Below are 48,389 nucleotides of genomic sequence, written 5' to 3' on the forward strand. Positions count from 1 at the left end.
CGTGCAGCTGCCCGTCGCCGTGCAGTTCCCCGTCGTGATGATCGTGGTGTTGCCGCTCTGCCTGGGCGTGGCACGGCTCATCGACCGCGTGGCGGACTGGGGCGCGAAGAACCCGGCCTCGCCGGCTGAACCCGAACCCGAGCCGGAGAAGGTCGCCGCGTGAGTCCTGGTCGTCGCCTGACCGTCGCACTGGTCGGGCTGGTCGCTCTCGTCGTCATCGGGTGGTTCGTCAAGGACGGCTCGTCGGGGGCGCCGCCGCCCGGGACCACGAAACCGGTGGTGACGAGTTCGGTCTCCGGTGAGTCCGTGCCCGGCGCGAGGTCCGGGCTGGACGTCGAGGCGCTGTCGAAGCTGCCCGCCGAGGCCGGGAAGACGTGGAAGCTGATCGAGGCCAACGGCCCGTTCCCGTACCCGCGCAACGACGGCGTGACGTTCGAGAACCGCGAGAAGCGGCTGCCGCAGCAGAAGTCCGGGTACTACAAGGAGTACACCGTGCCGACGCCCGGCAGTCCCGACCGAGGCGCGCGCCGGATGGTCACCGGGTCGGAGGAAGAGGTCTTCTACACCGGCGACCACTACTCGACGTTCGTCGTCGTGGACGTGAAGAAGTGAAGCGGCACATCCTCGTCACGGAGAAGAAGGCCGCCATCGCGGCCATCGCCCGCGCTCTCGACTTCCCCTCCTGGTTCGGGCAGAACCTCGACGCCCTGCACGACAGCCTCAGCGATCTGTCGTGGCTGCCCGAGGGCGAGTACGTGCTGGTCGTCCCCGCTGATCTGGACCCGTCCGTCGCGGAGGTCCTGCGCGACGCCGCGAGGCGGACCGCTGGATCAGGTGAACGGACCCTGCGCGTGGTTCGCACGGAAAGGTGACTCGGGCTGCGGCATTGCCGTCCGGAGTGGACAGTGCAGCTCCATGGGAACGCTTTTCCGCCGCCTGGGCTGTGCGCTCGGCGTCGTCGCGGTCGTAGGAGTGCTCTGCCCGGCCGTCTCCTTCGCCGGTGACCCCGACTGCTCGCAGGAGCAGGGCTTCACGCCGTTCGACACCGCCGACGGCGACAACCCGGTGACGATGCAGACCGGCCGCGTGGTCGAGCTGCGCGCGTCGAACAAGTCCAAGTGCGCGTGGGGCCGCATCTCGTCCGGCACGCCCGGCGAGGAGATCTGGACCGACCGCAAGAACCCCTCGGGCGACGGGCACGAGGGGTTCCTCGGGTACACCAGGATCGACTCGGGCACCGCGAAGTTCACCGAGGCGTTCAAGAACGACGGCAAGATCATGCGCGCCTGCGGGTCGTCGCGGGGCGTGATCGAGTGCACCGGCTGGTTCTAGGCTCTAGTCCTCCGCGGGAACCCAGGAGGGCTTGCGCTTCTCGCGGAACGCCGTGATCCCTTCCTGACCCTCAGGGCCGCCGAAGTGCCGCGCCGACAGCTCGAGCATGTCCGCGAAGACCTCGCCGAGGTTCGTGGACCGCTCCTGCTGCAGCATCTCCTTCGTCGCGGCCAGCGCCGTGGGCGCGCCGAGCGCGAGCATGTCCGTGTACCGGCGCACCTCGGCGTCGACGCCGTCCAGCGGCACGGCGGAGTTGAGCAGGCCGATCTCCACGGCACGGCGCGCGTCGAACGCCTCGCCGGTGAGGAACAGCTCGTGCGCCTGGCGGGGGAGCAGGCGCGGCAGCACGGTCACCGAGATGACCGCCGGAACGACGCCGATCCGCACCTCGCTGAACGCGAACGTGGCCTCGTTCGCGGCGATGGCGATGTCGCAGGCCGCGACGATGCCGACACCGCCCGCGCGGGCCGGGCCCCTGAGTGCGGCGACGACCGGCTTCGGGCTGGTCCAGAGCTGTTCGAGGATCGCGGGGAACTCGTTGACGCCCTGGTCTCCCGCGCTCGCGCCGGCGGCCTCCTTGAGGTCCATGCCGGAGCAGAACACGGTGCCGGTGTGGGTCAGCACGACCACGCGCACCTGGTCGTCCTTCGCGGCCGCGGTCAGGTGCTCGCGGAGCTCCCGGCGCAGCTGTGACGACAGGGCGTTGCGGTTGTGGGGGGAGTCCAGCGTGATCGTCGCGATGCCACGCCGCACCTCGTAGTGGACCAGCTCATCTGCCATGCCGCTGACCTTAGCCGTGCGGTTTTGGCAGTGTGCCGGCATGACATCCGAGAAGGTGTACCTCGTGCTGGCCGACCAGCTCGCCGACTGGCAGTACGGCCACGTGGCGGCGCAGGTGAGCCTGCAACGGTTCCAGCAGCGGCCAGGGCGCTACGAGATCCGGACGGTCGGGCTCACGACGGACCCGATCCGCACCGTCGGTGGTGTGCGGATGGTGCCGGACATCGCTGCGACCGACGTGTCCCTCGATGACGCCGCGATGCTCGTGATGCCGGGCGGTGACGGGTGGGAGGGCCGTGCGCTGGCGGAGTTCGGCAGGCTGGCGCGCCGGTTCCGCGAGGCGGGCAAGCCGGTCGCGGCGATCTGCGGCGGGACGGTCGCGCTGGCGGCCGAGGGGCTGCTCGACGACGTGGCGCACACGTCGAACTTCCGCGCGACTCTGGGCACTTATGGGGGAGCGGCGCTCTACCGCGACGAACGCGTGGTGCGCGACCGGGGTGTGATCACGGCGGGCGGCGCGAGCGCGTTGGAGTTCGCGCGTGAGGTGCTGGCGGAGCTGGAGGCGTACACGCCGCGGACGTTGGAGGCCTGGTACGAGTTCAACCGCGCCGACACGGCCGAGGCGTTCGGGAAGCTGGTGGCGAGTGTCCAGGAGTGAGGCGTGCGCGGGTCTCGCTCGAAGACCTGCGCACGTCGCTCAACATCGGTCGAAGCTGCTGACTGACGCCCGGCAGGGGTGGGGCGTCAGTCAGCCGATGGTCGTGGTCGTCAGGACGGGGCTGGGATCCGGGTAGCCCTTGGCGGCGGCGTTGACCGGGAAGCCGATGACGGTGACCACCGCGGTGAAGGTGAGGCCGGGCGCGTCGTAGCTCGAGCCGCCCAGCTTCGCGGCGATCGTGCCGCTGCCGCCCGCTTGGAGGTTGATCGTGACGGTCGGCAGCTCGAAGCGCGCGCCGCCCTTGATCGGACCGGGCACGGTCAGCACGACGTCGGTGCCGGAGAGGCCGATCGTCGGCGTGCCACCGAGTCCTGCGCCGCCGGAGAGGCTTGCGGACCTGAACGAGGAGTTGGCGGGCACCGGCAGCTTGAGCGCGAGCCCCTTGATCTCCCGGACCTGCCGCCCGCCCGCCTCGGTCGGGACGGTGTTGGGCGCGGGGTCGATGGTGACCGCGAGGGTGCCACCCGGCGCGACGCTCGCCGGCGCCGACGCGTCGACGCCCTGGTCGAGCGTGAAGTCCGTGGTCTGCCCGACGGCGCTCGCCCGGAGCTTGTAGGTGATGGTCTGCGGAGCGGCTGCTGACGCGTTGGAGGCGAACATCAGCATCGGTACCAGTAGCAGGGACCCGATTCCGGCTAGCTTCATGGCCTCTCCCCGTTGAGTGGACGAGGGACACTTCCAGCACGCGGCGTAGTCACCTGACTACTCATGAGTAGGTTTCACGTCAACGGTTCACAGTTCACTTCGCCCGAACGGACGGTGGTGACGATCGCCGGGGAGCGCTGCTCGGCATCGGCTGGCGTGGTCGGGTACCTGTCCACCCAGAAGGGTTAGACAGCGGCCTGGGGTGCGGCGGTTGGGGCCAAATGCGCTAGGCTGCGCGCATAGCCTTCGCCGCTAGGTGGAGGAAGTGAGCCCAGGTGCGCGTCCGGACGGTCGCTGCCTGGGCTTCGCGCTTATCTGAGCTGCTCCAGGTCGACGACCGGCGCGACCCGCCTCTTCCAGTCGCCCCCGGCGCCGTGGCACCAGGCGACCGCATCGCTCACCCACAACGCGGGCTCGGCCGAGGAGTGGATGTGCTCGTACACCAGTCCGGCTTCGTGGGCCTTGGTGCGGGTACCGATCAGGAGCCGGTCGCGGCCGTTGGCGACGGGGTCACGTGAGTCGAGCACCAGCCTGCTGACACCGAGGCCGATGGCGTCCTCGACCAGCAACGGCAGGAGCTTCGACCGGACTCGCTCGCTCTTCCCGCGGCCGGCGTAGATGTTCACCACGAAGTCGCAGACCGCCAGCCTGTCCGCGATCAGCTTGCGTCGCGCGGGTTTCTCGGTCCTGAAGTGCACACGCCGGGAACCGGGGAGCAGCAAGCCTCGCATCATCGCGCGCGAGGAGTGCAGCGAGGTCGGAGACACCAGAACGGCTGCCATGAGGTAGCCGCCACGTTCCGACTCGTCGACGAACATGTGCATCCGAACAGGATCGCAGGCAGGGCCGGCAATTCCTCTTCGGGTGATCGTGAAGATCAAGCCCGGCCGTTGAACGGCTAAGCCGCCACCGCCTGCCGCGCCAACGCCTCGTCGTACCGGTCCAGCACCAGCTGAGCGACCTCGACGTCGTCACCCAACGGCCGCGCCACCACAGCATCGCCCGCCAGCGAGGCCACCTTGTCCGGCAACAACCCCGGCGCCAGGAACCACGACGCGACAGCGATCCGCGTGGCCCCCTTCAAGCGCAACCGCTCGATCGCCTCGGGTACGGAAGGCGACGCGATCGAAGCGAAAGCGGCCTCCACCCCAGCCCAAGCCGACTCCCGGGCCCACCGCCGCGCCACCGAGGCCACGGCCTCGTTGGCGGGCTCGTGCGACGACCCGGCTCCGGCCAGCACCACACCCAAAGACCGGTCGCCGAAGTCGACGCCCGCTTCGGAAAGCCGCCGCAGGGCAGCAGACTCCAGCCGCGGGTCCGGCCCCAGCACCGGGGTGACCACAGCGGGCACCCGCGACTCGGCCACAGCGGCCGGCACGTCCACCCGTGCGTGATAAGCCTTGCCCAGCAACAAAGGTACGACCACCGACGGCCCGCGCAGCACGTCGTTCAGCCGGGGTGCGCACAGGTCCAGGAAGCAGCCGCGGACGTCCAGTTCGGGCCGCAGGGAACGCACGACGGACAACAACGCGTGGATCGACGCGGCAGAGCGGGGATCGCGGCTGCCGTGCGCGACGGCGACGAGTGGGATCACAGCGCCCCCGTCAGGCCGCGGGCCCGCAGCACGGCGCGCTCCAGGGGGCGGAACAGCAGCAGCTCGATCCCGATGCCCACCAGCAGGATCAGGAAGATCGCCGCGATCACCATGTTGATGTCGTTCAGCGACGACCCGTTGTGCAGGTACTGGCCGAGGCCGATGCCGAGCTGCGGCGAGGTCGCGATGATCTCCGCGGCCATCAGCGACCGCCACGAGAACGCCCATCCCTGCTTCAGGCCCGCCAGGTAGCCGGGCAGGGCGGCAGGCAGCAGGATGTGCCGGGCGGAGGCCAGTCGTCCGGCGCCGAGGGCGCGTCCCACGCGCGGCAGGAGCGGCGGGATCTGGTCGATGCCCGCCACCAGGCCGTTGGCGATCGACGGCACGGAGCCCATCAGCACCACGAAGTAGATCGTCGACGGGGTCACGCCGAACCACAGGATCGCCGCCGGGACCCAGGCCACCGAGGGCAGTGACTGCAGGCCGGTCAGCAACGAGCCGATCGCCGCGCGCACCACCCTGGCCTTCGCGACCAGCAGGCCGAGGGGCGTGGCGATCACGACGGCCGCGAGGAACCCGAGCACCGCGCGGTGCAGCGAGGTCCACAGGATGCCGAACGCCTCGCCGGACGAGATCGAGCGGACCAGCTCGTTCCACACGTTGACCGGAGCCGGCAGCTGGAACTCCGGCAGGAGCGCCGAAGCCCAGAGCCCCTGCCACACGCCCAGGAGCAACGCGAAAGCGATGAGCGGTGGCACGCCCGTCTTCAGGAACCGCTGCCACAGCGACGCTCTGTGCGCCTCGACGGGTGCGTCCAGCGCGTCGAGGCCGGCGCCGACCTTGTCGAGCGTGTCAGGAGGCGTGGCCACTGATGACCTCTCGCAGATGGGTGTTGATCTCGCCGAGGACCTCGTCGGAGGAGTCCGTCACGTCCCACTCGCGCACGACGCGGCCGGGGCGTGAGGACAGCAGCACGACGCGCTGGCCCAGGCGCACGGCCTCGCGCACGTCGTGGGTCACGAAGATGATCGCGGTGTTGGTGGTCTCCCACACGCGCAGCAGTTCGCTCTGCAGCACGTCACGCGTGATGGCGTCGAGGGCCGCGAACGGCTCGTCCATCAGCAGCAGGGCGGGAGCGCCGTCCGCGGAGACGGTGGCGGACGCCAGCGCGCGGGCCAGTGCCACGCGCTGACGCATGCCGCCGGAGAGCTCGTGCGGGCGCTTGTCGGCGACGTCGCCGAGCCGCACGAGCTCCAGCAGCTCCTGCGCACGGCGCCTGCGCGCCGACCGGCCGACACCGGCGAAGCGCAGCGCCAGCTCCACGTTGCGGGACGCGGTGAGCCACGGCATGAGCGCCGGCTCCTGGAACATCACGGCCGGGCGCGACGTGTTGAGCCGCAGCTCACCCGACGTCGCGCCGTCCAGGCCGGCGACGATGTTCAGCAGCGTGGTCTTGCCGCAGCCAGACGCGCCGAGGAGACAGACGAACTCACCCGGCTTGACCTTGAGGTCGACGCCGTCGAGCGCCACCACGGCCGAGCTGCCGTGGCCGAACACCTTGCGGACGCCGGTCAGTTCGACGGCGGTGTCCACAGTAGACAGAGCAGTGGTCTCGAGCGTGGCGGTCATGTCCGTGTCCCCTCGGAGAGTTACTTCTTGTCCAGACCGGCTGCTTGCACCTGCGGCTTGCCCTGTGCCTGGAGGACCTTGTTCAGCAGCGTGAAGTCGGCGTAGCCCGCGACGTTCGCGGCCTCCTTCGCCACACCGGCGGTGACGGCGTCCTTCGCGAGCTGCGGGAAGTGCTTGGCCTGCGCGTCGGTGGTCAGCTCGATGTTGTCCCACGCGGCGTCGAGGATCTTGTCGCCGAGCTTCTTGGACGTGAGCTTCTCCAGCGCGGCGTTGGCCGTCTTCCTCGCCTCGGCGGAGTTCGCCTTCGCCCAGTCGATCGCGGCGACGTGGCCCTTCAGCACGGCCTCGACCGTCTCCGGGTGCTCCTGCAGGAACTTCGTCCGCACGATGACCACGGTGGTCGGGAACGCCCCGCCCTCCCACAGCGTCTTCTCGTCGAGCAGCACCTTGGCGCCCGCCTCGGCGACCAGGCGCGCCGACCACGGCTGCGGCGCCCACGCTGCCTGGATGTCGCCCTTCTTGAACAGGTCGAGCGAGGCCGCGTTCTCCACGTTCTGCACGGTGACCTGGCCGGTGAGGTTCTTCTCCGCCAGGTACTTCTTCAGCGACACGTCCTGCGTGTTCGCGAGCTGCGGCGTGGCGACGACCTTGCCCTTGAGGTCCTCGATCGAGTTGATCTCGGGCTTCACCACGAGCTGCGCGCCGCCGGACGTCGCGCCGGAGATGAGGCGGACGGCTGCGCCCTGGGACTTCGCGTAGGCGTTGATCGCCGGGCCGGAACCGATGTAGGCGATGTCGAGGGACTCGCCCAGCAGCGCGTTCACCTCGTCGGGACCCGCGTTGAACGTCTGCGTGGTGAGCTTGGTGCCGCCGAGCTCCTTCGCGAACAGGCCCTTCTCCACGCCGATCAGCGCGGCGGCGTGCGTGACGTTCGGGAAGTACCCGAGGCGAACCTCGGCGGCGGCGCCCTTGGACTCGGCGGCGGGGGTCTCGCCGCCGCCGGCGCGGCTGCATCCGGACAGGGCTGTCAGTGCGATCAGTGCGACGGCGATGGCGGGCTTGAGGTTCACGGGGAGTGGGCCTTTCAGGGACCGGGGGACACGAGGGCGTGGTTGTCGGGGGTAGCCGCGCTACCCCCGGTACAGCTCTCCACGCCGTTCTCGAGCAACGGCAGCGGAGCCCCGACCAGTCCGGCGGCGAGCGTGGAGCCGTCACTCGCGTCGATCACCAGGAAGGACCCGGTGCGCCGGCTGAAGCTGTAGTCGTCCAGCGGTACTTCCTCCGCGAGGCGCAGCGCCACGCGGCCGATCTCGTTGAGCTCCAGCGAGGGCGGGCTGTCCACACTGGACAGCGTCTGCTCGTCGAAGCGGTCGCGCAGGTCGGTGACCACCGCCTGCACGGTGCGCGTGCCGTGCTTGACGAGGACTCGGGCGCCGGGCCGCAGGGGCTTCTCCGCGAGCCAGCACAGGGTGGCGTCCAGCTCGTCGGTGACCTTGGGCTCGTTGCCCGCCACCGCGATCAGGTCGCCGCGGGAGATGTCGATGTCGTCGGACAGCAGCAACGTCACGGACTGGCCGGCCGCCGCCTCCGCCAGTTCGCCGTCCGCCGTGTCGATCTTCGTGACCGTCGAGCGACGACCCGACGGCAGCACCACGACCTCGTCGCCCGGCCTGACCGTGCCCGCGGCGATCAGACCGGCGTACCCGCGGTAGTCGGGGTGCTCGGCGGTGCGCGGGCGGATCACGTACTGCACGGGGAAGCGGAACGGGGCGTCGTGCGGGTCGGGTTCGACAGGCACGGTCTCCAGGTGCTCCAGCAGGGTCGGGCCGGAGTACCACGGCGTGTTCGCGGACTTGTCCACGACGTTGTCACCGGCCAGCGCGGACACCGGGATCTCGACGACCGAGTCCTCGGTGTAGCCCAGGGCGGTGGCGTGAGCGGTGAACTCCTTGGCGATGCGGGAGAACGTCACCTCGTCGTAGCCGACGAGGTCGATCTTGTTGACCGCGAGGACGAGCCGCGGCACGCCCAGCAGCGCCAGAACCGCCGCGTGACGCCGCGTCTGCTCGATGACGCCCTTGCGCGCGTCGACCAGCAGGACCGCGAGCTGCGCGGTGGAGGCACCGGTGACCGTGTTGCGGGTGTACTGCACGTGTCCGGGGGTGTCCGCGAGCACGAACGACCGCCTGGGCGTCGCGAAGTAGCGGTACGCCACGTCGATCGTGATGCCCTGCTCGCGTTCCGACCGCAGGCCGTCGACCAGCAACGACAGGTCCGGAGTCGCCAGACCGCGATCGGCGCTCGCGCGGTGCACGGCGTCGAGCGTGTCCGCCAGCACGGACTTGGTGTCGTAGAGCAGCCTGCCCACGAGCGTGGACTTGCCGTCGTCCACGCTGCCCGCCGTGGCCAGCCTCAACAGGTCGCTCATCTAGAAGTACCCCTCCCGCTTGCGGTCTTCCATGGCGGCCTCGGACAACCGGTCGTCGGCCCGCGTGGCGCCGCGCTCGGTCAGCCGTGACGCGGCGACCTCGGCGATCACCGCGCGGATGTCGGCGGCGTCGGACTCGACGGCACCGGTGCAGGAGCCGTCACCGACCGTGCGGTAGCGAACCGTCTTGCGCTGCAACGTCTCGCCTTCGCGCGCGGTGCCCCACGGGCCCTCGGCGAGCCACATGCCGTCGCGCAGGAACACGTCGCGCTGGTGCGAGTAGTAGATGTCCGGCAGCTCGATGCCCTCGCGCTCGATGTAGTTCCACACGTCGAGCTCGGTCCAGTTGGACAGCGGGAACACGCGGACGTGCTCACCCGCGCGGTGCCGGCCGTTGTAGAGGTTCCACAGCTCGGGGCGCTGGCGCTTCGGGTCCCACTGGCCGAACGCCGTGCGCAGGCTGAAGATCCGCTCCTTGGCGCGGGCGCGTTCCTCGTCCCGGCGCCCGCCGCCGAAGACGGCGTCGAACTTGTGCTGCGTGATGGAGTCCAGCAACGGCACCGTCTGCAACGGGTTGCGCGTGCCGTCCGGGCGCTCCTCGAGGCGGCCGTCGTCGATCCAGTCCTGGACCTTCGCGACCTCCAGGCGCAGACCGTGCCGCGCGACGACGCGGTCGCGGAACTCGATGACCTCGTCGAAGTTGTGGCCGGTGTCGACGTGCAGCAGCGGGAACGGCACCGGCGCCGGGTAGAACGCCTTGATCGCGAGGTGCAGCAGCAGCGTCGAGTCCTTGCCGCCGGAGAAGAGGATCACCGGCCGGTCGAACTCGCCCGCGACCTCGCGGAAGATGTGGATCGCCTCCGATTCGAGGCGTCCCAGGGTGTCCAGAGCCAGAGTCATCCGTGCAACCCACATTCCGTCTTCGACTGACCGGCCCACCGTCCGCTGCGGGCGTCCTGCCCCGGCAACGGCTTCGCGGTGCACGGCAGGCAGCCGATCGAGGGATATCCCTCCTGCACCAACAGGTTCTCGAGGACGCCCTTCTCGCGGATGTAGGCGTTGAACTCGTCGTCGCTCCACGGCGCGATCGGGTTGATCTTCACCAGGCCGTTGCGCTCGTCCCACTGCACGATCGGCGTGTTCGCCCTGGTCGGCGCGTCCACGCGGCGCACACCGGTGACCCACGCGTCGTACTTCGCGAGCTCCCTGCGCAGCGGCACGACCTTGCGCAGGTTGCAGCACGTGGCCGGGTCCGACTGGTACAGCAGGCCGAACTCGCGTTCCTGCTCCTCGACCGACTGCTCGGCGGCGGCGTTGACGATCCGCACCTGCGGGTAGACGACCCCGACGGCGTCGCGCACGCCGATGGTCTCCGGGAAGTGGTAGCCCGTCTCCAGGAACAGCACGTCGAAGTCCGGCTTCACCTTCGCGGCGAGGTCGATCAGCACGGCGTCCTGCATGTTCGACGCGACGATGTAGCTGTCGCCGAACGTGCGCGCGGTCCACTCCAGAGCCTCGACAGCGGAAGCGCCTGCCAGCTCCTCTTGCGCGGCTTCGGCGACGATCCTGAGGTCTTCCTTGAGATCGCTCACTTCTTCACCTCCTGCGGCAGGTTGAGCCCGACGAACGAGACCTTGAAGACGCGGCGGCACCCGGTGCACAGCCACGCGTAGCTGGGCTCCTCCTGCGGCCGGAGGTCCTCGTCACCGCAGTAGGGGCAGTAGAACGGCGTCGCCCTCTCACTCATGGCAGCCTCCGCTGAGACACGTACGTCGGCTGGCCCTCATCGCAGCGACCCCTCGTCCGCGCGGCCGACCCACTGCGCGAAGCGCTCGTCGGTCTCGCGCTGGGCGACGAAGTTCCGCACCACGCGCTCGACGTACTCGGGCAGCTCGTCCGCGGTGACCTTGTGGCCGCGCAGCTTCCGGCCGAACCCGGCGTCGAGGCCGAGCCCGCCGCCGAGGTGCACCTGGAAGCCCTCGACCTGGTTGCCCTGGTCGTCCGTGACGATCTGGCCCTTCAGCCCGATGTCCGCGGTCTGGATGCGGGCGCAGGAGTTGGGGCAGCCGTTGATGTGCACGGTGATCGGCGCCGTGACGCCGTCGACGATGTCCTTGAGGTTGGCCTCGAGCTGCGTGACGAGGTTGTCGGCGCGGGCCTTGGTCTCGACGATCGCGAGCTTGCAGAACTCGATGCCGGTGCAGGCCATGATGCCGCGCCGCCACGGCGACGGGTCGACCTGCAGGCCCAGCTTGGCGAGGTCGCTCTTGAGGGCGGGCACCTCGGACTCGGCGACGTCCAGCACGATGATCTTCTGGTGCGGCGTGAACCGGACACGCGTGGAACCCGCGCGTTCGGCGACCTTCGCGACCTCGACCAGGATCGAACCGGACACGCGGCCCGCGACCGGCGCCGCGCCGACGTAGAACAGGCCGTCCTTCTGCCTGTTCACGCCGATGTGGTCGACCTGCTGGCTCAGCACTTCGGGCGCAGGGCCGTCGAGCATCTTGCGCTCGAGGTACTCGTCCTCCACGACCTGGCGGAACTTCTCGGGCCCCCAGTCGGCGACGAGGAACTTGATGCGCGCGCGGTGCCGCAGCCGGCGGTAGCCGTAGTCGCGGAAGACGCTGATGACCGCCTCCCACACGTCCGGCACCTCGTCCAGCGGCACCCAGGCGCCCAGTCGCTTGCCCAGCATGGGGTTGGTGGAGAGGCCTCCGCCGACCCAGAGGTCGAAGCCGGGCCCGTGCTCGGGGTGGTGCACGCCGACGAACGCGATGTCCTGGATCTCGTGCGCGACGTCCTGCAGGCCGGAGATGGCGGTCTTGAACTTGCGCGGCAGGTTGGAGAAGCGCGGGTCGCCGATGTAGCGCTCGAGGATCGTGTCGATCGCAGGCTGGCCGTCGACGACCTCGTCCTCGGAGATGCCCGCGACCGGTGAACCGAGGATGACGCGCGGGCTGTCGCCACACGCCTCCATCGTGGTCAGGCCGACGGCTTCGAGCTTCTGCCAGATCGTGGGAACGTCCTCGATCCGGATCCAGTGGTACTGGATGTTCTGCCGGTCGGTGATGTCCGCGGTGTCGCGCGCATAGGTCTGCGAGATCTCGCCGAGCACCTTGAGCTGCTGCGTGGTGAGCGCACCGCCGTCGCTGCGGACGCGCATCATGAAGTACTCGTCGTCCAGCTCCTCCGGCTCCAGCGTGGCCGTGCGGCCGCCGTCGATGCCGGGCTTGCGCTGCGTGTACAGGCCGTACCAGCGGAACCGTCCGCGCAGGTCGGCCGGGTCGATGGAGTCGAAACCGCCGTGGGCGTAGATGTTCTCGATGCGGGTGCGGACGTTGAGCGGGTTGTCGTCCTTCTTGCTCCGCTCGTTGGGGTTCAGCGGCTCTCGGTAACCGAGCGCCCACTGCCCCTCGCCGCGACGCTGCTTGGCGCGCGGTGACGTCTGCGGCGGGACCATCGCCATCCTCCGGGGTTTCGAGGCGCTCGGTGCGCGTGCGAGCCCGGAGGTGCTTGTGGTGGGGGCGTCGTCAGCGCGCCGGGCGCCGACGGGAACGAATCAGCGCGCGGTCAGGCCGAACGACGGCACATCGCGCTGGAGACACGACGGAAGTCGACGTGGCGGCGGGCCACGAGGCGGACTCCAGTCGAAGGCATGTGCTCAGTGTGCATGGCGTCCAGAGCATGGTCCACCGCCAACCGAATGCTGGGATTGACGAGGAGGAGTTGACATCCTAGGCTGGTTTCACTCAGTGATATCTCTGTCACCGACAGATACTTCCCCTGGTCGGACACCGCCATTCGGGCCGTGTAGTGGACACTGGGAGTCATGCCCTCCGCTTTGCCCGAAGGCGAGCCCGCGCCCGCTGACGGTTCGCTTCCCCCGTCCGCTGTCTCCGGCGTCGGTGCCCGCCCGTTCGGCATCTACGTGCACGTGCCGTTCTGCGCGACCCGCTGCGGCTACTGCGACTTCAACACCTACACGCCCGGCGAGCTCGGCTCGTCGGCGTCGCCCGAGTCGTGGCTGGAGGGGCTGCGCCGCGAGCTGGACCTGGCGGCGTCGGTTCTCGGCTCCGCTCCCGCCGCCTCGACCGTCTTCGTGGGCGGCGGCACGCCTTCGCTGCTGGGCGCCTCGGGCCTCGGCGACGTGCTGGACGCGGTGCGCCACTCGTTCGGCCTGGCCCCGGACGCCGAGGTGACCACGGAGTCGAACCCGGAGTCGACCTCGCCGTCGTTCTTCGAGGGCATCCGGTCCGCCGGCTACACGCGCGTGTCGCTGGGCATGCAGTCCGCGGCGCGGCACGTTCTGGCTGTGCTGGACCGCAAACACACGCCCGGCCGTCCCGTCGACGCCGCGCGTGAGGCCCGCGCGGCCGGGTTCGACCACGTCAACCTGGACCTGATCTACGGCACGCCGGGGGAGCGGCCCTCCGACTTGGCCGCGTCGCTGGACGCCGTGCTGGACGCGGGCGTCGACCACGTGTCCGCCTACGCGTTGATCGTGGAGGACGGCACCGGTCTCGCGCGCCGCATCCGCCGCGGCGACCTGCCGATGCCGGACGACGACGTGCTCGCCTCCTCCTACGAGAGGGTCGACTCGGTCCTCTCGGGCGCCGGCTTCTCCTGGTACGAGGTGTCGAACTGGGCCACCTCGGCGGCCGCGCAGTGCCGGCACAACGTCCTGTACTGGAAGGGCGCCGACTGGTGGGGCTTCGGTCCTGGCGCGCACAGCCACGTCGGCGGCGTGCGGTTCTGGAACGTGAAGCACCCGGCCCGCTACTCGTCGCTGCTGGCCGCCGGGTCGTCGCCCGCCGCCGGCCGCGAGGTGCTGTCGGCCGAGGACCAGCGGGTCGAACGGGTGCTGCTGGAGCTCCGGCTGGCCGAGGGGCTGCCCGTCGACGTGCTGGACGACGCCGGGCGCGAGGAGGCGAAGCAGGCGATCGCCGACGGGCTGCTGGAGCCGCTGGACGACCGGTGCGTGCTGACCGACCGCGGCCGCCTGCTCGCCGACGCCGTGGTCCGGCGCCTGCTCCCGTAGGTCAGCGGGCGCGCAGGTCGTGCTGGCTGCGCACCTCGGTGAGCAGCACGGAGCCCTTGCGGTAGCGCACCTCGCCCCACCACAACCCGTCGGCCCGGCGGGCGTCCTCCCACGTCACCGTGCCCGGCCACCACTCGTCGGCGCTGTGCACCAGGCACGCCCTGCCCGGCGTCGGCGGCGGATCGCCGTCCCTGACCACTGACAGGTGCCTGCGCCTGTCCTCGTTCACGGTTTGGACCCTAGCGACCGCCACCGACAAAAACTGGAGCCTCGGGCGAGCACGACTTCAGAGCGGACGCCGGGCATCGAATCGCCTGGGTAAACTCAGGAGTACGGGGACACGGAGGTGATACAGCGGTGAACGCCGACGAGCGTCGATTCGAGGTGCTGCGCGCCATCGTCGCCGACTACGTGTCCAACCAGGAGCCAGTCGGGTCCAAGGCGCTGGTCGAGCGGCACAACCTCGGTGTGTCCAGTGCGACCGTGCGCAACGACATGGCCGCCCTGGAGGACGAGGGCTACATCGCCCAGCCCCACACCAGTGCCGGGCGCGTGCCGACGGACAAGGGGTACCGCCTCTTCGTCGACAAGCTCAGCGAGGTCAAGCCCCTGTCGGTCGCGGAGAAGCGGGCCATCCGCAGCTTCCTCGAAGGGGCGCTCGACCTCGACGACGTGATGCGCCGGAGTGTGCGGTTGCTCGCACAGCTCACGCGGCAGGTCGCGGTGATCCAGGTGCCCACGCTGTCGCGTGCGGCCGTGCGGCACCTCGAGGTGCTGCCGCTCACGCCGTCGCGGCTGATGCTGGTGCTGATCACCGACACCGGGCGCGTCGACCAGCGGATCGTCGAGCTGGGTGACGTGATCAGCGAGGAACACACGGCGCAGCTGCGCGGAGTGCTGAACCAGGCGATGGCGGGGCAGCGACTCGCGGACGCGTCCGCCAAGGTCGCCGAGCTGCCGGAGGAGGTTCCGCCGAACCTGCGCGAGCCGATGCTGCGGGTCGCTACAGTGCTGATCGAGACCCTGGTGGAGCACCCGGAGGAACGGCTGGTGCTCGGCGGCACGGCCAACCTCACCCGCAACATCACGGACTTCCCCGGATCGCTGCGGCAGGTGCTGGAAGCGCTGGAGGAGCAGGTCGTCGTGCTCAAGCTGCTCGCCGCCTCCCGCGACCCCGGTCGCGTGCTGGTGCGCATCGGCGAGGAGAACGAGGCCGCCGAGATGCGCAGCACCTCCGTGGTGTCCATCGGCTACGGCAGCCGTGACAACCCGCTCGGAGGCCTCGGCGTCGTCGGGCCGACGCGCATGGACTACCCCGGGACCATGGCGGCCGTCCGCGCGGTCGCCAACTACGTCGGTGAGATCCTGACCGGTCGTTGACCAGAAACGTCTTGCACTTGAGATGAACACGAAAGCGAACAAGGTGGCCAGGGATTACTACGGCATCCTCGGTGTTTCGCAGAACGCGACACAGGATGAGATCAAGCGCGCCTATCGCAAGCTCGCCAGGCAGCTGCACCCGGACGTCAATCCCAACGAGGAGGCCCGCTTCAAGGAGGTGACGGCCGCCTACGAGGTGTTGTCGAACCCCGAGAAGCGCCGCGTCGTCGACCTGGGCGGCGACCCGCTCGACTCGGGCGGTGGCGGACGCGCGGGCGGTGACCCGTTCGCGGGCTTCGGTCTCGGCGACATCATGGACGCCTTCTTCGGCGCCACGTCCGGCAGCGGCCGTGGTCCGCGCAGCCGCGTGCAGCCGGGCTCCGACGCGTTGATCCGGCTCGAGATGACGCTGGAGGAGTGCGCGGCGGGCGCCAGCCGTGAGCTGACCGTCGACACCGCGATCCTCTGCGACCGCTGCCACGGCGCCGGCACCCAGAACAACTCGAAGCCCGTCCAGTGCGACACCTGCCACGGCCGCGGCGAGGTCCAGTCGGTGCAGCGCTCGTTCCTGGGCCAGGTCGTGACGTCGCGCCCGTGCCCGGTCTGCCGCGGCTTCGGCGAGGTCATCCCCGACCCGTGCCAGCAGTGCGCGGGCGACGGCCGCACCCGCTCGCGCCGCACGATCTCCGTGAACATCCCCGCCGGTGTCGCCGAGGGCATGCGCGTGCGCCTCGCGGGCCAGGGCGAGGTCGGCCCCGGCGGCGGCCCGGCCGGCGACCTCTACGTCGAGGTCGAGGAGCAGCCGCACGAGATCTTCGAACGCGACGGCGCCGACCTGCACTGCGTCGTGCAGATCCCGATGACGACCGCCGCGCTGGGCGCCACGCTCCCGCTGAAGACGCTCGACGGCGAGGAAGAACTGCAGATCGACCCCGGCACGCAGCCCAACACGCAGCTCGTGCTGACGGGCCGCGGCATGCCGAAGCTGCGTTCCACCGGCCGCGTCGACGGCCGCGGCGACCTGCACGTGCACCTCGAGGTCGTCGTGCCGACCAAGCTCGACGCCGCGCAGACCACGCTGCTGCGCGACCTCGCCGAGTTGCGTGGCGAGAACGAGCCCTCCTTGTCCCACAACGGCAAGGGCGGCGGCGGGCTGTTCTCCCGTCTGCGCGCCTCCCGCGGCAACCGATGACCCTGCCCGTCTTCCTCGTCCCGGCGCTGCCGCCGGGCGAGGAGTTCGTGCTCGACGGCCCCGAAGGCCGCCACGCCGCCACGGTCCGCCGGTTGCGCGCGGGTGAGGAACTCGTGCTGTCCGACGGATCCGGCGTGCTGGTGCGGTGTTCGGTGGTCGCGGTGGACCGCGACGCGTTGTCGCTGCGCGTGGCCGAACGCTGGGAAGAGCCCCAGCCGACGCCACGCGTGGTGCTCGCCCAGGCGCTGGTGAAGGGCGACCGCGGCGAGCTCGCGGTCGAGCTCGCCACCGAGGCCGGTGTGGACGGTGTGGTGCCGTGGCGCGCGGCCCGCTGCGTGGCGAAGTGGGAGGACGGCCCGCGCGGCGCGAAAGCGTTGGGGCGCTGGCGTTCCACGGTGCGCGAGGCGGCCAAGCAGGCACGCCGGTCACGCGTGCCGTTCGTCGACGAACCGGCGTCCACCGCACAGCTCGCCCAGCGCGTGTCGTCGTCCGCCTTGACGCTCGTGCTGCACGAGAGCGCGGACGAGAGACTCGCCGACATCGCGTTGCCCGCCGAAGGAGACGTGCTGCTCGTGGTGGGTCCCGAAGGCGGGATCACGCCCGACGAGCTCGAGGCCTTGCGATCTTCGGGTGCGCGGGTGGTCCGATTGGGCCCCACCGTTCTGCGTGCATCTACCGCCGCCGCGGTTGCTCTTGGTGCCATCGGGGTACTCACCGCACGGTGGTGACCCCAGTCACTTCGAAGATGAACACCGGATGGATTGGCTTGACGCAAGTTGTAGCGAATCGCAGGCCGATGGGGTTACCCTGGTTGCAGAGGGGTTCAATTGGTCTAGCCGTAAACGGGGTAGACGGTTAAGCCCTTCTGACCAAAGGACTCGCCGGACACCTCCCCCCTCGGTCCGGCGTCGGCGCCTCGCGGCGAAGCGACCCCCAGGCTTCGGACCGCGGGGCGCCTCCTTGTGGGTTGTCCTGCTCGGCGCTTCGCTGGGTTACCCGAAAGGGTGTCTTTTGGGGGCCGAGCCCCCCAAGGCCCCGCGCCGGGGACAAGCCCTGGTCGCCTCGCCTTCGGCATGGGCGGGCCCCATCACCCGTCCCGCGGTCCCTCTCGGCCCTGTGGCCTCGGCTTTGTCGTTGGTTGCCCCATCTTGGTCCGGGCTGCCTTGGTGCTGGGGAGTGCGCCCGGCGACCTGGAGATGGTGTCTCTTCCTCTTCGTCTTGGCTTCGGCGGGCTTTCTTCGGCGGACTCTGGGCTCGCTCCGGCTCGCCTTCCTCCGTGGTCCCCGGCTTTGGCGGTCCGGTTCTTTGTGTGGTTCTTGGGGTCCATTTGTGTGATCGCGTGCTTGCGCAGGGGTACCCCCTTGCCGGGGACCCCTGCGTTTCAACGTACTCAGGGGGTCTGACACGTTCTGGGGCTGCGTTTTCACGTACTTTCTGCGTGTGCAGCGAATTGCTTACGGTGACCATGACAGTCAGTTCGGTGAGCTTTCTGTTCCCTCTGGTGTGACTCTGGGTGCTGTTGTTGTCATTCACGGTGGTTTTTGGCACCAGCGGTACGGGTTGGAGCTCGGGCGGCCTCTTGCCGACGTGCTGGTTGCTGATGGGTTCGCCGTGTGGAACATCGAGTACCGGCGGGTCGGCGGGGGTGGGGGATGGCCGCAGACCGGGGAGGACGTGCTGGCCGCTCTTGACGCTGTCGATCTCGGGCCCGTGGTGACGCTCGGGCACAGTGCCGGTGGGCATCTCGCCGTGTGGGCGGCCAAGCGCAGTGCGCGAGTGGTCGGGGCTGTGGCTCAGGCCGCGGCGCTCGACTTCACCCGGCACATCACCGGAAGGGCGCTGGAGCTGTGTTCCGAAGAGCAGTTCGCGGAGGCTTCGCCGCAGGCGCTCGTGCCCATCGGGAAGCCCGTGATCTGCGTGCACGGGGATCGGGACGAGGACGTTCCGGTGGAGCAGAGCATCGGGTTCTGCGCCGTGGAGCCGCAGGCGGAGCTCGACGTCGTGGAGGGGGCCGGGCACATGGACATGATCACGCCGGGCACCCGCGCCTGGGAGCGGTGCCGCGCGGCTGTCGGGCGGCTTGCGCGCGGCTGCTAAAAATGGCCGGTGCCGAAGGTTGTCGACCATGAGGAACGCCGCCGCGAACTCGCCGAGGCCGTCTGGCGCATCGTGCGGCGCGACGGGATCGACCACGCGTCCGTGCGTGCCGTCGCGGCCGAGTCCGGGTGGTCGAGCGGGTCGCTGCGCCACTACTTCCCGACGCAGGACGCGTTGCTCGGGTTCGCGATGGAGCTCGCGTACCGGCGGTTCATCGCGCGGTTGGAGAAGCTCGACGGGGCGGCAGGCAACCGGGCGCTGCTGAGGGCCTTCGCGCACGAGATGCTGGCGTTGGACGAGGAACGGCGGGTCGAGGCCGCGGTGCTGTTGTCGTTCCTGCCGCGGGCGATGGTCGAGCCGTCGCTGCACGAGCTGGAGCGCCTCGGCACGCGCGAGCTGTACAGCGGGGTCGCGCGTGTTCTCGCCGCGGCGCGGGAAGCGGGGGAGCTGCGGGAGGGCGTCGTGCCGGCGAAGGCGGCGCGGCGGCTCATCGTGCTGATCGACGGCCTCAACATCCACCACGGCCTCGGACCGGACGAGCTGACGGCCGCCGAGATGGTCGAGGCCGTCGACGAGCAGCTGGACGCCTTCTTCGCCTAACGTCGGGGCATGTCCTGTTTGTTCTGCCGGATCGTCGACGGTGAGGTCCCCGCGACGGTCGTGCACGAGACCAAGACGACGCTGGCGTTCCGCGACATCCAGCCCAAGGCACCGGTGCACGTGCTGCTCATCCCCCGCGAGCACGTGCCGGACGCCGTCGACCTGACCGGCGACCAGCTCGGCGACCTCTTCGCCGCCGCAAAGGAGGTCGCCGAGGCCGAAGGCGTCGCCGAGTCGGGCTACCGGTTGCTGTTCAACACCGGACCGGACAGCGGGCAGGAGGTCTTCCACGCCCACCTGCACCTGCTCGGCGGCACGCGCCTCTAACCGAGCGCCTGCAGCAGGGGAGCGCGGTAGCGGGCGCGGTCACCGGGCAGCTTCTCGGCGCCCCTGACCATCCAGGTGGCCTCGCCCCACGACTCCAGGCCGTGCTCGCGGACGAACGCGATCACCTCCGGGTCGTGCACGTCGACGCGCACGCTGGGGACGCCGGCGGCGCAGTCGGCGATGAGCGCGCACGTGTCGGCCTCGGTGTCGGCGACGATCGGGCCGATGAGCATCCGCTGGTCGCGGACCTGCCACGTGCCGGCGACACCGTGGCCGGAGATCCGGATGGTGCCCATCGCGAGCAACGACTCCCACAGGTACGGCCGCGTGATGCCGGTGACCTCGGTGTCCAGGGCGACGACGTCGGCGAGGTCGGCCGCTGTGGCGACGCGCGACACACCGGCCGACTGCCCGGTGAAGGTGCCCGCGTGGATGTCGGTGAAGCCGACGGCGTGGAAGCCCAGCTGTTCGTACAGCGGACGCCCCATGTCCGTCGCGAACAACGTCGAGACGTCCGCGTCCAGCACGTGGGACACCAGGCGCCGGGCGTGACCCCGGCGCGTGGCGCGTTCCGCGACCAGCACCATGCTGATCGACGCCAGCTCCGGGTAGCGCGTCACGATCGTCGTGCCGATCAGGCCCTGCTCGTCGTACAGCCCCCAGCCCTCGCCGTGCGTGAGCAGGAACTCCCACTTCTTCTCCTCGCGCGGCCACGACCGGCTTTCCGCCAGGTCGGAGCACGCGGGGACGTCGTCCAGTTCGAGTCGTCGCAGTTCCAAGGCAGTTCCCCCAGTCATCCCAGCGCGAGCGACGCGGGCGCGAAGTACCGCGCACGGTCCCCGCCGACGTCTTCGACGCCGCGCACCATCAGCGCGCAGCCCCCGCGCACCTCGAAACCCCTGCTCAGCAGGAACTCCGCCACGTCCTGGCCGCTCACGTCCACGCGGACCTGTCCGGCGCCGGCGGCCACGTCGGCGATCATCTCGCACGCCACCGAGGCGTTCGGCGCCACGAGCGGACCGATGACCAGCATGTCGTCGTTGCGACGTGTGCACACAAAACCGTCCTCAGCGACGTGAGGTGTGTACGAGGAGGACGGACCGAACACGTGCGCCCAGAACTTCTCGCGCGTGAGCCCGCTCGCCACCCGGTCCAGCGCCACGACCGAGAGCAGGTCTTCAGGCGTCGCGGGCCGCGTGATGCCGGTCGCCGGTTCGTTCAACTCCCCGTGGTGCGCCGAGGCACGCCCGACCGAGTGAAAGCCGAGCCTCTCGTACATCGGCTCACCCATCGCGGTCGCGTACAGCACCGACGGGCCGGTTCCCAGCACGTGGGACATCAGCGCGCTCCCGACACCCCGCCGACCAGCCCAGGAACCGACCAGCACGCCGCTGATCGCCTGCATCTCGGCGTACGGCGTGACCACGGTCGTGCCGAGCAACCCCCTCTCGTCGAACGCGCCGTAACCGGGGCCGAGGGCCAGCAGCATCTCCCACTGCGCGGGTGACCAGCTCCAACCCCGGTCCGTCACCAGCTTCATGCACTCGGGTATGTCCTCGACACCAAGCCTGCGGATCTCCACAACTCATGAGCACACACGGTGAGCAATCCGGTAGCCACTGATTTTCGGCCGGACTAGCATCGACGCCACCAGATCCGAGCGACAGGAAGCAGGCCGGGGCCACGTGGCCGACGAAACACAGCAGAGCAACAAGGAAGGTCAGTCCCGGTTCGCCGTGCCCGATGGTGCGGTGCTCAGCCTGCTGGGGTCGCGTGACGAGAACCTCCGCCTCGTGGAGGAACTGCTCGACGCCGACGTCCACGTGCGCGGGAACGAGATCACCTTGTCCGGCGACCCCGCCGACGTGGCCTTCGCCGAGCGCGTCTTCACCGAGCTGGTCACGCTCGCGAGCCGCGGCCAGTCCATCGACCAGCACGCCGTCCGCCGCGTGGTGGCGATGCTGAGCGCGAACGAGGCGGAGTCGCCCGCCGAGGTGCTGAGCCTCGACATCGTGAGCCGCCGCGGCCGCACGATCAGGCCGAAGACGCTCAACCAGAAGCACTACGTCGACGCGATCGACAAGAACACCGTCGTGTTCGGCATCGGCCCCGCCGGCACCGGCAAGACCTACCTGGCCATGGCCAAGGCCGTGCAGGCGCTGCAGGCCAAGCAGGTCAACCGCATCATCCTGACCCGCCCGGCCGTCGAGGCCGGCGAACGGCTCGGCTACCTGCCCGGCACGCTGAACGACAAGATCGACCCGTACCTGCGCCCGCTGTACGACGCGCTGCACGACATGATCGACCCGGAGTCGATCCCTCGCCTCATGCAGGCGGGCACGATCGAGGTCGCACCCCTGGCTTACATGCGTGGCCGCGCCCAGCCGATCTTCACGCCGGTCCTGACCCCGGACGGCTACCGGCCGATCGGATCGCTGCAGGTCGGCGACCTCGTCATCGGTTCGAACGGCGAGCCGACACCGGTGCTCGGTGTCTACCCGCAGGGCGAAAAGGACGTCTACCGCGTCACCGCGCAGGACGGGTCGTCGACGCTCGCGTGCGGGGAACACCTCTGGACGGTGCGGACGGCGTCCGACCGCCGCCGGAACAAGCCGTGGCGTGTGCTCGAAACCAGGGAGATGATCGGCAACCTGCGTGCGGCGCACGCCCGGCGTTACGAGCTTCCGCTGCTCAGCGCGCCGGTGTGCCTGCCGGAGCGCGAAGTGCCGATGGACCCGTACTCGCTCGGTCTGCTCATCGGTGTCGGATGTCTCACGGGTTCGACGACGCCGTCGTTCTCCACCGCGGACCCGGCTCTCGCCTTCGCACTGCAGGTGGCGCTCGAGCCGATCGCCGTGATGAAGAAGAACCAGTACGACTACACGTTGAACCGCGTGAAGGCGCCCGGCGATTTGGTGACGCTGGAGAACCCCGTCACCGCCGTGATGCGTGGGCTGGGGCTGCACGGCACGCGGTCGCACACCAAGTTCGTACCCGAGCTGTACCTGCACAACGGTGCGGACGTCCGCGTGGCCGTCCTCCAAGGGCTCCTCGACTCCGATGGCGGCCCGGTCACCCAGAGCGGACGTACCTGTCGCATCCAGTACACGACGACGTCGGAACGGTTGCGCGACGACGTGGTCGGGCTGGTCCGCTCACTCGGCGGCGTCGCCTACTGGCGCTGCCGGCCGGCCGAGGGGCGCAAGCCGGGTATGGCCAAGGGTCGCGAGGTCGGCTACCGCCACGATGCCTACATCGTCGACATCCGGCTGCCCGAGGGCGTCGAGCCGTTCCGGCTCAAGCGCAAGCGGGAGAAGTACCACGCCGCCGGTGGTGGCGGGCGTCCGATGCGGTTCATCGACAGCATCGAGCCCGCGGGCCGCACGGAGACGGTGTGCATCCAGGTGGCGGCGCAGGACTCCCTGTACGTCACCGAGGACTACCTGCTGACGCACAACACGCTCAACGACGCGTTCATCATCCTCGACGAGGCGCAGAACACGACTCCCGAGCAGATGAAGATGTTCCTCACCCGCCTCGGCTTCGGCTCGAAGGTCGTCGTGACCGGCGACGTCACCCAGGTCGACCTGCCGGGTGGCCAGCGCAGCGGCCTGAGGGTCGTCAGGGACATCCTCGAAGGCGTCGACGACGTGCACTTCTCGGTGCTGACCAGCCAGGACGTGGTGCGCCACACCCTGGTCGGCGACATCGTCGACGCCTACGAGAAGTGGCAGGTCCAGCAGGACGTCCTGGACCAGAACGGGCCACATCACGGACCCGGTGCACGCCGGGGGAACCAGCGCCGGGGACGATAGGCGCCGTGAGCATCGAGATCGCCAACGAGTCGGGTGTCGGAGTCGACGAGGGTTCCATCGTCTCCGCCGCCCGCTTCGCGCTGGACCGCATGGGCGTGAGCCCGCTGGCCGAGCTGTCCGTCCTGCTCGTCGAGCTGGACGTGATGGCGGACCTGCACGAGCGCTGGATGGACCTGCCGGGTCCCACGGACGTCATGGCCTTCCCCATGGACGAGCTGGACTCCGCGCGCCGGCCCGATGCCGCGGGGCTCGGTCCCGCGCTGCTCGGGGACATCGTGCTGTGCCCGGCGTTCGCCAAGGACCAGGCCAAGAAGGCGGGCCACGGCCTGCTGGACGAGCTGCACCTGCTGACCGTGCACGGCGTGCTGCACCTGCTCGGCTACGACCACGCCGAGCCGGCTGAGGAACGTGAGATGTTCACGCTCCAGAACCGCATCCTCGCGGACTTCCGCAACGCCCGTGACGAGGCCGAACGGGCCGCGCTCCAGCGCAGCACGGACGACAAGGTGCTCGGTGCGGTCGGCCTGGACGAGCAGCGTCCGCTGCAGCACCCCGAAGAAGACTGACGCGGCATGAGCGCGAACCCCGCCAGTGTGATCGTGCTGGCCGTACTGCTCGTGCTCGTCGCGGGTGTCTTCGCGTGTGTGGACGCCGCGCTTGGCACCGTGTCCCGCGCACGGGTGGAGTCGCTGCAACGGCAGGGACGTTGGGGCACCGGGCAGTTGCTGCAGGTGCTCAACGACCGGCCTCGGCACGTCAACCTGCTGTTGTTGTTGCGCCTGGCGTGCGAGATGTCGGCCGCGGTGCTGGTCACGACGGTGTTCCTGGACTACGTGGAACAGGATTGGCTCGCCGTCCTGTACTCGTGCCTGAGCATGCTCGTCGTGTCGTACGTGCTCGTCGGCGTCGGCCCGCGCACCCTCGGCCGTCAGCACCCGTACGGCGTGAGCCTGCTCGCCGCGGGCACCGTGCGGCAGCTCGGCCGGGTGCTGGGGCCGCTGTCCAAGCTGCTGATCCTCATCGGCAACGCCATCACGCCCGGCAAGGGCTTCCGCGAGGGTCCGTTCAGCTCCGAGGTCGAGCTGCGCGAGCTCGTCGACATGGCGCAGGAACGCGGCGTCGTGGACGAGGGCGAGCGCGAGATGATCCACTCGGTGTTCGAGCTGGGCGACACCATCGCCCGCGAGATCATGGTGCCGCGCACCGAGATCGTGTGGATCGAGCAGGCCAAGTCGCTGCGGCAGGCCCTCGCGCTGTCGTTGCGCACCGGCTACACCCGCGTCCCGGTGATCGGCGAGAGCGTCGACGACGTGCTCGGCGTGGTGAACCTCAAGGACCTGATGCGGGCGACGCTCGCCGAGGGCGAGGACCCGAAGAGCGTCTCCGAGCTGATGCGCCCGACGAGCTTCATCCCGGACTCGAAGCCGATCGCGGACCTGCTGCGCGAGATGCAGCTGTCCCGCAAGCACATGGCGATCGTCGTCGACGAGTACGGCGGCACCGCCGGCCTGCTCACGATCGAGGATATCCTCGAGGAGATCGTCGGCGAGATCACCGACGAGTCCGACACCGACGACCGCCCGCCGGTCGAGCACCTCGAGGACGGCGCGGTGCGGGTCAGCGCGCGCCTGCCGGTGGACGACCTGGACGCGTTGTTCGGCACCGAGCTCGACGACCACGAGGTCGAGACCGTCGGCGGACTGCTCGCGCAACGGCTCGGGCGCGTTCCGCTGCCCGGCACGGAGGCCGAGATCGCGGGCCTGCGCATGCGTGCGGAGGGCGGCAAGGACGTGCGGGGCCGCATCCGCGTGACGACCGTGCTCGTGCGTCCCGTGCAGAAGGAGACTGAGGAAGATGCCAGAAATGAGCACTGACCTGGACCCCGAGGACGCCAAGCTCGTCACGCTCGCGCGGTCCGTCCGTGCGCGCAACGGCGCCGCGGAGGGTGCGGCGGTGCGTGACCTCGACGGCCGGACGTACAACGCGTCCACCGTCGCGTTGCCGTCGTTGAAGCTCACGGCGTTGCAGGCGGCTGTGGCGGCCGCCGTGTCGAGCGGCGCCGAGGGCCTGGAGGCCGCGGTCGTCGTGACCGAGGAGTCGCGTGTGGACGCCGAGTCGCTGGCCGCCGTGCGCGACCTCGCGCCGTCCGGCCCGGTGTACCTGGCGGACACCTCCGGCGAGCTGCGCGAGCGGGTCTGAGGGCCACCGAACGGCCACAACCGGCTAGAGGGACAATGGACTGATGGATGGTTACCGCTCCGGGTTCGCGTGCTTCGTCGGACGCCCGAACGCAGGGAAGTCGACGCTGACGAACGCGCTGGTGGGCACGAAGGTCGCCATCACGTCCAGCAAGCCGCAGACCACCCGCCACACGATCCGCGGCATCGTGCACCGCGAGGACGGCCAGCTCGTGCTGGTCGACACGCCCGGTCTGCACCGGCCGCGCACGCTGCTGGGCCAGCGGCTCAACGACCTGGTGCGCGAGACGTGGTCGGAGGTCGACGTCGTCGGCTTCTGCGTGCCCGCGGACCAGAAGGTCGGGCCGGGCGACAAGTTCATCGCCGCCGAGCTGGAGAAGGTCGCCAAGCGCACGCCCGTGGTGGGCATCGTCACCAAGACCGACCTGGTCTCGCAGCAGCAGGTGATGGAGCAGCTGCTCGCGTTGCAGAAGGTCATGGAGTTCGCCGAGATCATCCCCGTCTCCGCGGTGGACGGCTTCCAGGTCGACAGGCTGAGCGACCTGCTGCTGGGCAAGCTGCCGGAGGGTCCGCAGCTGTTCCCGGACGGCGACCTGACCGACGAGCCGGAGCAGACGCTCGTCGCCGAGCTGATCCGCGAGGCCGCGCTCGAGGGCGTGCGCGACGAGCTGCCGCACTCCATCGCCGTGGTGGTGGAGGAGATGGCGCTGCGCGAGGGGCGTGACGACCTGACGGACATCCACGCGTTCGTGTTCGTGGAGCGGCCGTCGCAGAAGGCGATCATCCTGGGCCATCGGGGCGAGCGGCTCAAGCAGGTCGGCACGGCCGCGCGCAAGCAGATCGAGGCGCTGCTGGGCACCCGTGTGTACCTGGACCTGCACATCAAGATCGCCAAGGACTGGCAGCGCGACCCGAAGCAGCTGCGCCGCCTGGGGTTCTAGATGGCGGGCTGCTGATGGCGAACCTGTACCGCGACACCGGCATCGTGCTTCGAGTGCAGAAGCTCGGTGAAGCGGACCGGATCATCACCTTCCTGACCCAGCGCCACGGCAAGCTGCGCGCCGTGGCCAAGGGCGTGCGCCGCACGACGTCGAAGTTCGGTGCGCGGCTGGAGCCGTTCTGCCACGTCGACGTGCAGTTCCACCCCGGCCGCTCGCTCGACATCATCACGCAGGTCCAGACGCTGGACGCGTTCGGCGTGGGCATCGTCGGCGACTACCAGCGCTACACGGCGGCGTGCGCGATCCTCGAGACCGCCGACCGCCTCACGGCCGAGGAGGGCGAGCCCGTCCTGCGGCTCTACATGCTCGTCGCCGGTGCTCTGAGGGCGTTGTCGGCGGGCGAACGCGACCCGTCGTTGCTGCTGGACGCCTATCTGATGCGGGCGATGGCGTTCGCGGGATGGGCGCCCGCGATCAACGAGTGCGCGAAGTGCGGCGACCCCGGTCCGCACCGCGCGTTCAACATCCAGGCAGGCGGCTCGTGCTGCCCGAACTGCCGTCCGCCGGGCTCGGCCTCGCCGTCGCAGGACACGCTGGCGTTGCTCTCGGCGTTGCTGCACGGGCAGTGGAACGTGGTCGACGAGATCCCGCACATCGCCCGCCGCGACGCGAGTGGCCTGGTCGCGGCGCACCTGCAGTGGCACCTCGAACGGCAGCTGCGGTCGTTGCCTTTGGTCGAGCGCAAGGCGCAGCCGGCCGACGGCTAGTCTGGCGCGTACCGACAACGGTTTTCGTGAGAGGAAGCCTGGTTCCATGCTGCGTCGTCGCCGCTCCGAGCGTGAGAAGCGCGTTCCGCGCCCCCCGGAGCCGCACTCCTCCGGTGCGACGCCCCCGGACATCCCCGCCGACCTGCTGCCCAAGCACATCGCGATCGTGATGGACGGCAACGGCCGCTGGGCCAACCAGCGCGGGCTGTCGCGCGTGGAGGGGCACAAGCGCGGTGAGCAGGTCGTCCTCGACGTCGCCAAGGGCTCCATCGAGCTGGGCGTGAAGTGGCTCTCGCTCTACGCCTTCTCCACCGAGAACTGGAAGCGCAGCCCCGAGGAGGTGCGCTTCCTCATGAACTTCAACCGCGACGTGATCGCGCGCCGCACCGACGAGCTGGACGAGATGGGTGTCCGCATCCACTGGGCCGGCCGCTCGCCGCGCCTGTGGGGCAGCGTCATCAAGCAGCTGCAGGAGGCCGAGGTCCGCACGGCCGAGAACGACGTGCTGAACCTCGTGATGTGCGTGAACTACGGAGGCCGTGCCGAGATCGGTGACGCCGCCCGCGAGATCGCGCGCCTGGTCGCCGCCGGGCAGGTCAACCCGGACAAGGTCGACGAGCGCATGCTCGCGAAGTACATGTACAAGCCCGAGATGCCCGACGTCGACCTGTTCATCAGGCCGTCGGGCGAGCAGCGCATCTCGAACTTCCTGCTGTGGCAGTCCGCGTACGCCGAGATGGTGTTCCAGGACATCCTGTGGCCGGACTTCGACCGCCGCGACCTGTGGCGCGCCTGCGAGAAGTTCGCGGGCCGCGACCGCCGCTTCGGCGGAGCCGTCGACAAGCCGGACGAGGAGGTGGTGTCGTCGTGAACGCGAGCGGTGAGGCCCTGGAGGCCGCGCGCAAGGCGCTGGAGCTGTTCCACGACGTGTCCGTGGACGACGACGGCGCGCTGAGCTTCCGCCACGGCGACGTGCCGTGCGCGGTGCAGGGCATGGAGCTGGCCGAAGGGCTGACCGTGCTCTCGCTGACGGTCGTCGTCGCGTGGGACCTGCCGGGTGACGTGGCCGTGTGGGTCGCTGAACGTGCTGGTCAGGGTCTGTTCGGCACGCTCGGCGTCATCCCGTCGGAGCGCGGCGGCACGGACGTGATGCTGCGGTACGCGTTCCCGGCGGACGGCCTCAAGCCCGAGCCGCTGAGCACGCTGCTCATGCTGGTCGTGTCGACCGCGTCGCAGGTGCGCGGCGAGCTCCTCTCCCGGTTTTCTTGAGAAAGGACCCTTCCATGGGTGGCGTGATCATTTACGAGCCGGAAGAGGACTCGGACGTCAACGAGTTCCCGTGGACCGTCATGTTCGAGCCGTCGGGCGGTGACGACTGGGACTCGTTCATCTGCGGCCCCTACGAGCGCGACCACGCCGTCGCGCTGGCCGAGGCCGTGGCCCTCGACGACGCCGAGGGAGGCGTGCTGGCCATCGTGAAGCCGATGCTGCCCGCGCTGTCGGCCGAGGACGTGACCGCCACGATCGAGGAGCTCCGCGAAGCCGCTCTCGAGGAGGACGCCGAGGCCGGGGAGACGGTCAACGGCACGCCCGTCGACTTCGACGACGACGACCTCGAGGAGGAAGAGGCCGAGTTCGCAGAGCCGCCGTCGCCGGAGGAGATCCGCGAGGGCATGGCCCGCCAGTACCGGCGGCTGCTGGACCTGGACGCGGAATGACGATCACCGGCGAGATCCGCTCGTCGAAGCGGCGCTCCGGCCCGCCTCGGCTGAAGATCACGTCGTTGGAGGTGCTGTGCGGGATCCTCGTTCTCGCACTGCTCTTCCAGTCCCGGCTCGTCGACCTGCTGGACGTGCCGAAGCTGCGCACGGCCTCGACGGTGTTCGTGGCGATCTGCGTGCAGGCCATGCCGTTCCTCGTCCTGGGCGTGCTGATCTCGGGCGCCATCGCCGCGTTCGTGCCGGCCTCGGCGCTGCGGCGGTTGCTGCCCTCGAAGACGGCGCTGGCCGTGCCCGTGGCCGGTGTCGCGGGCGTGGCCCTGCCGGGCTGTGAGTGCGCCTCGGTGCCGGTGGCGAAGAGGCTCATGCAGCAGGGCGTCGCACCGGCCGTCGCCCTGACGTTCCTGCTGGCGGCGCCCGCGGTGAACCCGATCGTGCTGGTCTCGACGGCGGTGGCGTTCAACGACACCCCGATGATGGTCGTCGCGCGGTTCACCGGGTCACTGCTGACCGCGATGGTCATGGGCTGGCTGTGGGTGCGGTTCGGCAAGGTGGAGTGGATCGCGGAACGCGCGCTGGCACGCCTGGGAGACCACACCGGCTCCTCGAAGTGGGCCGTGTTCGCCGAGAGCGCGCGCCACGACCTCGTCGACGCCGGCGGGTTCCTGGTGCTGGGCGGGCTGTTCGCGGCGACGTTCAAGACGTTCGTGCCGGTCGCGTGGATGCAGACGCTCGGCGGCCAGATCGTGCTGGGCGTGATCGTCATGGCGCTGCTGGCCGTGATCCTGGCCCTGTGCTCGGAGGCCGACGCGTTCGTCGCGGTGGCGTTCTCCGCGCTGCCCCTGCTGCCGCGCCTGGTGTTCCTCGTCGTCGGCCCCGCCGTCGACGTGAAGCTGATCGCGCTGCAGGCCGGTGCGTTCGGCAAGTCCTTCGCCTTCCGCTTCGCGCCCGCCACCTTCGTCGTGGCGATCCTGTGCGCCGTGGTGACGGGAGTGGTGCTGCTGTGAGGCGCGAAACCCAGAACATCCTGCTGGTCCTGCTCGGCGGGGCGCTGCTGAAGATCAGCTTCTCCGGCCTGTACCTCAGGTACGTGCAGAAGAGTTTGCTGCCGCTGCTGATCGCCGCGGGGGTGATCATGATCGGGCTGGCGCTGGTCGCGATCGTCACCGACATCCGGCGCGGCAAGGCGGCCGCCGCCGACGACGACCACGGGCACTCGCACTCGTCGCGCTCGACCTGGCTGATGCTGCTGCCGGTGATGGCGGTGTTCCTGATCTCGCCGCCCGCGCTGGGCGGCGACGTCGTCAACTCCGCCGCCGACACGAACCAGACGCAGCGGTCCCGCAACCTGCTCGGCGACCTGCCCTCCGGCGACGTGATCCCGCTGTCGATGACGGAGTTCGTCACGCGCACGGCGTGGGACGAGTCGGGAACGCTGGACGGCCGCCGGGTCCGGCTGACCGGCTTCCTGTTGCGCTCGGAGGGCGAGACGTTCGTCGCGCGGCTCGCGATCTCGTGCTGCGCCGCGGACGCCCGGCCGTTGAAGGTGCGGGTGACCGGCGACGTGCCCTCGCTGCCCGACGAGCAGTGGGTCGAGGTGACCGGCCAGGTCGTGCCGAAGTCGGCGAGCGAGAAGAACTCGTGGGTGCCGAGCTTCACCGTGGAGTCGTTCACCCCGGTGGCCGAGCCGGTCGAGCCCTACGAGTCGTAGAGCTACTTCAGACCCTTCGCCGTGCACTCCGCGCACGTGCCGAAGATCTCGACGGTGTGGCTGACCTCGGAGAAGCCGTTCTCGGCGGCGACGCGGTCAGCCCACTTCTCGACGGCGGGGCCCTCCACCTCGACCGTGCGGCCGCAGTGGCGGCACACCAGGTGATGGTGGTGGTGCGCCGAGCAGCGGCGGTAGATCGCCTCGCCCGAGTCGGTGCGCAGGACGTCGACCTGGCCGGCGTCCGCCAGCGACTGCAGGGTGCGGTACACCGTGGTCAGGCCGATGCCCTCGCCGCGGCGGCGCAGTTCCTCGTGCAGTTCCTGGGCGCTGCGGAAGTCGTCCAGCTGGTCGAGCAGGTTCGACACCGCGGTGCGCTGCTTGGTGGACCTCAGTCCGGTCACAACTTCTCCTCGACGTGCGTCACAGCGTCCACCACGATGTGCGCCAGGTGTTCGTCCACCAGCCGGTACACGACTTCGCGGCCGTGTCTTTCCCCGTGCACCACGCCCGCCGACTTCAGCACGCGCAGGTGCTGGCTGATCAGCGGCTGGGCCACGCCCAGCGCCTCGACCAGCTCGTGCACGCAGCGGTCGTGCACCCGCAGCTGCAGCACGATGGCGATGCGGACCGGTGCGGCGAGCGCGCGCAGCAGGTCACCCGCCTCGGCGAGCGCGTGGGGGGCGTGTCGCGGCGCGGGTGCGGGCGCCGCGCGTTCGGGGGAGTGCTCACCGTGCAGCTGAGCGGTCATGGCGGCACACCTCACCTGGTAGGGATTTTCACAACCAATTCTACGGTGATGAGCACCAGTACCATCAGGACCACCACGCGCAATGTGCGGTGAGCTGGGGAAAGCACCTTCCAGGTGGCCGCCAGCAGCACCGCGGCGCCGGCGACGAGCACACCGAGGAGCACCGCGCCGAGCGTGCCGCTGACGAGGACGCCGGTGACGAACAGGCCGAGCACGAGCACGAACGCCACGACCGGGCGGACGCGCGCGAGCGGGCCGTCACCGGGCAGCAGGGGGCGCTTGTTGGTCACCGTGCCATCCTTGCACCGTGCTACTCGTGTGCCGGTTCCGCGTGTCCGATCCCGAGACGTTCACCTCGCGCGTCGAGGAGGCGTTGAAGCTGCTGACTGCGCAGCCGGGATGCCTGCGCGGGACCCTGGCGCGGTCCACCGACGAGGACGACAGGTGGGTGCTGACCGTCGAGTTCGAGTCGGTCGTGGCCTACCGGCGCGCGATGTCGCCGTTCCCCGTGCGCGAACACGTGATCCCGTTGCTGTCCGAGGCGCTGACCGACGAGCCCGCGATGTACGAGCCGACGCTGACCAGCGTCGACGGCCAGGTCGAGGAGCACACGAGCCTGCTCGCGGAGGACGCGTTCACCGTCCGGCTCGGCGAGGCCTCCGGGCCTACGAACCCGCGGCGATAGCCCGCATCTCCTCGACCCACTCCTCGTGCGAGTCGTGGGGGAGGAGCTCCAGCGCCCTGCGCGCGGCCTCCGCCGCCTCGGCGGAGCGGCCCAGCGCGTGCAGCGTCTTGGCCTTGCCGCTCTCCCCGTAGGCCTCCGGCGTCTTCTCGAACGCGTCCAGCGCCTCGTCGTACCGGCCGTTCTCGTAGTAGAACCAGCCGAGGTTGTTGTGCAGCGGGCCGAGCCAGCGCACCAGCTCGGGGTGGGCGACGACGATCTCGAGGCCCTGCTTCGTCCACTTCTCCGGGTCGTCCACCAGCGACGCCATGTGCGCGGCGTCAACCGCCAGCGACAGGTCACCGCGGGTCTTGGCCAGGATGAACGCCGCCACGAACAGCGGCTGCGCGGACTCGGGATCGCCGCCGGAGCGGTGCAGCCTGCCGCGTTCGAGCAACGCGCGGACCCGGCCGGTCGAGTCGGGCGCGACGAGCACCTCCGCCTCGTCGACCAACGCGTGCCCCGCGGCGAAGTCCTCCCGCAGTCCCTCGACGCGGGCGAGCTGGGTCAGCACCTCCGCGCGCTCGTCGTCGGTGCCCACGTCGTCGAGGAGCGCGCGGAACCTCGCCTCGGTGCCGCCGAGGTCGGCGAAGTCCCACAGCTCGCGCAGCCGGTCTTCCATTCGTGCAGGGTAGGCCCTCCAGTCGCCCGTTCGGAGCCTGACGTGACGGGCTAGGCTTGGGCTCCCGAATCTGATTCCCCCGATGGAGTTCCCGTTGGCCGCCGATCGTATTGAGACCGTTGTCAGCCTCTGCAAGCGCAGGGGGTTCGTCTACCCGTGCGGGGAGATCTACGGCGGTACCCGCTCGGCGTGGGACTACGGGCCTCTCGGCGTGGAGCTCAAGGACAACATCAAGCGCCAGTGGTGGAACTTCATGGTCCGCGGCCGCGAGGACGTCGTGGGCCTGGACTCGTCGGTCATCCTGCCCCGCGACGTGTGGGTCGCCTCCGGTCACGTCGAGGCGTTCGTCGACCCGCTCGTCGAGTGCGAGTCGTGCCACAAGCGGTTCCGCGCGGACACGCTGTCCGAGGAGTACTCCGAGCGCACCGGCAAGGAGATCGCCGAGGGCGACGTCTCCGACGTGCCGTGCCCGAACTGCGGCGTGCGCGGCTCCTACACCGAGCCGAAGATGTTCAACGGCCTGCTCAAGACCCACCTCGGTCCGATCGAGACCGAGGAGGGCCTGCACTACCTGCGCCCCGAGACCGCGCAGGGCATCTTCACGAACTTCCTGAACGTGCAGACCACGTCGCGCAAGAAGCCGCCGTTCGGCATCGGCCAGATCGGCAAGTCGTTCCGCAACGAGATCACGCCGGGCAACTTCATCTTCCGCACCCGCGAGTTCGAGCAGATGGAGATGGAGTTCTTCGTCGAGCCCGGCACGGACGAGGAATGGCACCAGTACTGGATCGACGAGCGCACGCGCTGGTACACGGACCTCGGCGTGTCGAAGGAGAACCTGCGGCACTACGAGCACCCGAAGGAGAAGCTGTCGCACTACTCGAAGCGGACCGTCGACATCGAGTACCGCTTCCGGTTCGGCGGCCAGGAGTGGGGTGAGCTCGAGGGCATCGCGAACCGCACGGACTTCGACCTCACCACGCACTCGAACCACTCGGGCGTCGACCTGTCGTACTTCGACCAGGCCACGAACTCGCGCTACAAGCCGTTCGTCATCGAGCCGGCGGCCGGCGTGGGCCGCCCGATGATGGCGTTCCTGCTCGAGGCGTTCACCGAGGACGAGGCCCCGAACGCCAAGGGCGGCGTGGACAAGCGCGTCGTGCTGAAGCTCGACCGCCGTCTCGCCCCGGTCAAGGTCGCCGTGCTGCCCCTGTCGCGCAACGCCGACCTCTCGCCGAAGGCCCGCGACCTCGCGACCGCGCTGCGCCGCAACTGGAACGTCGACTTCGACGACGCCGGCGCGATCGGCCGCCGCTACCGCCGCCAGGACGAGATCGGCACCCCGTTCTGCGTCACGGTCGACTTCGACACGCTCACCGACCTCGCCGTCACGGTGCGAGAGCGCGACACGATGTCGCAGGAGCGCGTGGCGATGGACCAGCTCGAGTCGTACCTGGCAGCACGTCTGGTCGGCTGCTGACACTACTCCGTTCGGACGTAGACCCTGCTACGCTGTGAAGTCGGCTCGTCACAGCGTGCAGGGGGCGCGGAGTGGGTGAAGACAACCGCAGGTGGGGCTTCGAGGAAGCCGAGGACCGGGAGTTCGAGCGGCGACCACAGCCGCCCGCTCAGCAGGACGACAGCTGTGTCGGCACGGACGCGAGCGGCGCGGTCTCGGTCGTTGTCGAGCCCGACGGTCGCGTGCGCGAGGTGCGGCTCACCGCGCGGTGGCGTGACACTCTCGACCCACGCGCGCTGGGTGCCGCCGTGCTCACCGCGGCCAACAACGCGACCATGCAGGCGTTGTCGCGCAACGTGGAAGCGCAGGGCGATCTGGCGGCCGTCGAGCCGCCCTCCCCGAGCGCCGAGGTGGACGAGACGCCGTTCACCCGTGCTGACGCGGAACGGCTGTTCGCCGCCGTGAACGCCGAGCTCGCCGCATTCGCGGCCGGTCCCGGCAGTACGGTGAACGCCCTGCTGCGGGCAGAAAGCCGCGCCGGGCACGTCAGCGGCACCGCGCGGTCCGGCCGGGTCGTCCGCGTCGAGATCGACGGCCACTGGCTGCACGCCGCGCCCACCGCCGAGGTCGAGGGCGAGCTCGCCGAGGTGCTGCGCTCGCTGCACGACCGCGGCACGCCTCCTTCTCCTCCGTCGGGGCCGGCCATCACGCGGCTCCAGGCACTGGCGAGTGATCCGGCGAGGCTGCTGCGGAAGGTGGGACTGGCGTGAGCGACCTGGAAGTCGCGCTGGAGGCGATGCGCGCGGACGCCCGTCTGTGGTCGGCCGCCGCAGACAGCGTGCAAGGCCCTCAGAAGGCCATCGCCGGACTGATGTTGACGGGCCACGACATGTCGATGTGGGCGGTCGACCGGGGCCTCGACCGCACGTACGACACCGTCAGGACGGTGCTCGAAGACCTGCTGCGACAGGCGACGGCGGCGTTCCACGGTGTCGGCGACGGCCTGCGTGCCGCCGCCGACACCTACGAGCGCGAGGAAGCCGCGAACCTGCACCGGCTCACGGGGGAGCTCAGGTGACCAATGCACTGGCGTTGCAGGCCGCCGAGAAGGTCGAGGCCGTCGACCGCGATCTGGAACGGTTCTTCGACGTCGTCAACGCGACGTTGACCTGGGTGCCTCCGCCGCTGCGACCGATGATCGACCAGATCGAGGAGGACGTCCGGTGGCTCACCGGCAGGATCGCCGAGTTCCGCGACCGGGTCAGCCAGGTCTGTCGCCAGACGGGTGACCCGGACAGGCTCCGGCAGGTCGGCACCGGCTGGGTCGAGCAGGTCGGCGACGTGCTCGGGGACATCGCGGGCACGCTCACGCTCGACAAGATGCGCACGAACGTCGAGTGGGAGGGCCGGGCTGCTCGCGCCTACGCGGCCGCCGTCCCGCCGCAGCCGCAGGGCCTGACCGCCGTGAAGGACGTCGCGAACCAGATGCGCGCGTCGCTGAACACCCTGGCCAACTCGATCGACGCGTTCTGGATCTCGATGATCGTCGCCCTCACCACCTTCGCCGTGGCGGCGGCCGGCGCGATCGCGGCGGCCTGCACGGTCGTGGGCATCCCGGCCGCGATCGGCGCTGTGGCAGGCGGCCTGACCGTCGTCATCGGCATCATCGGCGCCGCGGTCATGGCGCTGGAGTCCCACACCAACACGATCGAGACCGAGCAGAACGCGATCATGCAGAAGATCCACGACATCGGCCGCGAGTGGACCATGCCGGTTGTCGGTTCGGACTGGGAAGCGGGCAGGTGATCGTCGTCGGTCAGGGGCCGGCGCCGTACTGGGTGTGGATCTCCGTTCCGCGCGTCGAGTGGATCAGGGCGCGCACGGCGATGACGGGGCTGGCGGTCGTCTGGCTGGCGCTGGTGTCCGGGATCGTGCTCGTCGCGGTAGGGGTGAACCTGCCGTCGTCTCACGACCCGTTCGCTCGGATGGGATTGATCACGGCAGGGCTCAGCGCGTTCTGGGGGCTGTTGTCCGGCGGAAGCCTCATCGGTGTCCGGACCTGTGCCCGGGACGGGTACCTCGACGTGAACAACGCCCCGCTGCTGTGCCGGGTGCTCGGGGTGTTGTGGGGGAGCACGATCGTCTGCGCGATGATCGCCTGGTTGCTCGAGGTGGCGCTGCTGAGCGACGAGGCTCGGCCGGTGCCGTTCACGGTGGGGGCGGCCGTGTACCTCGCCGCACTGGCGATTCCGGTGGTGCTCGGCGGGGTCGCGTTCCTCACCGCGCGCAAGGTGTTGCGGGTCAGCCCTTGACGCCGAGCTTCGCGAGGACGGCCTGCGTCACGGCGTTGATCGACTGACGGGCCGTCGTCCAGTCGCCGGTCGGGTTCGTCGTCAGGACGGCGACGGCGTAGCGGTTGTCGAGGACGCCCGCGCTGTGCAGGTAGACGTCGCTCGGCAGGTAGTACATCCAGCCCTGCTTGGCGTAGACGCCGGTGACGCCGAGCAGGCCGAACGCCTGGTCGAAGCCGTCGGCGGCCGTGGCCGGGGCGGCGGAGAGCGCCGCGACGACCGCGTCGCGCACCGGTGAGCCGAGGATGTAGTGGTAGAGCCGCACCATGTCGTCGGCGGTGATGACGACCTCGCCCCACTGCGACGGGTCGTCCGGGGCGTGCGTGCCGGTGAGGCCTGCTTCGGCGGCGACGCGGCCGATCGCGTCCATGCCGTCGAACCTCGTCCAGAGCACGTCCATCGCGTTGTCGTCGCTGGCGCTCAGCGCGCGGTGGACCAGGTCCTGGTCTTCAGCGGACAACGGCCGGCTCAGAGCGTCGACGGCGAGGATCAGCTTCGACAGCGACGCCGAGTAGAACGGCTTGTCGCCCTGCTCCGCGACCGTCTCGCCGGAGTCGAGGTCCAGGACGGCGACGCCGACGTCGGACGCACCGCCCGCCGCCGCGATATCCGATATATCAGCCGCTGATATATCGGATATCGCCGATCTGGTATCCGATGCATCAGAACCGGTATCCGATATATCAGGATCGTCCAGCACGTCCGGGCCGCGCGATATATCGGCTGAGGGCTTCGCGTGCGCCGAGCACGGCGACGCGTCCGGGATCGCGAAGACGACCGCCACGAGGAAGAGGATCAGAGTCCAGCGCACCCTTCCAAGGTCCGTCTCACAGGAGCCTGGTGTCGAGCTTCTCCTCCTGTGCGGTTGCTGAAGAATCGTCCCTGACCACCACGTATGCGCCCGAGTCGCGGCGTTCCGTCACCGCCTCGACGAGCTGTGTGCCGCGGTAGAGCAGGCCGACGCCGTCGTCGGTGCAGTACGTCTTCGGCAGCACACCGGCGGCGACGGCCTCGTGGACCTTCGGGCGGCGCTGCTCCTCGGAGTCGTAGTGCACGCCGTTGCCGTAGGGCAGGAAGCCCAGGCCGTTGGTGACGACCCTCAGGTCCGGGCCGAACGAGTCGGTCGTGCCGCCCACGTGCCAGCAGATCGAGCCCGCCGACACGCCGCTGAGCACGACGCCGGCCTCCCACGCCGCGCGGAACACCGGTCCGAGGCCGTGCACCTCCCACACCGCGAGCAGGTTCGCGACCGAGCCGCCACCCACCCACACGACGTCGTGGGACAGCACGTAGCTCTCCAGGTCGTCGGTCGGCGGCATCGTGAAGAGGTTCAGGAACGAGACGTCGACGCCCGCGATCGCGCCCGCCTCCGCCACGTTCGCGTTCATCGCCCGCTGGTCGCCGCCCGCCGTGCCGACGTGCAGGAGCCGCGGCCTGCGGCCTTCCACGCCGGACAGCTCCAGCGCGAAGTGGATCAGCTTGTTGAACTCCAGCGCGCTGCGGTGACCGGGGCGCCAGCCTCCGGAGGTGGCGAGGACGGTGGGCTGTTCGGCAGGCATGGCGTTGATCCTCGCAGGGGCGTCAACGCGAGACCGCCCCGGTCTGGAACCATGCAGGGTGTGCGGACCACGCCCCTCAAGCCATTCGCCAGGATTCGCCGGATCGTGTTGCGCCTCGTCTTCGGGGCGCTGGTCATCGGCGTGCTCGTGGTGGGCGGCACGGCGTTCCGCGTCTGGCAGGTCGCGCGCGTCGACGACTGGACGAAGGCCGACGTGGCGGTCGTCCTCGGCGCCGCGCAGTACAACGGCGTCCCGTCCGACGTGCTCGAAGCCCGCCTGGAGCACGCGCTGGGCCTCTACCAGGAGGGTGTCGTCAGCTACATCGCCACGACCGGTGGCCGACAGCCCGGCGACAACTTCACCGAGGGCCAGGTCGGCAAGTTGTGGCTGGTGAAGCGCGGTGTGCCGGAGGACCGCGTGCTGCAGGTCGGCGAGGGCGCGGACACGCTCGGGTCGTTGCGCGCCGTCGCGTCGGTGGCCAAGGAGCGCGACCTGACGACCGCCGTGATCGTCAGCGACCCGTGGCACTCGCTGCGCGCCCGCACGATGGCCGAGGACGCCGGTCTGCGCGCGTGGACGTCGCCGACCCGCGTCGGCCCGAACGTGCAGACGCGCGAGACGCAGTGGTTCTACATCAAGCGCGAGACCGGAGCCCTGCTGTACTACCGCCTGATGAAGGCGCACGCCGGCGTGTTCGAGGAGCTGAACCTCCCTAAAATCGGGTGATGGGATACACCGGCCACGACGCGGAGCGCCTGCTCCCCGAGGGACCCAAGAGCGCCGCGCTGCCGGGTGCCCGCACCGACACGCGCACGCCGTTCTCCCGTGACCGCGCCCGCGTGCTGCACTCCGCGGCGTTGCGCAGGCTCGCGGGCAAGACCCAGGTCGTCGGCCCCGGCGAGGGCTCCGAGGTCACCGGTGTGCCGCGCACGCGCCTGACGCACTCGCTGGAGGTCGCCCAGATCGGCCGCGGCATCGGTGAGGAGCTGGGCTGCGACCCGGACATCGTCGACACGGCCGGCCTCGCGCACGACATCGGCCATCCGCCGTTCGGGCACAACGGCGAGAGGGCGCTCAACGAGCTGGCAGGCCCATGTGGTGGTTTCGAGGGCAACGCGCAGACGTTCCGCATCCTCGCGCGCCTGGAACCCAAGTCCGCGCACGGCCTGAACCTCACGCGTGCGGTGCTCGACGCGTCGACGAAGTACCCGTGGACGCGCACGCCGGGCACGGTGAAGTTCGGTGTGTACGAGGACGACGTCGAGGTGTTCGAGTGGATGCGTCAGGGCGCACCGGACCGTGAGCGGTGCATCGAGGCGCAGGTGATGGACTGGTCCGACGACGTGGCGTACTCGGTGCACGACGTCGAGGACGGCGTGCTGGCCCACCGCATCAGCCTCGGCGCGCTGGCCTGTCCCGACGAACGGGCCGCCATCGCGTCGCTCGCCGCCAAGACGTTCTCCGACGAGTCCGTGTCGGACCTCGAAGACACCGCCGAGCAGCTGCTCACGCTGCCGGTGATCGCGTACTGGACCGAGCACGAGTACGACGGCTCGCTCGGCGCGCAGGTGGCGTTGAAGAACCTCACCAGCGAACTGGTCGGCCGATTCGCCTCCGCCGCCGTCACCGCTACGCGCGAGGTGCACGGTGACGGGCCGTTGACGCGCTACAACGCGTCGCTGGAGGTCCCGCGCCAGGTCGCCGCGGAGGTGGCGCTGCTCAAGGCGATGGCGGTCCGGTACGTGATGAGCGACCCCGCCCGCCTCGCCATGCAGGCGGAGCAACGTGAGCTGATCACCGGCCTGGTCACCCGGCTGCTGGAGCGGCCGACGTCGCTCGACCCCGCGTTCCGCCCGGTCTTCGCGGCCGCTTCCTCCCCTGCCGCAAGGCTTCGCGTCGTCGTCGACCAGGTCGCGCTGCTCACGGACGCGCAGGCCGTGGCCTGGCACCGCGCATCGGCGTAGCTTCGGACGAACACGTCATCCCGTGATGTCACCGCCGGACCCGCGCCACTGAATCCGATTCCCAGGAGACCTCGTGACCGACCAGGCCGACTTCGCCCTGACCCTGCACCGCGTCGCCGTACCTGATCCGTCCTCGAACGCGTGCTGGTCGCCGTACTCGGTGGCCAGCGCGCTCGCGCTGGCCCGCGAGGCCGCCCGTGGCGAGACCCGCGCCGAGCTCGACGGCCTGCTGCGCGACTTCGACGCCTCCGACGCCCTCGACGTGCCCGAACTGGCCGTCGCGAACACGCTGTGGGCCGATGACGACCTCAGGCTCGACCCGGACTTCTCGCTGACGTCCTCGGTGCGGCGCACGGCGTTCTCCGACCCGTCGACCGTCCGCAAGCTCGTCAACACCGACGTCGCCGAGACCACCCGCGGCCTGATCCCCGAACTGCTGCCGGACCCGCCGCCCGCGGACGCCGCCGCGATCATCGTCAACGCCCTGTACCTCAAGGTGGGCTGGCTGAACCCGTTCGCCGCCTGGGACACCGCCGCGAAGCCGTTCCACGCGCCCGGCGGCGACGTGGACGTGCCGACCATGAAGGTGACCGAGAAGTTCCGCTACGCCCACCGGAACGGCTGGCAGACGATCGTGCTGCCCGCGGGCTCCGGCGTCGAGACCGTGGTCCTGCTGCCGGACGAGTCGCTGGACCAGCCCCTGGACCCGTCGGTGTTCGACGCGGACGGTTTCACCCGTCTCGAGCTCTCACTGCCCAAAGTGGACGTACGGGCGAAGTTCACCCTCAAGAACACGTTGCGGCAGCTCGGGGTCGAGCGCATGTTCTCGCGCGACGCCGACTTCAGCGGGCTCTCGCCGGACGACCGGATGTTCGTCGACGAGGTGGTCCACGAGGCCGTCCTGCGCCTGGACGAGGAAGGCCTCGAAGGCGCCGCGGCCACCGCGGTCACGTTCCGGACCGTGTCGATCGAGATCCCGGTGGACCCGGTCGTGGTGACCGTCGACCGGCCGTTCCTGCTCGCCGTCCGCCACACCGCGTCCAAGGCGGTCTACTTCCTCGCGCAGGTCGCCCGTCCGTAACCGTTCGGGGGAGCATTCGCCCTGTAGAGCGAGTGTTTCGCGCGGCGAGACCATGATCACGGCTTTACCGTTCCAGGCATGACCCAGCACGGTGCCGGCGAGCAGCTCGTCGTGCTCGCCGCGGCGGGCGCCACGCGGATCACCTGCTTCAGCGGCGTCACCATCCCCGTTCTCCTGCGGACCGAGTGCTACGAGAAGGCGCTGGCAGAGGCACTGGGCTTCGCGCCGGCGCCCGAGCTGCAAAGCGACGGTGTGCTGCCGCAATGCGTGTTCTTCATCCACGAGTACGCGCTGCGCACCGCCGTCGGGAACAACCGGCTGATGGAGGACCAGGTCCTGCACCTGCTGTTCCACGCGCCGTCGATCCGGGTCGTGCCCGAGAGCGCGGGCGGGGCGGCGGCGGTCGGGCTCGACTACGCGCTGATCCAGTACGAGCACGAACCGCCGCTCGTCTACCTCGCGAACTGGATGCTCGCCAGCGACCTCGAGACCGTGGAACGGGCTGTGGCGGTCTTCCGGCGCATGCACGCCGTCGCGCTCGACAACGAACGGTCGCGCGACCTGCTGATGGAGTACGTCGCGGTGTACGACCGTTAGCCCGGTGTGTTGCGCCGCAGGAAGAGCCTCATGCCGTCCTCGCCCGGCAGCGCGCACAGCAGCAGTTTGACGTTCTGGTGTCGTACCGGCACCGCACACGAGTCGCCCGCCAGCAGCGTTCCCGCCAGCAGCCCGGCCGACTCGTGATCGATGTCCAGCACGAAGTCGTTGCTCATGCAGGGACCCTATGAGCTGGCCGCCCCGCACCCCAGTCACCCAAAGGTGTCACATTTCGCCAGGCCGTCCCGTCCCCAGGTCATGACGAGGATCAAGGGAGTCTCCACGAAGGACGCCGGCCTGCTGACCAAGGCCGTGTACTGGTTCGCGCGGCGCGAGTTCGGCGCGGTGCCGGAGCCCGTCACGGTGACGGCGCACCACCCGAAGCTGCTGGTGGCGAGCGGCCGGCACGAGCTGGCGGTCAAGAAGGCGGTGCACGGGCCGTTGTTCGAGCTCTGCGTCTACCGGACGGCGGTGAAGCTCGGCTGCTCGTGGTGCGTCGACTTCGGCGCGATGCTGATGAAGCACGGAGGACTCGGCATCGAGCGGCTCGAGCACATCGACTCGTACGCCACCTCCGACCTGTTCACCGACCTGGAACGCAAGGCGCTCGCCTACGCCGACGCGATGACGGACACGCCCGTCACCGTCACCGACGAGCAGGTCGCCGAGCTGGAGGACCTGCTCGGCCGCAAGGAGCTCGTCGCGCTGACCTACCAGATCGCGCTGGAGAACCAGCGGGCGCGGTTCAACAGCGCGTTCGGCATCAGGGACCAGGGGTTCACCAGTGGTGACGCGTGCCGCGTCCCGACAGACTAGGGAGGTGGAGAAGATCGCCCTGACGGGTGCGCAGGAGACCATGCTCGCCACCTTGTACGGCCGGGCGGTCGACAGCGAACGGCCCGCGTCCGTGCTGCACGACGACGAGGCGAAGCGCGCCGTCGACCGCATCGACTACGACTTCGGCAAGACGGGGATGAACCTCACGTCGGCGGTGGGTGTCGCCATCCGCGCGCGGGTGCTCGACGACTGGACGCGGGACTTCCTCCGGCGCACCCCGTCCTGCACGGTGCTGCACCTGGCCTGCGGTCTCGACACCCGCGCGCACCGGCTCGACCGGCCGGACACCGTGCGGTGGGTGGACGTGGACATGCCGGACGTGGTCGCGTTGCGGCACAAGCTGTTGCCCGCGCCGGGCGGCGACTACGCGCTCGTGGCGTCGTCGGTCACCGAGGACGCGTGGCTCAACGGTGTCCCTGCGGACCGGCCGGTGGTGGCGGTGTTCGAAGGCCTCTCGATGTACCTCACGCAGCAGGAGGGCCACGCGTTGATCAGGAGGATCACCGAACGGTTCTCGAGCGGTGAGCTGCTGTTCGACGTCTACGGTTCGTGGGGCATCAAGCTGCAGAAGCTCGTCCCCGCCGTGCGCAACGCCGGTGCGACGTTGCACTGGGGCGTCGACGATCCGCGCGAGATCGAGGCGTTGCACCCCGGACTGACCACAGTGGACGCCTGGCGCAGCGTGGACCTGCCGCACCTGGACGCGTTGCCCGGGGCGGGCCGGATCCAGATGAAGGTCGTCAGCGCGATTCCCAAGCTGCGCGACGTGGGGAAGCTGCTGCGCCTGCGGTGGTGACCCCGGTCAGAACCCGACGTGGCCGAGCTTGTCCGGGTTCGCCATGTCGTAGATGGCGGTGACCTTGCCGTCGTGCACGGTGAACGTGGTGACGCGTGAGGCGATGTCGCCCTGCGCCGCCATGACCATGCCGAGGTCGCCGTTGACCAGCACCGGGCGGTGCTCCGGGTAGCCGTACTTGCGGAGCAGGCCCAGGAAGAAGCGGGCGACCTTGTCCGCGCCGGAGACCGTGTTGACGGCGGTGCGCGCCTTGCCGCCGCCGTCGCCGATCATCACCGCGTCCGGGTGCAGCAGGCCGAGCACGGCGTCGATGTCACCGCTCACCATCGCGGTGAGGAACTTCTCCAGCACCTCGCGCTGCTCGTCCAGCGCGGCGCGCGGCGGCGGTGTGGAACCCGTCACGGTCTTGCGGGCCCGTGACGCGTGCTGGCGGGCCGCGGCCTCCGAGACGCCCAGCACGTTCGCGATCTCGCTGAACGGCACCGCGAACGCGTCGTGCAGCACGAACGCCACGCGCTGGTCGGGCGTGAGCTTGTCGAGCAGCACCAACGCCGCCATGCGCACGCCGTCGGACCGCACGACGGTGGCCAGCGGGTCGTCGTCCTCCGGGGTCGTGACCAACGGCTCGGGCAGCCACGACCCCACGTAGGTCTCGCGGCGCACGGCGGCCGAACGCAGCCGGTCGAGGCAGATGCGGCTCACGACGGTCGTGAGCCAGGCCCGTGCGTCCTCGACCCCCTCCGCCTTCGCGAACCGGGGCCACGCCTCCTGCACGGCGTCCTCGGCGTCGGCGACGCTGCCGGTCAGCCGGTAGGCGACACCGATCAGGTGCGTGCGGTGGAGTCCGAAGACGTCGGCCGTGGTCACGGTTGGCAGTTTGCCAAAGGATTAGACTCGGGGGCGTGGCAGGACGCATCAGGGAGAGCGACATCGCATTGGTGCGTGAGCGCAGCCGCATCGACGAGGTCGTGGGGGACCACGTCTCGCTCAAGAGGGCCGGCGGCGGTGCGCTGAAGGGGTTGTGCCCCTTCCACGACGAGAAGACGCCGTCGTTCAACGTGCGCCTCTCGCACGGCACGTTCCACTGCTTCGGCTGCGGTGAGGGCGGCGACGTGATCGCCTTCGTGATGAAGGTCGAGCACCTGTCGTTCGTGGAGTCCGTCGAGCGGCTCGCCGACCGCGCGGGCATCCAGCTCACCTACGAGGGCGGCGGCGCGACGATCCAGCGCGACCGCGGCACCCGCAGCAGGCTCATCGAGGCGCACAAGGCGGCCGCCGAGTACTACGCGGAGCAGCTCGCGACGCCGGAGGCGCAGAAGGCGCGCGAGTTCCTGGCCGAGCGCGGGTTCGACGAGGCCGCGGCACGCCAGTTCGGCTGCGGGTTCGCCCCCGGCGGCTGGGACAAGCTCACCAAGCACCTGCTCGGCCGCGGCTTCGAGGTCGCGGAGCTGATCAAGTCCCAGCTCGTCAAGGAGGGCAAGCAGGGGCCGATCGACCGGTTCCACCGGCGGCTGCTGTGGCCGATCAAGGACATCGGCGGCGAGGTCGTCGGGTTCGGCGCGCGCCGGATCTTCGACGACGACCCGATCCAGGCGAAGTACCTGAACACCAGCGAGTCGATGATCTACAAGAAGTCGCAGGTGCTGTTCGGGCTCGACCAGGCCAAGCGCGAGATCGCGAAGCGCAAGCAGGCGGTCATCGTCGAGGGCTACACCGACGTGATGGCGATGCACCTGGCCGGTGTGCCGACGGCGGTCGCCTCGTGCGGCACCGCGTTCGGCACGGACCACATGAACGTGCTGCGCAGGCTGCTGATCGACGACGACGTGAACGGCGAGGTCATCTTCACCTTCGACGGCGACGAGGCGGGCCAGAAGGCCGCGCTGAAGGCGTTCGACGGGGAGCAGCACTTCTCCGCGCAGACCTACATCGCGGTCGCGCCGGACGGCATGGACCCGTGCGAGCTGCGGCAGGCCAAGGGCGACGTGGCGGTGCGCGACCTGGTGGCGCGGCGCACGCCGCTCATCGAGTTCGCGATCAAGGCGCAGCTCAAGGCCTACGACCTCGACTCGGTGGACGGCCGCGTCGAGGCGCTGAAGAAGATGGTGCCGTTCGTCGCGCAGATCAAGGACCGCGCCAAGCGCGACGGCTACGCGACGCGCCTGGCCTGGTGGGTGGGCTGGGACGACGAGGCTATGGTCGTGCGCCGCGTGCGCCAGACCGCCGGAGGCAAGGGCCCGGCCGCCCCCGCGCAGCGCACCGACCCGAACCAGATGGCGCTGGGCGTGGAGGTCGACGGCCCGCCGCGGCCGAACCCGCGCGACCCGCGGCTGGTGCCCGAACGCGAGGTGCTCAAGGTCGCGCTGCGGCTGCCCGAGTACGCCGGTCCGCTGTACGACTCGTTGCCCGACGAGGCGTTCACCGACCCCGCGTACGTGGCGCTGCACCGCGCGATCCGTGCCGCCGGTGGCGCCGCCTCGGGGCTCGCGGGCTCGGCGTACCTGGACGCGATCTCACAGGCGTGCTCGCACGCGTCGGTGCGGTCGGTGCTGACCGAGCTCGCGGTGGAACCGTTGACCGTCAAGCAGAACGACGAGTTCCGCTACGTGTCGATGGTGATCGCGCGGCTGCAGGAGGTGCAGGTCGGCAAGCAGGTCGAGGACGTGAAGTCGCGGCTGCGGCGGCTGTCCCCGATCAAGGACGCCGACGAGTACCGCGCCCTGTGGGGCGACCTGGTGGCGCTGGAGGAGTACCGCAAGGCGCTCCTGCAGCAGAGCGCGGGAGTGCTGTAGTGGGACTGTTCCGACGGCTGTTCGGCAACGGTGCGCCGGACGGGTTCACCGGCTCGCTGGAACCGGACGAGACCGTGATCGCCTTCACCGGCGTGCAGGGCGGTGGGCACGTCGTGGTGACGTCGCTCGGCCTGTGGCTGCCGGGTCCCCGCCGCATCGGCTGGCACCTGGTCAGCAAGGTGAAGTGGGAGGGCGCGCTGCGGGTCGTGGAGGCGGTGGAGGCCTCCACCGAAGGACCCGTCGTGCTGCTGGAAGACCTTCCGGCACAGAGGTTCGCGGTCGACGACCCCGGTCGCGTGCTGCGGGCGATCAGCCAGCGCGTGGAGGGCTCCATCCGGTCCCGCGAGCGTCTGGAGTCGCCCGGAGTGTGGGTCCTGCGGCGCAAGATCCCCGGCCGTGACGGCGTCGTGTGGCAGGCGCGCGGCGACGCGGGCGTGGACCTGGAGGCCGTGCGCGAGGCCGTGGCACCGTTGGTGTCGAGGCTTGCGGGCTAGCAGTACGCGTGTACTGTTAGCGGCATGTGGGATCCGGCGCAGTACCTGGCCTTCGCCGATCACCGGGCGCGGCCGTTCTACGAACTGGTGGCGCGCGTGGGGGCCGCCGAGCCCCGGCGCGTGGTCGACGTGGGCTGCGGGCCCGGCAACCTGACCTCGTCGCTGTCCGAGCGGTGGCCTTCGGCGGTGGTGGAGGCGTTCGACTCGTCCCCGGAGATGGTCGAGGCCGCTCGTGCCGCCGGCGTCGACGCGCGGGTGGACGACGTGACCACGTGGGAACCGTTGCCGGACACCGACGTCGTGGTGTCGAACGCGGTCCTGCAGTGGGTGCCGGAACATCCCTCGATCGTGTCGTCGTGGGTCTCGGCGCTGTCACCCGGCGCGTGGCTCGCTTTCCAGGTGCCGGGCAACTACGCGGACGCGTCGCACCGCCTGATCCGCGAGGTGGCCGGAGCGTCGCTGGCGCACGTCTTCCGCGCCGAGCGGCCCGTCCTGGACCCCGTGGGGTACGCGAACCTGCTGGGCGACTGCTCCTCCGCGGACGTCTGGGAGACCACGTACGTGCAGCGGCTCGCAGGTCCGGACCCGGTGCTCGAATGGGTGAGCGGCACGGCCCTGCGACCCGTGCGCGCGGCACTGTCCTCAGCGGACTGGGATGCCTACGTCGCGGAACTCGCGCCGCGGCTGCGCGAGGCATATCCCCAGCGAGCCGACGGCACGACGTGGTTCCCGTTCAGGCGGATCTTCGCGGTGGCCCAGGTGTGAAGATCGTCACTTGACCGGCGTGACGGGCAGGCCGTTCGCCTGCTCCTTGTTCTTCCACGGAGCCTTCTCGGCCGCCTTGTCCGCGGCATCCACAGCCAGGTCTTTCGCCTGGTGAGCGGCCTCGAACGCCTTGTCCTTGGCCTGGCTCGCCGTCTTGCGCACCGTGGGGTTCGCGGTGAAGCGCTGCCAGAGGCGCACGATCTGGTCGTAGCGCTCCCGTCCGGCCTTGGCGCCGAGCACGTAGCCGACTGCCGCACCCACCAAGATGCCCTTCATGCGGTCTCCTCTCATCGTGCCTGGTCAGGGCCTATTTCGCCGCAAAGCGGGGGTCCTTGCGGAACCCGTTTTGCGGCTCATGTAGAGTTACCCACTGTCAGGAAGAACCAAGCCTGGCAGGCGAGAACAACCGAACATTCCCCCATAGCTCAATTGGCAGAGCATGCGACTGTTAATCGCAGGGTTACTGGTTCGAGTCCAGTTGGGGGAGCGTTAACGCAGGTGAGGCCCCGTCCACAGTGGATGGGGCCTCACCTGTTTCTGCGTGATCCACACTTTACCCACACGATTGGCTACAGGTCGAAGCGGCAGTGCCCGCGTCGGTCTTTGACGCTTAAGCGTCAGATTCAGGCTCCGGAGAGGGTTCGTCTGTGGTCTCCGTCACCGCGATGGGCTCCAGGACCGCCGCCGCTC

The 48,389-nt window shown here is 69.9% G+C and carries 60 protein-coding genes, 1 tRNA gene and 3 pseudogenes; 40 read left to right on the forward strand and 24 right to left on the reverse strand.

The features are described 5' to 3' along the window. Positions 1-159: 159 nt before the first annotated feature. The 3 genes from VM306_RS27905 to VM306_RS27915 are packed head-to-tail and all read left to right on the forward strand — an operon-like array spanning position 160 to position 1,332. Complete coding sequence (locus VM306_RS27905; RefSeq protein WP_325520363.1) at positions 160-612, forward strand: ribonuclease domain-containing protein; 453 nt, start codon at positions 160-162, stop codon at positions 610-612. Then, on the forward strand, positions 609-872 hold the full coding sequence (locus VM306_RS27910; protein WP_325520365.1) for a barstar family protein: 264 nt from the start codon (positions 609-611) through the stop codon (positions 870-872). The genes VM306_RS27905 and VM306_RS27910 overlap by 4 nt, the downstream gene beginning before the upstream one ends. Before the next feature lie 43 nt (positions 873-915). Next, entirely contained in the window at positions 916-1,332 is a 417-nt protein-coding gene (locus VM306_RS27915; protein WP_325520367.1) for a hypothetical protein, read from the forward strand. Between the two features lie 3 nt (positions 1,333-1,335). Here the strand turns inward: VM306_RS27915 and VM306_RS27920 are convergent, their stop codons facing one another. Further along, the gene (locus VM306_RS27920; RefSeq protein WP_325520369.1) at positions 1,336-2,112 is read right to left on the reverse strand and encodes an enoyl-CoA hydratase-related protein; all 777 of its coding nucleotides are present in this window, start codon (positions 2,110-2,112) and stop codon (positions 1,336-1,338) included. Between the two features lie 40 nt (positions 2,113-2,152). On the opposite strand from VM306_RS27920, the gene VM306_RS27925 reads away from it, so the two are divergent. Continuing rightward, positions 2,153-2,770 (forward strand): DJ-1/PfpI family protein, encoded by a 618-nt coding sequence (locus VM306_RS27925; protein ID WP_325520371.1) that lies wholly within the window; start codon positions 2,153-2,155, stop codon positions 2,768-2,770. 90 nt (positions 2,771-2,860) lie between these two features. Here the strand turns inward: VM306_RS27925 and VM306_RS27930 are convergent, their stop codons facing one another. From VM306_RS27930 to VM306_RS27980, 11 genes are all read right to left on the reverse strand, one after another. After that, positions 2,861-3,475: a cyclase gene (locus VM306_RS27930; protein WP_325520373.1), complete on the reverse strand. Its 615-nt coding sequence runs from the start codon at positions 3,473-3,475 to the stop codon at positions 2,861-2,863. Positions 3,476-3,786: 311 nt separating this feature from the next. Further along, positions 3,787-4,299 (reverse strand): hypothetical protein, encoded by a 513-nt coding sequence (locus tag VM306_RS27935; RefSeq protein WP_325520375.1) that lies wholly within the window; start codon positions 4,297-4,299, stop codon positions 3,787-3,789. Positions 4,300-4,373: 74 nt separating this feature from the next. Continuing rightward, complete coding sequence (locus tag VM306_RS27940) at positions 4,374-5,069, reverse strand: sirohydrochlorin chelatase (RefSeq protein WP_325520377.1); 696 nt, start codon at positions 5,067-5,069, stop codon at positions 4,374-4,376. Further along, positions 5,066-5,938: an ABC transporter permease gene (locus VM306_RS27945; protein WP_325520379.1), complete on the reverse strand. Its 873-nt coding sequence runs from the start codon at positions 5,936-5,938 to the stop codon at positions 5,066-5,068. The genes VM306_RS27940 and VM306_RS27945 overlap by 4 nt, the downstream gene beginning before the upstream one ends. Continuing rightward, positions 5,922-6,698, reverse strand: coding sequence for an ABC transporter ATP-binding protein (locus tag VM306_RS27950; protein WP_325520381.1), 777 nt, complete (start codon positions 6,696-6,698; stop codon positions 5,922-5,924). The genes VM306_RS27945 and VM306_RS27950 overlap by 17 nt, the downstream gene beginning before the upstream one ends. A gap of 20 nt (positions 6,699-6,718) precedes the next feature. Further along, positions 6,719-7,768: an ABC transporter substrate-binding protein gene (locus tag VM306_RS27955; protein ID WP_325520383.1), complete on the reverse strand. Its 1,050-nt coding sequence runs from the start codon at positions 7,766-7,768 to the stop codon at positions 6,719-6,721. Between the two features lie 14 nt (positions 7,769-7,782). Beyond that, positions 7,783-9,126, reverse strand: a complete 1,344-nt coding sequence (locus tag VM306_RS27960) for a sulfate adenylyltransferase subunit 1 (RefSeq protein WP_325520385.1) — start codon at positions 9,124-9,126, stop codon at positions 7,783-7,785. Further along, positions 9,127-10,026, reverse strand: coding sequence for a sulfate adenylyltransferase subunit CysD (gene cysD, locus VM306_RS27965; protein ID WP_325520387.1), 900 nt, complete (start codon positions 10,024-10,026; stop codon positions 9,127-9,129). Beyond that, a complete protein-coding gene (locus VM306_RS27970) occupies positions 10,023-10,718 on the reverse strand; it encodes a phosphoadenylyl-sulfate reductase (RefSeq protein WP_325520389.1) in 696 nt (231 codons plus the stop codon). Before VM306_RS27970 ends, cysD begins: the two co-directional genes overlap by 4 nt. After that, positions 10,715-10,873, reverse strand: a complete 159-nt coding sequence (locus VM306_RS27975; protein ID WP_030472080.1) for a hypothetical protein — start codon at positions 10,871-10,873, stop codon at positions 10,715-10,717. The genes VM306_RS27970 and VM306_RS27975 overlap by 4 nt, the downstream gene beginning before the upstream one ends. 36 nt (positions 10,874-10,909) lie before the next feature. Further along, positions 10,910-12,589, reverse strand: coding sequence for a nitrite/sulfite reductase (locus tag VM306_RS27980; protein ID WP_325520398.1), 1,680 nt, complete (start codon positions 12,587-12,589; stop codon positions 10,910-10,912). Positions 12,590-12,958: 369 nt separating this feature from the next. Between VM306_RS27980 and hemW the strand changes: the two genes are divergently transcribed. After that, positions 12,959-14,167: a radical SAM family heme chaperone HemW gene (hemW, locus tag VM306_RS27985; RefSeq protein ID WP_325520400.1), complete on the forward strand. Its 1,209-nt coding sequence runs from the start codon at positions 12,959-12,961 to the stop codon at positions 14,165-14,167. A 1-nt stretch (position 14,168) separates the two neighbouring features. Here hemW and VM306_RS27990 read toward each other — a convergent pair whose 3' ends face one another. Then, on the reverse strand, positions 14,169-14,396 hold the full coding sequence (locus tag VM306_RS27990) for a hypothetical protein (RefSeq protein WP_325520402.1): 228 nt from the start codon (positions 14,394-14,396) through the stop codon (positions 14,169-14,171). Positions 14,397-14,524: 128 nt separating this feature from the next. On the opposite strand from VM306_RS27990, the gene hrcA reads away from it, so the two are divergent. The 6 genes from hrcA (at position 14,525) to VM306_RS28020 (ending at position 19,763) form a co-directional block, all read left to right on the forward strand. After that, positions 14,525-15,547, forward strand: coding sequence for a heat-inducible transcriptional repressor HrcA (gene hrcA, locus VM306_RS27995; RefSeq protein ID WP_325520404.1), 1,023 nt, complete (start codon positions 14,525-14,527; stop codon positions 15,545-15,547). Positions 15,548-15,590: 43 nt separating this feature from the next. Then, the gene (dnaJ, locus tag VM306_RS28000; RefSeq protein ID WP_325520483.1) at positions 15,591-16,739 is read left to right on the forward strand and encodes a molecular chaperone DnaJ; all 1,149 of its coding nucleotides are present in this window, start codon (positions 15,591-15,593) and stop codon (positions 16,737-16,739) included. Further along, positions 16,736-17,467 carry a 16S rRNA (uracil(1498)-N(3))-methyltransferase gene (locus VM306_RS28005; protein ID WP_325520406.1) on the forward strand — a complete coding sequence of 244 codons (732 nt, stop codon included), beginning with the start codon at positions 16,736-16,738 and terminating at the stop codon, positions 17,465-17,467. The genes dnaJ and VM306_RS28005 overlap by 4 nt, the downstream gene beginning before the upstream one ends. Before the next feature lie 775 nt (positions 17,468-18,242). Further along, entirely contained in the window at positions 18,243-18,836 is a 594-nt protein-coding gene (locus VM306_RS28010; RefSeq protein ID WP_325520408.1) for an alpha/beta hydrolase, read from the forward strand. A gap of 9 nt (positions 18,837-18,845) precedes the next feature. Continuing rightward, positions 18,846-19,436, forward strand: a complete 591-nt coding sequence (locus tag VM306_RS28015; RefSeq protein WP_325520410.1) for a TetR family transcriptional regulator C-terminal domain-containing protein — start codon at positions 18,846-18,848, stop codon at positions 19,434-19,436. Positions 19,437-19,445: 9 nt separating this feature from the next. Then, positions 19,446-19,763: a histidine triad nucleotide-binding protein gene (locus VM306_RS28020; protein WP_325520412.1), complete on the forward strand. Its 318-nt coding sequence runs from the start codon at positions 19,446-19,448 to the stop codon at positions 19,761-19,763. On the opposite strand, the gene VM306_RS28025 is transcribed toward VM306_RS28020, so the two are convergent. After that, on the reverse strand, positions 19,760-20,542 hold the full coding sequence (locus tag VM306_RS28025; RefSeq protein WP_325520414.1) for a GNAT family N-acetyltransferase: 783 nt from the start codon (positions 20,540-20,542) through the stop codon (positions 19,760-19,762). The genes VM306_RS28020 and VM306_RS28025 overlap by 4 nt on opposite strands. A 14-nt stretch (positions 20,543-20,556) precedes the next feature. Further along, complete coding sequence (locus tag VM306_RS28030) at positions 20,557-21,303, reverse strand: GNAT family N-acetyltransferase (protein WP_325520416.1); 747 nt, start codon at positions 21,301-21,303, stop codon at positions 20,557-20,559. 145 nt (positions 21,304-21,448) lie between these two features. Between VM306_RS28030 and VM306_RS28035 the strand changes: the two are divergent. The 13 genes and pseudogenes from VM306_RS28035 to VM306_RS28095 all read left to right on the forward strand — a co-directional run. Beyond that, a pseudogene (locus tag VM306_RS28035) lies at positions 21,449-22,141 on the forward strand (PhoH family protein); the annotation flags it as partial. A gap of 567 nt (positions 22,142-22,708) precedes the next feature. Next, positions 22,709-22,939 (forward strand): annotated as a pseudogene (locus VM306_RS28040) (LAGLIDADG family homing endonuclease); the annotation flags it as partial. Positions 22,940-23,221: 282 nt separating this feature from the next. Continuing rightward, positions 23,222-23,578: pseudogene (locus tag VM306_RS28045) on the forward strand (PhoH family protein); the annotation flags it as partial. Positions 23,579-23,583: 5 nt separating this feature from the next. Then, entirely contained in the window at positions 23,584-24,144 is a 561-nt protein-coding gene (gene ybeY / locus VM306_RS28050) for an rRNA maturation RNase YbeY (RefSeq protein ID WP_325520418.1), read from the forward strand. A gap of 6 nt (positions 24,145-24,150) precedes the next feature. Then, on the forward strand, positions 24,151-25,452 hold the full coding sequence (locus VM306_RS28055; protein WP_325520420.1) for a hemolysin family protein: 1,302 nt from the start codon (positions 24,151-24,153) through the stop codon (positions 25,450-25,452). Continuing rightward, the gene (locus tag VM306_RS28060; protein ID WP_414672462.1) at positions 25,442-25,777 is read left to right on the forward strand and encodes a cytidine deaminase; all 336 of its coding nucleotides are present in this window, start codon (positions 25,442-25,444) and stop codon (positions 25,775-25,777) included. Before VM306_RS28055 ends, VM306_RS28060 begins: the two co-directional genes overlap by 11 nt. 43 nt (positions 25,778-25,820) lie before the next feature. Next, positions 25,821-26,717 carry a GTPase Era gene (gene era / locus VM306_RS28065; RefSeq protein WP_325520423.1) on the forward strand — a complete coding sequence of 299 codons (897 nt, stop codon included), beginning with the start codon at positions 25,821-25,823 and terminating at the stop codon, positions 26,715-26,717. A gap of 14 nt (positions 26,718-26,731) precedes the next feature. Continuing rightward, on the forward strand, positions 26,732-27,484 hold the full coding sequence (gene recO, locus VM306_RS28070; protein WP_325520425.1) for a DNA repair protein RecO: 753 nt from the start codon (positions 26,732-26,734) through the stop codon (positions 27,482-27,484). A 46-nt stretch (positions 27,485-27,530) separates the two neighbouring features. Further along, positions 27,531-28,355 (forward strand): isoprenyl transferase, encoded by an 825-nt coding sequence (locus VM306_RS28075; RefSeq protein ID WP_325520427.1) that lies wholly within the window; start codon positions 27,531-27,533, stop codon positions 28,353-28,355. After that, positions 28,352-28,753 carry a YbjN domain-containing protein gene (locus tag VM306_RS28080; RefSeq protein ID WP_325520429.1) on the forward strand — a complete coding sequence of 134 codons (402 nt, stop codon included), beginning with the start codon at positions 28,352-28,354 and terminating at the stop codon, positions 28,751-28,753. The genes VM306_RS28075 and VM306_RS28080 overlap by 4 nt, the downstream gene beginning before the upstream one ends. A 23-nt stretch (positions 28,754-28,776) precedes the next feature. Continuing rightward, complete coding sequence (locus tag VM306_RS28085; protein WP_325520431.1) at positions 28,777-29,202, forward strand: hypothetical protein; 426 nt, start codon at positions 28,777-28,779, stop codon at positions 29,200-29,202. Further along, entirely contained in the window at positions 29,199-30,209 is a 1,011-nt protein-coding gene (locus tag VM306_RS28090; protein WP_325520433.1) for a permease, read from the forward strand. Before VM306_RS28085 ends, VM306_RS28090 begins: the two co-directional genes overlap by 4 nt. Continuing rightward, a complete protein-coding gene (locus tag VM306_RS28095) occupies positions 30,206-30,913 on the forward strand; it encodes a TIGR03943 family putative permease subunit (RefSeq protein WP_325520435.1) in 708 nt (235 codons plus the stop codon). Before VM306_RS28090 ends, VM306_RS28095 begins: the two co-directional genes overlap by 4 nt. 2 nt (positions 30,914-30,915) lie before the next feature. Here VM306_RS28095 and VM306_RS28100 read toward each other — a convergent pair whose 3' ends face one another. The 3 genes from VM306_RS28100 to VM306_RS28110 are packed head-to-tail and all read right to left on the reverse strand — an operon-like array spanning position 30,916 to position 31,951. Then, positions 30,916-31,314, reverse strand: coding sequence for a Fur family transcriptional regulator (locus VM306_RS28100; protein ID WP_090100492.1), 399 nt, complete (start codon positions 31,312-31,314; stop codon positions 30,916-30,918). Beyond that, the gene (locus tag VM306_RS28105) at positions 31,311-31,661 is read right to left on the reverse strand and encodes a metalloregulator ArsR/SmtB family transcription factor (RefSeq protein WP_325520439.1); all 351 of its coding nucleotides are present in this window, start codon (positions 31,659-31,661) and stop codon (positions 31,311-31,313) included. The genes VM306_RS28100 and VM306_RS28105 overlap by 4 nt, the downstream gene beginning before the upstream one ends. Positions 31,662-31,672: 11 nt before the next feature. Then, complete coding sequence (locus VM306_RS28110) at positions 31,673-31,951, reverse strand: hypothetical protein (protein WP_325520441.1); 279 nt, start codon at positions 31,949-31,951, stop codon at positions 31,673-31,675. 17 nt (positions 31,952-31,968) lie between these two features. Here VM306_RS28110 and VM306_RS28115 point away from each other — a divergent pair, with 17 nt between their 5' ends. Next, a complete protein-coding gene (locus tag VM306_RS28115; protein ID WP_325520443.1) occupies positions 31,969-32,346 on the forward strand; it encodes an antibiotic biosynthesis monooxygenase family protein in 378 nt (125 codons plus the stop codon). On the opposite strand, the gene VM306_RS28120 is transcribed toward VM306_RS28115, so the two are convergent. Beyond that, a complete protein-coding gene (locus VM306_RS28120; protein WP_325520445.1) occupies positions 32,327-33,004 on the reverse strand; it encodes a tetratricopeptide repeat protein in 678 nt (225 codons plus the stop codon). The two genes, VM306_RS28115 and VM306_RS28120, sit on opposite strands and share 20 nt — an antisense overlap. A gap of 94 nt (positions 33,005-33,098) precedes the next feature. Here VM306_RS28120 and VM306_RS28125 point away from each other — a divergent pair, with 94 nt between their 5' ends. The 5 genes from VM306_RS28125 (at position 33,099) to VM306_RS28145 (ending at position 36,775) form a co-directional block, all read left to right on the forward strand. Next, positions 33,099-34,484 carry a glycine--tRNA ligase gene (locus VM306_RS28125; protein WP_325520485.1) on the forward strand — a complete coding sequence of 462 codons (1,386 nt, stop codon included), beginning with the start codon at positions 33,099-33,101 and terminating at the stop codon, positions 34,482-34,484. A 71-nt stretch (positions 34,485-34,555) separates the two neighbouring features. Next, positions 34,556-35,233, forward strand: coding sequence for a YbaB/EbfC family nucleoid-associated protein (locus tag VM306_RS28130; RefSeq protein WP_325520447.1), 678 nt, complete (start codon positions 34,556-34,558; stop codon positions 35,231-35,233). Then, the gene (locus VM306_RS28135) at positions 35,230-35,541 is read left to right on the forward strand and encodes a hypothetical protein (protein ID WP_325520449.1); all 312 of its coding nucleotides are present in this window, start codon (positions 35,230-35,232) and stop codon (positions 35,539-35,541) included. Before VM306_RS28130 ends, VM306_RS28135 begins: the two co-directional genes overlap by 4 nt. After that, the gene (locus VM306_RS28140; protein WP_325520451.1) at positions 35,538-36,269 is read left to right on the forward strand and encodes a hypothetical protein; all 732 of its coding nucleotides are present in this window, start codon (positions 35,538-35,540) and stop codon (positions 36,267-36,269) included. The genes VM306_RS28135 and VM306_RS28140 overlap by 4 nt, the downstream gene beginning before the upstream one ends. Beyond that, positions 36,266-36,775 carry a hypothetical protein gene (locus VM306_RS28145; protein WP_325520453.1) on the forward strand — a complete coding sequence of 170 codons (510 nt, stop codon included), beginning with the start codon at positions 36,266-36,268 and terminating at the stop codon, positions 36,773-36,775. Before VM306_RS28140 ends, VM306_RS28145 begins: the two co-directional genes overlap by 4 nt. Here VM306_RS28145 and VM306_RS28150 read toward each other — a convergent pair. Both VM306_RS28150 and VM306_RS28155 read right to left on the reverse strand, forming a co-directional pair. Then, the gene (locus tag VM306_RS28150; protein ID WP_325520455.1) at positions 36,765-37,625 is read right to left on the reverse strand and encodes a serine hydrolase; all 861 of its coding nucleotides are present in this window, start codon (positions 37,623-37,625) and stop codon (positions 36,765-36,767) included. The two genes, VM306_RS28145 and VM306_RS28150, sit on opposite strands and share 11 nt — an antisense overlap. A gap of 16 nt (positions 37,626-37,641) precedes the next feature. Further along, a complete protein-coding gene (locus tag VM306_RS28155; RefSeq protein WP_325520457.1) occupies positions 37,642-38,373 on the reverse strand; it encodes a peptidase E in 732 nt (243 codons plus the stop codon). Positions 38,374-38,433: 60 nt separating this feature from the next. Between VM306_RS28155 and VM306_RS28160 the strand changes: the two genes are divergently transcribed. The 4 genes from VM306_RS28160 (at position 38,434) to VM306_RS28175 (ending at position 42,015) form a co-directional block, all read left to right on the forward strand. Continuing rightward, complete coding sequence (locus VM306_RS28160) at positions 38,434-39,099, forward strand: YdcF family protein (protein WP_325520459.1); 666 nt, start codon at positions 38,434-38,436, stop codon at positions 39,097-39,099. Then, the gene (locus tag VM306_RS28165) at positions 39,099-40,337 is read left to right on the forward strand and encodes a deoxyguanosinetriphosphate triphosphohydrolase (RefSeq protein WP_325520461.1); all 1,239 of its coding nucleotides are present in this window, start codon (positions 39,099-39,101) and stop codon (positions 40,335-40,337) included. Before VM306_RS28160 ends, VM306_RS28165 begins: the two co-directional genes overlap by 1 nt. A 73-nt stretch (positions 40,338-40,410) precedes the next feature. Next, entirely contained in the window at positions 40,411-41,418 is a 1,008-nt protein-coding gene (locus tag VM306_RS28170; RefSeq protein WP_325520463.1) for a serpin family protein, read from the forward strand. 78 nt (positions 41,419-41,496) lie between these two features. Further along, positions 41,497-42,015 (forward strand): Scr1 family TA system antitoxin-like transcriptional regulator, encoded by a 519-nt coding sequence (locus tag VM306_RS28175; RefSeq protein ID WP_325520465.1) that lies wholly within the window; start codon positions 41,497-41,499, stop codon positions 42,013-42,015. Here the strand turns inward: VM306_RS28175 and VM306_RS28180 are convergent. Beyond that, complete coding sequence (locus VM306_RS28180) at positions 42,012-42,191, reverse strand: hypothetical protein (protein WP_325520467.1); 180 nt, start codon at positions 42,189-42,191, stop codon at positions 42,012-42,014. The two genes, VM306_RS28175 and VM306_RS28180, sit on opposite strands and share 4 nt — an antisense overlap. A gap of 82 nt (positions 42,192-42,273) precedes the next feature. Between VM306_RS28180 and VM306_RS28185 the strand changes: the two genes are divergently transcribed. Both VM306_RS28185 and VM306_RS28190 read left to right on the forward strand, forming a co-directional pair. After that, a complete protein-coding gene (locus VM306_RS28185) occupies positions 42,274-42,831 on the forward strand; it encodes a carboxymuconolactone decarboxylase family protein (protein ID WP_325520469.1) in 558 nt (185 codons plus the stop codon). Between the two features lie 4 nt (positions 42,832-42,835). After that, the gene (locus VM306_RS28190) at positions 42,836-43,648 is read left to right on the forward strand and encodes a class I SAM-dependent methyltransferase (RefSeq protein WP_325520471.1); all 813 of its coding nucleotides are present in this window, start codon (positions 42,836-42,838) and stop codon (positions 43,646-43,648) included. A 6-nt stretch (positions 43,649-43,654) separates the two neighbouring features. Here VM306_RS28190 and VM306_RS28195 read toward each other — a convergent pair whose 3' ends face one another. Then, positions 43,655-44,515: a sigma-70 family RNA polymerase sigma factor gene (locus VM306_RS28195; RefSeq protein WP_325520473.1), complete on the reverse strand. Its 861-nt coding sequence runs from the start codon at positions 44,513-44,515 to the stop codon at positions 43,655-43,657. A 35-nt stretch (positions 44,516-44,550) separates the two neighbouring features. Between VM306_RS28195 and dnaG the strand changes: the two genes are divergently transcribed. From dnaG to VM306_RS28210, 3 genes are read left to right on the forward strand one after another with little or no spacing between them, the layout of a single operon-like run. Continuing rightward, entirely contained in the window at positions 44,551-46,440 is a 1,890-nt protein-coding gene (gene dnaG / locus VM306_RS28200) for a DNA primase (protein WP_325520475.1), read from the forward strand. Further along, complete coding sequence (locus tag VM306_RS28205) at positions 46,440-46,934, forward strand: hypothetical protein (protein WP_325520477.1); 495 nt, start codon at positions 46,440-46,442, stop codon at positions 46,932-46,934. The genes dnaG and VM306_RS28205 overlap by 1 nt, the downstream gene beginning before the upstream one ends. A gap of 24 nt (positions 46,935-46,958) precedes the next feature. After that, positions 46,959-47,699 carry a trans-aconitate 2-methyltransferase gene (locus tag VM306_RS28210; protein WP_325520479.1) on the forward strand — a complete coding sequence of 247 codons (741 nt, stop codon included), beginning with the start codon at positions 46,959-46,961 and terminating at the stop codon, positions 47,697-47,699. 6 nt (positions 47,700-47,705) lie between these two features. Here VM306_RS28210 and VM306_RS28215 read toward each other — a convergent pair whose 3' ends face one another. Further along, a complete protein-coding gene (locus VM306_RS28215; RefSeq protein WP_325520481.1) occupies positions 47,706-47,975 on the reverse strand; it encodes a hypothetical protein in 270 nt (89 codons plus the stop codon). Between the two features lie 138 nt (positions 47,976-48,113). Between VM306_RS28215 and VM306_RS28220 the strand changes: the two genes are divergently transcribed. Next, positions 48,114-48,186, forward strand: a tRNA-Asn gene (locus VM306_RS28220). The last annotated feature ends 203 nt before the right edge of the window (positions 48,187-48,389 follow it).

Origin of the sequence: Lentzea sp. (genome assembly GCF_035525475.1) — a bacterium.
Lineage (GTDB): Bacteria > Actinomycetota > Actinomycetes > Mycobacteriales > Pseudonocardiaceae > Lentzea.

What these genes read in the sequence shown, in the direction of transcription:
- VM306_RS28005 (WP_325520406.1), top strand. Translation starts at nt 16,736, where the DNA reads ATGACCCTGCCCGTCTTCCTCGTCCCGGCGCTGCCGCCGGGCGAGGAG.
- era (WP_325520423.1), top strand. Translation starts at nt 25,821, where the DNA reads ATGGATGGTTACCGCTCCGGGTTCGCGTGCTTCGTCGGACGCCCGAAC.
- VM306_RS28155 (WP_325520457.1), bottom strand. Translation starts at nt 38,373, where the DNA reads ATGCCTGCCGAACAGCCCACCGTCCTCGCCACCTCCGGAGGCTGGCGC.
- VM306_RS28185 (WP_325520469.1), top strand. Translation starts at nt 42,274, where the DNA reads ATGACGAGGATCAAGGGAGTCTCCACGAAGGACGCCGGCCTGCTGACC.
- VM306_RS28030 (WP_325520416.1), bottom strand. Translation starts at nt 21,303, where the DNA reads ATGAAGCTGGTGACGGACCGGGGTTGGAGCTGGTCACCCGCGCAGTGG.
- VM306_RS28120 (WP_325520445.1), bottom strand. Translation starts at nt 33,004, where the DNA reads ATGGAAGACCGGCTGCGCGAGCTGTGGGACTTCGCCGACCTCGGCGGC.
- VM306_RS28020 (WP_325520412.1), top strand. Translation starts at nt 19,446, where the DNA reads ATGTCCTGTTTGTTCTGCCGGATCGTCGACGGTGAGGTCCCCGCGACG.
- VM306_RS28180 (WP_325520467.1), bottom strand. Translation starts at nt 42,191, where the DNA reads ATGAGCAACGACTTCGTGCTGGACATCGATCACGAGTCGGCCGGGCTG.
- hemW (WP_325520400.1), top strand. Translation starts at nt 12,959, where the DNA reads ATGCCCTCCGCTTTGCCCGAAGGCGAGCCCGCGCCCGCTGACGGTTCG.
- VM306_RS28175 (WP_325520465.1), top strand. Translation starts at nt 41,497, where the DNA reads ATGACCCAGCACGGTGCCGGCGAGCAGCTCGTCGTGCTCGCCGCGGCG.
- VM306_RS28210 (WP_325520479.1), top strand. Translation starts at nt 46,959, where the DNA reads ATGTGGGATCCGGCGCAGTACCTGGCCTTCGCCGATCACCGGGCGCGG.
- VM306_RS27960 (WP_325520385.1), bottom strand. Translation starts at nt 9,126, where the DNA reads ATGAGCGACCTGTTGAGGCTGGCCACGGCGGGCAGCGTGGACGACGGC.
- recO (WP_325520425.1), top strand. Translation starts at nt 26,732, where the DNA reads ATGGCGAACCTGTACCGCGACACCGGCATCGTGCTTCGAGTGCAGAAG.
- VM306_RS28105 (WP_325520439.1), bottom strand. Translation starts at nt 31,661, where the DNA reads ATGACCGCTCAGCTGCACGGTGAGCACTCCCCCGAACGCGCGGCGCCC.
- VM306_RS27925 (WP_325520371.1), top strand. Translation starts at nt 2,153, where the DNA reads ATGACATCCGAGAAGGTGTACCTCGTGCTGGCCGACCAGCTCGCCGAC.
- VM306_RS27980 (WP_325520398.1), bottom strand. Translation starts at nt 12,589, where the DNA reads ATGGTCCCGCCGCAGACGTCACCGCGCGCCAAGCAGCGTCGCGGCGAG.
- VM306_RS28165 (WP_325520461.1), top strand. Translation starts at nt 39,099, where the DNA reads ATGGGATACACCGGCCACGACGCGGAGCGCCTGCTCCCCGAGGGACCC.
- VM306_RS27975 (WP_030472080.1), bottom strand. Translation starts at nt 10,873, where the DNA reads ATGAGTGAGAGGGCGACGCCGTTCTACTGCCCCTACTGCGGTGACGAG.
- VM306_RS27950 (WP_325520381.1), bottom strand. Translation starts at nt 6,698, where the DNA reads ATGACCGCCACGCTCGAGACCACTGCTCTGTCTACTGTGGACACCGCC.
- VM306_RS28090 (WP_325520433.1), top strand. Translation starts at nt 29,199, where the DNA reads ATGACGATCACCGGCGAGATCCGCTCGTCGAAGCGGCGCTCCGGCCCG.
- VM306_RS28075 (WP_325520427.1), top strand. Translation starts at nt 27,531, where the DNA reads ATGCTGCGTCGTCGCCGCTCCGAGCGTGAGAAGCGCGTTCCGCGCCCC.
- cysD (WP_325520387.1), bottom strand. Translation starts at nt 10,026, where the DNA reads ATGACTCTGGCTCTGGACACCCTGGGACGCCTCGAATCGGAGGCGATC.
- VM306_RS27920 (WP_325520369.1), bottom strand. Translation starts at nt 2,112, where the DNA reads ATGGCAGATGAGCTGGTCCACTACGAGGTGCGGCGTGGCATCGCGACG.
- VM306_RS28060 (WP_414672462.1), top strand. Translation starts at nt 25,442, where the DNA reads ATGAGCACTGACCTGGACCCCGAGGACGCCAAGCTCGTCACGCTCGCG.
- VM306_RS27915 (WP_325520367.1), top strand. Translation starts at nt 916, where the DNA reads ATGGGAACGCTTTTCCGCCGCCTGGGCTGTGCGCTCGGCGTCGTCGCG.
- VM306_RS28055 (WP_325520420.1), top strand. Translation starts at nt 24,151, where the DNA reads ATGAGCGCGAACCCCGCCAGTGTGATCGTGCTGGCCGTACTGCTCGTG.
- VM306_RS27935 (WP_325520375.1), bottom strand. Translation starts at nt 4,299, where the DNA reads ATGCACATGTTCGTCGACGAGTCGGAACGTGGCGGCTACCTCATGGCA.
- VM306_RS28215 (WP_325520481.1), bottom strand. Translation starts at nt 47,975, where the DNA reads ATGAAGGGCATCTTGGTGGGTGCGGCAGTCGGCTACGTGCTCGGCGCC.
- VM306_RS27930 (WP_325520373.1), bottom strand. Translation starts at nt 3,475, where the DNA reads ATGAAGCTAGCCGGAATCGGGTCCCTGCTACTGGTACCGATGCTGATG.